Source organism: Aliiroseovarius sediminilitoris, assembly GCF_900109955.1.
Classification (GTDB): Bacteria; Pseudomonadota; Alphaproteobacteria; order Rhodobacterales; family Rhodobacteraceae; genus Aliiroseovarius; species Aliiroseovarius sediminilitoris.
Map to the genome: position 1 here is coordinate 2380368 of NZ_FOJB01000001.1, position 57204 is coordinate 2437571.

Below are 57204 nucleotides of genomic sequence, written 5' to 3' on the forward strand. Positions count from 1 at the left end.
GCCGCGCTCTGACCTGAACCCGTTTGCAATCGCCCTCCTGAAGCAGAAAGGGCACGACGTGTCCAAGCTCAGGTCCAAGAATATCGCCGAATTCCAGACTGGCGATGCGCCGACATTCGACTTCGTGTTCACGGTTTGTGATCAGGCCGCAAACGAAGACTGCCCAGCCTGGTCAGGTCAGCCCGTCAGCGGCCATTGGGGGATGCCTGATCCGGTAAAGACAGCAGGGTCCGACGCCGAAAAAAAACTGGCCTTTCAACAGGCTTATGGCGCGCTATACAACCGGATTACGGCCTTCGCCGCGCTGCCGATGGCGTCTTTGGACCGGATTTCGTTGCAAAAGGCCGTCGATGACCTCGGACACATGGATTAAGGAATCACAGAATGACCGTATATGCGTTGAATGGGCTTGGCCGGATCGGCAAGCTGGCGCTCAGACCGCTTCTTGAACGAGGTGCGGAAATCGCTTGGATCAACGATGCGATCGGCGACCCCGAAATGCACGCACATTTGCTTGAATTCGATACAGTGCATGGCCGTTGGCAGGCCGAGTTTTCCCATGATGCGGACAGTGTCACCATTGACGGGCTGCGACTGCCATTCATCGGAACGCGCAATATTGCCGAACTGCCCCTTGATGGTGTCGATGTCGTGATTGACTGCACCGGGGCTTTCAAAACGCACTCAAAACTCACACCGTTCTTTGAAGCGGGCGTGAAGAAGGTGGTGGTGTCGGCCCCGGTCAAGGACGCCGACGCCGCGAACATCGTCTATGGCGTAAACGAACAGACATATGACCCTGACCGCCACCGCATCGTGACGGCGGCAAGTTGCACCACGAATTGTCTGGCGCCGGTCGTAAAGGTCATCCATGAAAACCTGCGCATCAAACATGGGTCAATCACAACGATCCATGATGTGACCAACACGCAAACCATCGTGGACCGACCTGCGAAAGATTTGCGGCGGGCAAGGTCAGCGCTGAACTCTCTTATCCCGACCACGACCGGCAGCGCGACGGCAATCACGCTGATCTATCCTGAACTTAAAGGACGTTTGAATGGCCATGCGGTTCGGGTGCCGCTTTTGAACGCCTCGCTTACCGATTGCGTGTTCGAAGTCGAAAGGGCAACCACCGCCGACGAGGTCAACGCGTTGTTCAAAGCGGCGGCAGATGGCCCGCTCAACGGTATTCTGGGCTATGAAGAACGCCCGCTCGTGTCGGCCGACTACACCAATGATGAAAGGTCCGGCATCGTCGACGCCCCTTCAACCATGGTGGTGAATGGCACACAGGTGAAGATCTATGTCTGGTATGACAACGAGATGGGGTATGCCCATCGTTTGGTCGACGTGGCCGTGATGGTTGGGGAATCGGTGTGACCGACGCCCCTTCCCGCCCAGAGGGGTTGTCGGCCTATATCGTGGTCACGGTAGCCTATTGGGCCTTTATGCTCACCGATGGTGCGCTCCGAATGCTGGTGCTTCTGCATTTCCATGGGCTGGGGTTTTCACCCGTGCAATTGGCCTATCTGTTCGTGCTATATGAAATCGCGGGCATGGTTACAAATCTGGGCGCAGGATGGATCGCTGCCCGGTTCGGACTGACTTCGACTCTCTTTGCGGGGCTTGGCCTTCAGGTGCTTGCGCTTTTGGCACTGGCGCTGCTTGATCCAAACTGGGCAATTGGCCTGTCTGTGACATATGTCATGGCGGTTCAGGGTGCGAGCGGAGTCGCCAAGGATCTTGCCAAGATGTCGTCGAAATCAGCGGTCAAACTGCTGGCGCCGGCCAAGGCGGGCGGATTGTTCCGCTGGGTCGCGCTGCTGACCGGTTCAAAAAACATGGTCAAAGGGGTCGGCTTCTTGTTGGGCGCCAGTTTGCTGGCCACCTTTGGGTTCGTCCCGGCCGTGCTCGGCATGGCTGCAATTCTGGCAATCATCCTTGTTGCTGCGCAAACGGCCATGCCACCCGGCCTGCCGAAAGGACGAAAGGGCGCGAAATTTTCCGAAGTATTCTCGAAATCATCAAATGTGAACTGGCTATCTTTGGCGCGGGTCTTTCTGTTTGGCGCACGCGACGTCTGGTTCGTGGTCGGTATCCCCATTTATTTCTACGCGGTGCTGTCAGATGGCAGCGAGCAAGGCAACCGCGCGGCGTTCTTCCTGATCGGCTCGTTCATGGCGCTGTGGACCATCCTCTATGGCGCTGTTCAAACCGCGGCACCCAAACTGCTTCGGGCAACCGAACGCTCCGAGGCATACCTGATCAGCGGCGCACGGCACTGGGCATGGGGGCTTTCGGTTGTTCCAGCTTTCCTGACATTGATGGCCTTTGCCTTTCCACATCCCCAACCGTGGCTGACCGCCATCTTGATTACGGGGCTGCTTCTGTTCGGCGCCATCTTTGCCGTCAATTCATCGCTTCATTCCTATCTGATCCTGACGTTCACCCGGACCGAGCGGGTCACGATGGATGTCGGCTTTTACTACATGGCCAATGCCGCCGGACGCCTGCTGGGAACCGTCTTATCTGGTCTGACCTTTCAGATCGGTGGGCTTGTGATGATGCTGGGCACGGCAACCGTGATGATTTCTTTCTCAGCCATTGCGGTCAGCTTTCTGAAGCCACCGTCCAAGCCGGGGCGTGATTTAGCGCGCACCTGATCCCTGCCAACTCTTGGAAGTTTTTTCCCGGCTTACGCCACTCTTTGCTTTTTCGGAACGGGCTCACGACGTGGGACGACATGCAGACGATGGCCGATTTCCCCGATGGAAATCCCGACTACGAAAGAACCGTTTGGCCTGTTCGCGCGGGTGCATGGCACGCGGCGCAGGCAGCGATTTCGGCGCGTTGTCGGTTTGCTATGTCATGTGCCCCGCAACGTCCCCATCGGATGACCGAGCTTGCCAAACAGGTGCGAGACATCCTCGATCTTCTATGCAATCAGGTGAACGACAATGCCTTCGCGTTGGAGTTGCGCGTGACGCGCATCTCGTTGGCAAATCGGCATCCTGGAACGCGGTGGCGGCAAACCAGACCGCGAGGGCCGCGACGACTGCATCAAACCGCTGCGTGAACTGGGCGGCGTCGAGGCGATCACCATTTGCCGATCTTCCGACGACACATACGCGGTCAGACTGGCCTTGGCGTTGTCAAAGGCAATGATGCGTTCGGGCGTGTTGGTCATAAAGGTATCCCGATCGTTGATTATTCGTGGCCGCGAAGGCCGTCACGCTTTCGCACAGGGGACGCACAGGGGAAGCGCACAGTGGGCAAAGACCATTCCCTTTTAGCCCAGCGCCACGCCCTTGCGCCCGGCCAGATCGACAAAATACTGCCACGCCACGCGGCCAGATCGTGCCCCGCGCGTTGCTTGCCATTCAATCGCTTCTGCCCGCAACGTGTCGTCGTCGATCGACACCCCATAGGCATCGCAATAGCCCCGGATCATGGTCAGATATTCATCCTGATCACAGGGATGGAAGCCCAGCCACAAGCCGAACCGGTCCGACAGTGACACCTTCTCTTCGACCGCCTCGGACGGGTTGATTGCCGAGGACCGCTCGTTCTCGATCATGTCGCGCGGCATCAGGTGGCGGCGGTTTGACGTGGCGTAAAACACCACGTTGTCGGGCCGCCCCTCGATCCCGCCATCCAGCACCGCTTTCAGGCTTTTGTAATGCTGGTCGTCATGGCTGAAGCTCAGATCGTCACAAAACAACAGGAACCGATGCGGCGCAATTCGCAGCAGACCCAGCAGGCGACTGATCGAGGGCAGGTCTTCGCGCTGCACCTCGACAATCTTCAACGCCTCGCCTCGGTTCAACACCTCGGCATGAACCGCTTTCACGAGCGAGGATTTCCCCATCCCCCGCGCGCCCCACAGAAGAGCATTGTTGGCGGGTAAACCACGGGCGAATTGCAGCGTATTCTCAAGCAGCGTATCGCGTGAACGATTGACCCCAATCAGAAGTTCAAGGGCAACGCGGTTGACATTGACCACAGGCTCCAGCCGGTCAGGAGACGTATGCCAGACAAACGCGTCAGCCGTCGAGAAATCGGGGACAGACAACGGCGCGGGCGACATTCGCTCCAACGCATTGGCAATGCGGGTCATGGCGTCCGCGTCATTCACTCGCCCTTCTCCACCTGACCCGGAACGTCTTCTTCATCAGCGTCAAACTCGGCCATCATCTCGTCTTCGCTGGCCTCGTCTTCGTCATCTTCGAACCACAGACCCTGCGCGCGCAAATCGGCTTCGCGCTTCTTTTCGACCCGTTTCACCAGTTGGATCGAAACTTCGTAAAGGCCATAGACGACGACAAACAGAATCACCTGCGTGATGACATCGGGGGGTGTCACCAGTGCGGCCAGCACAAGAATGCCAACAACCGCGTATTTGCGCATATCCGCCAGACCTTGCGAACTGACCAATCCCGCCTTGCCCATCAGAGTCAGTAAAACCGGAAGCTGAAAACACAGACCAAAGGCGACGATAAACTTGATCGTTAGACGCAGGTATTCCTGCACCGACCCCTGAAAGTCGATCGAGGCCGCCACATTGGTGTCGCCCACGGTCCCGGCTTGCTGGAAGCCCAGGAAAAAGTCAAAAGCCAAGGGCATGACCACATAAAATGCGAAGGAGGCACCGATAAGGAACATCGCAGGCGAGGCGATCATGAAAGGCAGAAAGGCGTTCTTTTCCGACTTGTACAGTCCCGGCGCCACGAACCGCCACAGCTGATAGCTGATGAACGGAAAAGACAACACCAACCCGCCAAACAACGAGATCGAGATTGCCACGAAGAAACCTTCTTGCAGCTTGATCAGGATCAGCCCGCATTCGTCCTGGCCGCGTTCGGCCATTGTCGTACAGAGCGGTTCGGTCAGGAAATTGAAGATCGGGTTCCACACGGTGAAGCTAATCACCATGGCGACGATGAAAGCCAACGCCGAGCGGATCAGGCGCGTGCGCAGCTCGGTCAGATGCTCGATCAGCGGGGCCGAGCTGTCTTCGATCTCGTCAGTATCGCTCATGCGTCAGATGTGTCCGTGGGTTTGCGCTTCGGGGCGGCCTTTGCTTTGGCTTTGGCTTTGGACGTCGCCGCCGATGTCTTGGCAGGTTTCTTTGCCGCAGGTTTCTTCGCAGCGGTTTTCTTTGCGGCGGGTTTCGACGCGGGTTTCTTGGCGGGGGCTTTTGCTACAGCCGGTTCGCCAACCGTCCGTTCCGAGGGGCGTTTCGACGGAGGTCGCTTGACCTTCAACATCTCGGCCTTGCGGGCCTCGTCAGCCGCTTTGCGATCCGCCGCCGATGTGGCGGTGGTGGTCTGGATTTTGCGTCCGGCAGCATCGCCGGCCTTGTCAGCCACCGATTTCTCGTCGCTGTCCTTTCCGTCCGCCTTCGCATCGGTCTTCTTTTGATCGCGAAGGGACTTGGCAGGATCCCACTTCTCGAACCCGTCTGCCGCCTTGTTCAGCGCATCCAGCCCCATCGCCTTTGGCGACGTGGCGGATTTGAAGGTCTCGGCAATGTCCTTGGCCCCGGCTTCGTCGGCGGCTTCATTCATCGCCTGACTGAATTCCCGGCCCATCTGGCGGGCACGCGCAGTGAAACGACCCAGCGTGCGGAACATGCCCGGCAGGTCCTTGGGACCAACCACAATCAGGGCCACAACCCCGATCACCAGAAGTTCGGAAAACCCGATATCAAACATGGGCAGCGCCCCCTAGCGGTCGGGCTTACGCCTTTTCCTTGTCTTTTTCTTCTTTCGGGGTGACATCCTTGGCGACATCAGCGGCCTGATCTTCGATCTCTTTCTTGCCGTCATCCACGCCCTTTTTGAACGCGGTGATGCCTTTGCCAACTTCTCCCATCAGCGAAGATATCTTGCCGCGGCCAAACAGAACCAGCACCACGATGGCGATCAGCAGAAGGCCCGGAAGGCCGATATTGTTGAGCATATTGTTCTCCCATTCGGAGGGGCGACCCGCCCGTCCACATCAATAACGCCTGCAACATTTATTGCTTCGCGGGCCAAGTTCAAAGCCCCAAAGCGCAAAACTGGCGGGAAAATGATGCGCGAAATGCGCGCAGGCGCGCTTTATCGCCCATCCGCGGCACTTCTGATCGCGCATTTCCAAGACTTGACGCCCGAGCGTTGCCGAAACGGCTATGGGCTGGGCGCGTCCGGTCCCGGCTTGTCGCTGTGTCGAAAGACAAAGCACCTGTCGCGCCGAATCGCAATCCAAAGTGGTGTGCCCGGTTGGGGCAGAAACACCGATGGGACTGAAGCAGTCAGGATGGAACCGTCGCCCTCCATGCGGAAATCCACCAGACTTTCCTTGCCGATGAACCGCGCACGATCCACAAGCGCGCGGGCCCAAACGCCGTGGTCATGGGTCGGGCTTGGCCCTTTGCCACCACGATCAAAGTCGATTTTCAGATGCTGTGGGCGGATCACGATGTCCACCTTGGCACCATCCGGCACGCCTGGGGCGAGAAACTGGCCAAATGCCGTATCGGTCAACGCGCCTTCGACCACTCCGGTAATCACATTCACATCCGAAAAAAACGCCGCCGCATTCAAATCCACCGGGGCGTTGTAAATGTTGTAGGGGGCACCGCTTTGAACGATTTGGCCGTCCCGCATCAATGCGATCTCGTCTGCCATGCGCATGGCTTCTTCCGGTTCGTGCGTCACCAGAAGCACCGCCGCGCCTTCCTCTTTCAGAATACCAAGCGTTTCGTCCCGGATGCCGTCTCGCAGTCGGTTGTCCAGCCCGGAAAACGGCTCGTCCATCAGCATGATCGACGGGCGCGGTGCCAAGGCGCGGGCCAGCGCCACCCGCTGTTGTTCGCCACCCGACAACTCATGCGGGAAGCTGTCTATGAACCGGGCCAGGCCGACTTTTTCAAGCAATTCGCGCACGCGCAGTCGTTTTTCCGTGCGCGAACCTTTCAACCCGAACGCCACGTTGTCTGCGACCGACAGATGTGGGAAAAGCGCAAAATCCTGAAACATAAGGCCAATCTGACGCTTCTCAGGGGGCACGAATACGCCCGCACCGGCGACCTGCTGGCCATCAATCCATACTTCGCCCGATGTCTGCTGATCCACACCTGCGATGATCCTGAGCGTTGTCGACTTCCCGCAGCCGGATGGGCCAAGCAGCCCTGTCACCTGCCCCGCCTGCAAAGACAGGGATACGCCACGCACAACGGGTCGCCCACCGAAATCTCGGCACAGATCGCGGATCTCCAGTCGCGCAGTGGTCAAATTGGCACCATCCATCGTCGCAAGGTCTTTCCTTTGCAGCTCCCGCAAGTGCGGGCTGATACCCGATGAATTCCATCAGGCTTTCAACCGGGCATATCAGCCCATTTTTTGCCCCGCAAGCCCAACGCGGTTTTGTCGCAGATACGACACAGCCCAAGGTCAGACCGTCGCTTTCGGCCTAGCCTTGGCAGGCAAAACCCCGATGCTGGTCAAAACCCCCGAGGTCCTGATGCGTTTTCTGATTTCCTTTGCGCCGCTACTTTTGTCGGTCATTCTGCTGCAACTGAGTTCGGGGGGCGTGGGGCCGCTGGATGCGCTGTCCGGGCTGAAGCTTGGCTTTACAAAGGCAGAGATCGGGATGCTCGGCTCGGCGCATTTTGTCGGTTTTTTCGTCGGCTGCTGGTGGGCACCGCGCCTGATGGGCAGCGTCGGCCACGCCCGCGCGTTTGCCGGGTTTACCGCGATGGGCGCCATTGGGCTGTTGGCGCACATGCTGTGGGTTGATCCCGTGCCTTGGGCGGTCATGCGCATCGCGACGGGGCTCAGCATCGCCGGTGCCTATACGGTGATCGAGGCGTGGATGAATGCGAGCATCACCAATGAAACCCGCGGCCGCGCGATGGGGGGCTATCGCGCGGTTGATCTGGGTGGATCGCTGGCCGCGCAGCTTCTGATCGGCGTGTTGGAGCCTGCGCATTACGTATCCTACAACGTGCTGGCGCTAACCTGTTGCGCCGCGATCCTGCCCTTGGCCCTGACACGCGCACCACAGCCCGAAACCCCCAGCACACCACGTCTGCGTCCAATCCTGGCGTGGACCTGCTCGCCCTTGGCCGTGGCGGGTGTGATCGTGGCGGGTATCACCTCGGCCGCCTTTCGGATGGTTGGCCCCGTTTACGGGCAAGAGGTCGGTCTGGCCACCGGACAACTGGCCTGGTTTCTGGCCAGTTTCGTCCTGGGCGGCGCATTGGCGCAGCTTCCCGTGGGCTGGCTTGCGGACCGATATGACCGGCGCTGGGTGCTGATCTGGTTGTCGGCGGCGGCCATCCTAAGCAGTGGGATAACGGTCATGGCCTCGGACATGGGACAAAGCGTGGCCTTTGTGACGGCAGGGCTGTTCGGCTTCACCACGTTCCCGATCTTCTCGATCTCGGCCGCCCATGCCAACGATTTTGCGACCAGCGAACAAAGGGTCGAGCTGTCGGCGGCGCTGATGTTTTTCTATGCAGTCGGCGCCATTGCCTCGCCCCTGGTGGCGTCTGGCCTGATCGAACGCTTCGGCCCCCCGGCCTTGTTTGCATTTATTGCCGTCGGGCATCTTGGCCTGATCGTGTTTGGTCTGGCCCGCAGCCGCCAACGCCCGACACGCGAGGTGCGGACGCCTTACACCTATACGCCGCGCACGTCGTTCTCGATGGGGCGGATGTTTGGCAAACTGCGCGACCGTAGCTAGTCAAACCGGATGGGTCGTCACGTGGGCCGAAGCTCTGGCATTGCTGAAAGGCTTGGCGTATACGGCCCGCAAACCAACAAGACGACCGCAGAACCGGAGCTCACATGAACCGCGTCCTTATCACCTCGGCGATTCCCTATATTAACGGGATCAAGCACCTCGGCAATCTGGTCGGCTCGCAATTGCCTGCTGACCTTTACGCCCGCTATAACCGTGGTCGGGGCCGCGAAGTCATGTTCATATGCGCCACCGACGAACACGGCACCCCCGCGGAACTGGCCGCCGCAAAGGCGGGCAAACCCGTGGCCGAGTTCTGCGCCGAAATGCACGCCGTTCAGTCCCGGATCGCCGACGGGTTCCGGCTTTCATTCGACAATTTCGGTCGATCTTCGTCCGAGCGGAACCGCAAGCTGACCCAGCATTTCGCTGGCAAGCTGGCAGAGAATGGCTTGATCGAGGAAGTGTCGGAAAAGCAGGTCTATTCCCACGCCGATGGCCGTTTCCTGCCGGATCGGTATATCGAGGGCACCTGCCCCAACTGCGGCTATGACGGCGCGCGTGGCGACCAGTGCGAGAACTGCACCAAACAGCTCGACCCCACCGACCTGATCGAGCCGCGTTCGGCCATTTCCGGGTCGACCGACCTTGAGGTGCGCGAGACCAAGCACCTGTATCTGCGTCAGTCGAAGCTGAAAGATAGGCTGGACGCGTGGATCGACACCAAGACGGATTGGCCTGTTTTGACCACCTCGATCGCCAAGAAATGGCTGCATGACGGCGACGGGCTGCAAGACCGGGGCATCACCCGCGATCTGGACTGGGGCGTGCCGGTGAAAAGGGGCGACGAAGATTGGCCCGGCATGGAAGGCAAGGTGTTCTATGTCTGGTTTGACGCGCCGATCGAATACATCGCCGCCACCGCCGAACTGGCCGACAAGCTGGGCGCAGGCGATGATTTCTGGCAGCGCTGGTGGCGCACCGACAAGGGTGCGGATGACGTGCGTTACGTGCAGTTCATGGGCAAGGACAACGTGCCCTTCCACACATTGAGCTTCCCTGCCACGATCATGGGGTCGGGCGAGCCGTGGAAGCTGGTCGATTATATCAAGTCATTCAACTATCTGAACTATGATGGCGGGCAATTCTCGACCTCCAAGGGACGCGGCGTGTTCATGGATCAGGCGCTGTCGATCTTGCCCGCGGATTACTGGCGTTGGTGGCTCTTGAGCCACGCGCCCGAAAACTCGGACAGTGAATTCACGTGGGAAAACTTCCAGACCAGCGTCAACAAGGATCTGGCCGATGTGCTGGGCAACTTCGTCAGCCGTGTGACCAAGTTCTGTCGCTCGAAGTTTTCGGAAGCCGTGCCGGAAGGTGGCACCTATGGTGATCTGGAAAACGCGTTGATAGCAGACCTGACCGCCAAGACCCGGGCTTATGAAGGCCACATGGAAGCCATCGACGTGCGCAAGGCCGCGCAGGAGCTTCGGGGTATCTGGGTTGCAGGCAACGAATATCTGCAAACTGCCGCGCCCTGGACGACTTTCAAGACCGACCCGGACCAAGCCGCCGCACAGATCCGTCTGGCCCTTAACCTGATCCGGTTCTATGCGGTGCTGTCAGCGCCCTTCATTCCCGATGCCGCGAAAACGATGCTCGAGGCGATGAACTCGGAAGACGACAGCTGGCCCGACGACGTGCCCGCAGCCCTTGGCACACTGCCCGCCGGGCACAGTTTCACGGTACCCGAGAACGTATTCGCCAAGATCACGGACGAGGATCGGGAAAACTGGCAGGACCGGTTCGCAGGCACCCGCGACTGATCGTGCCAACACCCGGCCATGGCAGTCCCGAAAACCACGGTGCCGACATACCTGATGTGGCGGGTGCATGACGGGTTCGCACCACATCTGGATTTTCGCTTTATTTTCCACCCAAACGGGCTATCTTTAACAAAACATAACAATAACCGGATATCCGCACCGGCAAGATGGGCATCAAGGGCACCAAGACAGTGACGATCGCGAAGGGTAAGCCACGGCCAATACGGCTTTCACTTAGTGACAAACGATCCGTTCGCACGCAATTCGGCGCGCTTCCTTATCGTCTGAGAGACGGCAAGGTCGAGGTGCTGCTGATCACAACGCGCGGTTCAGGCCGCTGGATCATTCCGAAAGGCTGGCCGATGGACGGCGAAACGCCCGCCGGATCCGCCGCCAAGGAAGCATTCGAAGAAGCCGGTGTGGAAGGCAAGTTGAGCCATGATGTGCTGGGGTTCTATTCCTATTCGAAATCGCATGACGGCGGACGGTTGCCCTGTGTCGTTGCGGTCTTTCCCTTGAAGGTCAAAAAACAGCACAAATCCTTTCCGGAACAAGGCCAAAGGCGGCGCAAATGGGTGTCGCAGAAGAAAGCCGCGCAACTGGTTTGGGAACCTGAACTGCGCCGTATTCTCCGCGGTTTCGACCCGTCGGGTGCCAAACAAACCCAATAAAACCAGTCGGATCATCTGCCGCGGCTTGCACAGGCCCTGGCGGATCGCCATATATAATCGGCCAGGTAACTTCGGAAGACAAGATGATCCGCTACGCCTTGAAATGCGACCAGAACCACATGTTCGAAAGCTGGTTCCAGAACGCCGCAGCCTATGACGGGTTGCGCGCGGCGGGGCATGTTACCTGCCCGGAGTGCGGATCGGCCAAAGTGGAAAAAAGCCTGATGGCCCCCAAAGTGCGCCCGGCTCGTTCTGTGGCGACCGCGCCGGTTGCCGCCAATCCCGCGACGCCAACCACACTTGCCGCACCCAGTTCCGAAATCGAGGCCGAGATCGCCCGCCTGCGCGCCAGGGTTGAGGCCGAAAGCGAGTATGTTGGCGGATCGTTTGCCCGCGAAGCACGCGCCATGCATTTGGGCGACGCGCCTGAACGTTCGATCTATGGCGAGGCGAAACTGGCCGACGCCAGGGAATTGTTGGAGGATGGCGTGCCAGTGATGCCCTTGCCCTTCACCCCGACACGCAAATCGAACTGAGCCGCACGCACCCTGCCGCACCACGCGCAGTCTTGCGCTTTCCGCCTCCGCGCCCTAAACACGCGCGAACACGGGAAAACGGACGGGATTTGAGGCCAAGATGCCTATTCTGGTGATGAAATTCGGCGGCACCTCGGTCGCTACGCTGGACCGGATCCACCGGGCCTCGAAACGGGTCGCGCGCGAAGTGGCCAATGGCTATGACGTGATCGTCATCGTGTCGGCCATGTCCGGGCGCACGAACGAGCTTGTCGGCTGGGTCGAAGAAACCTCGCCACTGTTTGACGCCCGCGAATATGACGCCGTTGTCAGTTCGGGCGAGAATGTGACCGCCGGTCTGATGGCGCTGCGCTTGCAGGAAATGGATGTGCCCGCCCGCAGCTGGCAAGGTTGGCAAGTGCCGGTCAAAACCTCTGGTGTGCATTCGGCGGCACGAATACAGGACATCCCCAACGACAACATCATGGCGAAGTTTGGCGAAGGCATGCGCGTGGCCGTCGTGGCCGGGTTTCAGGGCATTGCCGATGATGGCCGGATCACCACACTGGGGCGCGGCGGATCGGACACCACCGCCGTGGCCTTCGCCGCCGCCTTTGGGGCCGAACGCTGCGACATTTATACCGACGTGGACGGGGTTTACACCACCGACCCACGCATTTCAGACAAGGCGCGCAAGCTGGACCGCATCGCATTTGAAGAAATGCTGGAGCTTGCCTCGCTGGGCGCAAAAGTTCTGCAAACCCGCTCGGTCGAACTGGCAATGCGCTATAAGGTAAAACTGCGGGTGCTCTCGAGCTTCGAGGAATATGACCCGGAAGCAGGCACGCTGGTCTGCGACGAGGAGGATATCGTGGAAAGTAAAGTTGTTGCAGGCGTCGCCTATCAACGCGACGAAGCGAAAATGACGCTGATCTCGGTGGCGGACCGCCCCGGCATCGCGTCGGCCATTTTCACCCCGCTGGCAGAAGCCGGCGTGAATGTCGACATGATCGTTCAGAACATCTCGGAGGAAGGTCGCACGGATATGACCTTCTCATGCCCCGTCGATCAGGTGGCGCGCGCCGAAAAGGCGATGACGGATGCCAAAGCGCGCGGTGATATCAATTTCCACGACATCGTGGCCGACAAGGATGTAGCCAAGGTCTCGGTCGTCGGCATCGGGATGCGCAGCCACACGGGGATCGCCGCCAAGATGTTCGACGTGCTGTCGAAAGAGGGCATCAACATCAAGGTCATCACCACCTCCGAGATCAAGATCTCGGTGTTGATCGACCGCAAATACATGGAGTTGGCCGTGCAGGCGCTGCACGACGCGTTCGAGCTGGAAAAAGCTTGATCCGGCTCAGGGCCACCTGCGCAACCATCATGGTAAGAACACTTTCAGACACGGCCCGCCACACTTGGCGGGCCATCCTTTTTCGGTGCCGCCGGCTCGCGCGATCCAATCCCCGCACAGACACAAATTGCCGATCCCATTGGCAAATTGCTGAAATGACGGGCAATTGCGCGATATGTCGCCGCCTGCCAGAACCTGGCGCAAAAGAACGCAAGTAGTTTCTGGAAAACATGGCGTGCTACCATTACGGTAGGGGTCGCCCAAGTGGTTCGCGTTTCCGCCCGAATTCGGTTGGATCAATGACGCCCACAGGAACAGGGAACGGTAAGAATGGCAGAAAGCCAGCAAAGTGACAGTCGCAAACTTCTGGTCAAACTGCGCGAAACCCTCGCCTCGGCGTCGCAGGGGCAGGAGCGACTGGACAGAATCACGTCTCTGATTGCCGAGAGCTTGGGCGTCGAAGTGTGTTCAATCTATTTGTTTCGCGACAGCGAAACATTGGAGCTTTGTGCGACAGAGGGCTTGAAAGCCGAAGCGGTTCACCAAACCCGGCTGCGAGTCGGCGAGGGTCTTGTGGGGCGGGTGGCCCGTCGCGGACGCCCGATCAATACAAAAAACGCCCCATCCGAACGCGGGTTCCGCTATATGCCTGAGACCGGAGAAGAAATTTACTCCAGCTTCCTTGGTGTGCCGATCCAGCGTCTGGGTGAAAACCTTGGCGTCCTGGTCATCCAGTCCAAGGATGAACGCGAATATTCGGCGGACGAGCTTTACGGGCTGGAAGTCGTCGCCATGGTGCTGGCCGAAATGACCGAGCTGGGCGCGTTTGTAGGCGAAGGCGAGGCAATGGGAGCCCTGCACCAGCGCGCTACCACTTTCACGGGTGGCGTCGGACAAGAAGGCGCTGCCGAAGGCCATGTCTGGCTGCATGACCCACGCGTCGTCGTGACCAACCCGGTCGCCGATGACCCAGACGCGGAAAAAGAACGTCTGCACGACGGGATCGAGCAATTGCGGGTGTCGGTGGACGAGCTTCTGGCCAACACGCTGACCAAGGACAAAGACCAGATGCAGGTCCTTGAAGCCTATCGGATGTTTGCCAACTCGAAGGGCTGGCAACGCCGGATGGAAGAAGACATTGATCGTGGCCTGTCCGCCGAGGCTGCGGTTGAGAAAGAACAATCCGCCGCCCGTGCCCGAATGAGCCAGGTGCCCGACGCCTATCTGCGTGAACGCCTGCATGATCTGGACGATCTGTCCAACCGGTTGTTGCGGATCCTGACCGGCCAAGGCAAGGAAACCGGCGCGGAAATGCCCGAAAACCCGATCCTGATCGCCACCAATATCGGCCCCGGCGAATTGCTGGAATATGGGCGTGGTCTGCGCGGGATCGTGCTTGAGGAAGGCTCGATTGCCAGCCACGCCGCCATTGTTGCACGCGCGCTGGCTATTCCGTTGATCGTTCAGGCGGGTCGTATATCGACCGAGGCGCTGAACGGCGATCACATCCTTGTGGATGGTGAAAACGGGATCGTCCACCTGCGCCCGGAGGAAACCGTGGTCAATGCGTTTCGCGACAAGATGGCGATGGAAGCCGCGCAGCAGGAACGCTATCGCAGTCTGCGCGACAAACCGGCGATGGGTCTGTGTGGCACCGAAGTGCAATTGCACATGAACGCGGGGCTGATGGCCGATCTTCCGTCGCTTGAAAACTCGGGCGCGGCCGGGGTGGGTCTGTTCCGCACCGAGCTTCAGTTTCTGACCGTTGACCGCGTTCCGCGGCGCGGCGATCTGGCCGCCACCTATGCCCGCGTTCTGGACGCCGCCAAGGGCAAGAGGGTGGTGTTTCGCACGCTGGATATCGGGTCGGACAAGGTGCTGCCTTATATGAACCCGCTGGACGAACCCAACCCCGCACTTGGCTGGCGCGCGATCCGGGTCGGGCTGGACAAGCCCGGCGTCATGCGGATGCAATTGCAGGCGCTGATCCGGGCTGCGGCGGGGCGCAAACTCAGTGTCATGTTTCCCTTCATCGCCCAAACCGATGAATTTCGCGATGCCCGTGAAATGGTGTTGGCCGAGATCGAACGTGAGCGCGCGCTGGGTCATATTCTGCCAGAAAAGACCGAGATCGGGGCGATGCTGGAAACTCCATCCATGGTATTTGCCCCACAGCAGTTCTTTGAAATGGCGGATTTCATCTCGATCGGCGGGAACGATCTGAAGCAGTTCTTCTTCGCAGCTGATCGCGAGAACGAGCGTGTGCGCCGCCGCTATGACACGCTGAACGTTTCATTTCTGAACCTGATCGAAGAAATCGTGACTCGATGCGAGGCGGCCCGCACGCCCCTGAGCTTTTGTGGCGAAGATGCGGGCCGCCCCATCGAAGCGATCTGCTTCGCGGCGTTGGGGGTTCGGCATTTGTCCATGCGCCCTGCGTCAATCGGACCGGTCAAACATCTGATACGGCGCACAAATATCCTTGAACTTCGCGATGTCATCGACGAAGCCCGCCTGTCCGGTGCGCAATCTGTCCGCCCGGCGGTGCTTAAGCGACTGACCCGAAAAAAACCGGCGCAATCCTCGGTCGCTGTCTAGAGGTTGATGAAAATTTTCAGCAGTTATCACTTTGTTCACCAGTTTGGAACAAAACTGGAACAGAACAAGGAGAATCCTCATGCCGATCAGTTTTATCATCACCGGAATTTTCACTGGAACCGCCGCCGCAGCGCTCGCAATCAGCTTTGATATAGGGGCAATCTGGGCGTTCTTGTCATACGCTCTGTCTGGTGCCCTTGCGGTGCTGGGCGCGGCGGTCATCACGTCGGTTCGGCGTAATACATGGCCGCGCAAAATCTGGCATGACAGGCTGAACCGGATGGCCAGTCAATCCGATGGCACCCATCAGGTGGATCTGTTTGCCGCGGTCAAGCGGGATCGACAGGTGCGGATGTAACCCGCGTGACTGATCCAGTGATGCCGTCCCAACTGCCGTCCTGAAGACGATAGGCCAACACGCGATCCGGGTTGGTCGGGGGCGGCATCACCACATTTTCAAGCTTTGAGAATCCAAACCGCGAGTAATACGGCGCATCGCCAACCAACATCACCCGATCCATCCCCAGATCCCGCGCCACCAGAAGGCTTTCACGGATCAGATGCCCGCCCAAGCCTTCGCCCTGACGGGTGGGGTGAACCGCGACGGGACCAAGAAGCAAAGCGTCGTGTGACCCGTTATCGCCGACAATCGAAACGGGCCAAAATCGGATGGCTCCCGCCAATATGCCCGCATCATCGCGCGCGACCAAAGACAGGTGCGCCACAGGTTCAACCCCATCGCGCAAACGATAGGATGACAAGGCTTCGCGTCCTGGCGCAAAGCACAGATCGTAAAGCGCCTCGACCTCCCACCAGTCTTTTTCGGTTTCTGCTGTCAGGTGGTACACCCGCTGCCCCTCGCCTTCTGTCGTTCTTTGCTGCTATCACGGCAACACGCAGAAAAGGAAGGGAGAAGCGGGTGTTCTATGAGCCGAAAGACGGGCACGGGCTGCCCCATAATCCGTTCAACGCGTTAATTGTGCCGCGCCCTATCGCGTGGATATCCACGCGCGGGGTGGATGGGGTTGAGAACCTTGCACCCTATTCCTTTTTCAACGGCGTCGCCTATGACCCGCCCCAGGTGATGTTCGCTTCGACCTCGGGCAAGGGCGACCGCGATCTTGGCAAGGACACGTTGGACAATATCAACACAACCGGTGTGTTTTGCATTCACATGGTCGGCGAAGATCAGACGGACGCGATGAACACCACATCAGGCAGCTATGCGCGCGATGTGGACGAGATTGCATTGGCAGAACTGGAGCGGGTCGAATGCACAACGATCCCCGCCTCGCGCCTACCCGCAGCCCCCGCTGCCCTGGAATGCCGGTTGACCCAGATCACCCGCCTGCCGGGCGATGAGAACCTTGTGTGCTTCGGTGAGGTCACGGGCATTCATCTGCGCGATGACTGCATGGTGGACGGGATGTTTGACATCACGCGGGCCCGCCCCCTGGCGCGGCTGGGCTATCGTGACTACACTGTTGTTACGGACAAATTCACCCTGAACCGTCCGGGTGAATAGACGCAAGCTCACCCGCCTGCTAAACTGATGCCACAACCATGGGGGGTGGCATGAACAATTCGGCCTGATGTCTTCATTTCCGCTTTCAAGGAGGTCACATGCCGTTTTCCATGCCGGACGCCACGCGCGTCTACCCCGTTACACTGCCCGATGGGTCGATCCATGCAGGCACGGTTTTCCTGTCCAATGTCATAGATCAGCCCAATATTGACATAGGCGCGTTCAGCTATGCCTCGGATTTCGATCCGCCGCCGCCCGATGGCTGGGCGACGCGTTTGGCTCCCTATCATTTCCCGAAGTCCGAGGGGCGGTTGAGCATCGGCAAGTTCTGCCAAATCGCCCATGGGGTGCGCTTCATCACCGCCACCGCAAACCATGCCTTTGCCGGGCTGACCAGCTTTCCCTTTGGCATCTTCGCGCTGGACCAGGAACTCATGGCGCAACCAGACAGCCGCGACACAATGATCGGTCACGATGTCTGGTTGGGCTATGGCGCGATTGTCTGCCCCGCCGTCACCATCGGCAATGGTGCCATCATCGGCGCAGGCGCCGTGGTGCGCGCGGATGTTCCGGATTACGCCATTGTCACGGGCAACCCGGCGCACGTGGTCAAGATGCGCCTGTCACCCGATGATATCACGCGGATGAACCGTCTGGCATGGTGGGACTGGCCGGTTGAGCATATCGCCCGCGCGCGCGCGGCGCTGGAGGCGGGCGATGTGGATGGGTTGGAGGCGCTGGCACCTGACGCCTAGTGACTGCCGAGAATACCCGTGCGCACCGAATAATCGGCGGCCACCTCATAGTCGGGGTCATCATCACTGTCGACGATCAGGTGGCCCGCTTTTGTCAGCAACTTGTGACAATCCCGGCTCAGATGGCGCAGTTGAATTTTCTTACCCTCGGCCTCATATTTCAGGGCCACCGCCTCGATCGCTTGCAGAGCGGATTGGTCGACCACGCGCGAGCGGGCGAACTCGATCACCACAAGATCGGGGTCGTTCTTGACGTCAAACAGCTCAATAAATCCGTCGGACGATCCGAAGAACAGGGGGCCTTCCACGTCATAGACCTTGGCGCCGTCTTCTTCGCGCGTCACCGCGTGAATGCGCGCCGCCGCGTTCCACGCATATGCCAGCGCCGAGACGATCACACCGACGACCACAGCGACCGCAAGATCTTCATAAACCGTCACTGCGGTCACCAGCAGGATGACGAACGCGTCGGTCTTGGGCACGCGGCGCAGGATGGTCAGCGAATTCCACGCAAATGTGCCGATCACAACCATGAACATGACGCCAACAAGTGCGGCCAGCGGGATCATCTCGATCCACGAGGACGCCGCAACGATGAACAGCAGCAGGAAAATCGCCGCCGCGATCCCCGCGATCCGGGTGCGCCCGCCAGATTTCACATTGATCATCGACTGCCCGATCATGGCACAACCGCCCATGCCGCCAAAAAAGCCGGTGACGACATTCGCCGTTCCCTGCGCAATACATTCCTGCGAAGCGCCACCACGATGACCAGTCATCTCGCCCACAAGGTTCAGGGTCAGAAGGCTTTCGATCAGACCGATTGCGGCGAGGATCACCGCGTAGGGCAGGATGATCCAAAGCGTCTCAAGCGTGAAGGGGGCCAGCATCGCCGGGGGATAGATCCCCTCGCCCGTGCCAAAAGGGTTGTGAAAGCTGGGCAAACCACCCTTGATTGACGCCAAATCGCCCACGGTGGGCACATTGATCCCAAAGGCGATCACGATGCCCGCGACGATCCCGATCCCCGCCAGAGGAGCGGGAATGACCTTGGTGAGTTTCGGCATACCCCAAATGATCAGCATGGTCAGGCCGACCAGGCCCAACATGCTGTAAAGCCGCAGGCCCGTCAGCCATTGCTCCGGGTTGTCCGGGTTCTTGAACTGCGTCAGCTGCGCCAGGAAAATCACGATCGCCAATCCGTTCACGAAACCCAGCATCACCGGGTGTGGCACCAGCCGGATGAACTTTCCCCAGTGCATGACACCGGCAAAGACCTGCAAGATCCCCATCAGGACGACCGTGGCAAAAAGGTATTCCACCCCGTGCTTGGCCACCAGCGCGACCATCACCACCGCCAGCGCGCCCGTCGCCCCCGAAATCATGCCGGGCCGCCCCCCGATCACCGCGGTGATCAGCCCAACAAGAAACGCCGCATAAAGCCCGACGAGCGGGTGAACGCCAGCCACGAAGGCAAAGGCCACGGCTTCCGGCACAAGGGCCAAAGCCACGGTCAGGCCTGACAAGACCTCGATTTTGATGCGGTTGGGCGTCAGCTCTTCGGATTGCGACAGGCGCAGGTCGGGGCGTTCAATACGGGCGGCATAACGTGCCAAAAGGGCTCGGGGCATCGGGTTACCTCGTTTGGGGAAATCTGTTCGCGATGTGCGCTGACTACAGGCATTCGGTAGCGTAAACAATGCCCCATGCAGGATACTGCCTTGCATTTGCCGCATGGCAACAGGAGCATCGGCACGATAATCTGGCCACAAAAGCGCAAGGAGACAGGCATGGACATGCATATCGGGATCATCGGCGGCTCGGGTATTTACGAGATTGACGGGCTGGACGGTGCGCGTTGGCACCGTGTGGACAGCCCTTGGGGCACGCCATCCGATCAGGTTCTGACAGGACGACTGGGCGGGATGAAAATGTCCTTCCTGCCGCGGCACGGGCGCGGACATGTGCATGCGCCGTCGGACGTGCCCTATCGTGCCAATATCGACGCGCTGAAACGGCTGGGCGTCACGGATGTGATCAGCGTGTCGGCCTGTGGGTCGTTCCGTGAAAACATGGCGCCGGGCGATTTTGTCATTGTCGATCAATTCATTGACCGGACGTTCGCGCGCGCTAAAAGCTTTTTCGGATCGGGTTGTGTGGCGCATGTGGGCTTTGCCCATCCAACCTGCGCGCGCCTGTCCACAGCCTGTGCCAAAGCGGCGCGGGCGGCGGGTGTCACCGTGCATGAGGGCGGCACCTATCTGGCGATGGAAGGCCCGCAGTTTTCGACCCTTGCTGAAAGCCGTCTCTATCGTGACCAATGGGGCGCGGATGTGATCGGCATGACCAACATGCCCGAGGCCAAACTCGCCCGCGAGGCAGAAATTTGCTATGCCTCGGTCGCGATGGTCACGGATTACGACTGTTGGCATCCAGACCATGATGAGGTCGACGTGGCGCAGGTGATCGCCACCCTGACCGGCAATGGCGACAAGGCGAAGCGCATGGTGGCGGGGCTGCCCGATCTGCTGGGGGTCAACCGTGAATCCTGCCCGCACGGATGCGACCGGGCGCTGGACATGGCGATCATGACGGCCCCCGACAAACGCGATCCCGCGTTATTGGCGAAGTTGAACGCCGTTGCGAGGCGGGTACTGTGACCACGGGCCTCTTGCGTCAGTGCCGGGATTGCGCCAAACCGATGCCGATCAATTTGCGAAAGGCGTTCCCATGAACAAGGGCAAGACCGTCAAGGACTACATCCGCACCATCGTTGACTTCCCGCATGAAGGCATCCTGTTTCGCGATGTGACCACCCTGTTTGCCGACCCGCGCGGGTTTCGCATGGCGATAGACCAGATGCTGCACCCCTATGCGGGCGAGGAAATCGACAAGGTGATCGGGCTAGAGGCGCGCGGCTTTATTCTGGGCGGCGCGATTGCGCATCAACTGACCCTTGGTTTCGTGCCGATCCGCAAGAAGGGCAAGTTGCCAGGTGCCACGCTGTCTCAATCTTACACGCTGGAATACGGTGAAGCGGTTGTGGAAATCCATGATGACGCGATCCAGCCCGGCGAGAAGGTCCTGTTGGTCGATGATCTGCTGGCGACCGGAGGCACGGCTGAAGCGGGCATCAAATTGATCGAGCGGTTAGGCGGCGAGATTGTGGGATGTGCCTTCATTGTCGATCTGCCCGAATTGGGCGGTCGCAAGCTGCTTGAGGAAATGGGCATGGATGTCCATGTTCTGTGCGAATTCGAAGGGGCGTGAACCTCTTGTTAACGTCGATGCGCTAATCCTATCATTGCCTGACAGGAGTTCAGGCGCTGCTTGCTGGCATGACATATCGTGCAACGCCCCGCCCCACCCTGGCGGGGCGTTTTCTTTTGCGGGTTGAAGCTTGTCTTTTGAAACTAATTGGCCGGAAAGATCACACCGGGGTTCATGATCCCTGAAGGATCAAGCGCATCCTTGATCCTGCGCATCGCGGCCAGCCGCGCGGGATCGCCATAGCGTTGCAATTCGTTTGGCTTCAAACGGCCAATGCCGTGCTCGGCGCTGAACGACCCGTCAAACTGCTGCACCAGACCATAGACAACATCGCGGACCTGCTTCCGCCAGGCGGTGAAATCTGACGCCGCCTGACCGTCGGGCGGAAACACGTTGTAATGCAGATTGCCGTCGCCCAGATGCCCGAAAGCGTTGACCCGAAACGGACCAAGGCACGCAATGGCGGCATCAGCCTTGTCCAAAAAATCAGCGATGGCAGACAGGGGCAATGAAATATCGTGCGAGCTGATTGCTCCTATGGTCTTGTTGGCCAGCGGTATCTCTTCGCGCAGTTTCCACAAGGCGGCGCGCTGACCGTCGCTTTGCGCGATCACCCCGTCGTCGCTCAGCCCCGCGCGTTCGGCCCCGGTAAACAATTGGGCCAGCTCCTCCTCGGGATCTTGGGTTGGACCCAGACCAAGATCAATCAACACCGACCAGTCCGGCCGTGTGATAAAGGGTTGTCGACCGCCCAAGCCAGAGGCTTGCAAGAAATCCAACCCAGTGCCCTTGATCAACTCGAACGCGCTGATCCCCTGCCCCAGCCGGGCCTGCGCAAGCGCCAACAACTCCAACGCCGCAGCCGGATCACTCACTTTCAGAAGTGCGGTGCCGTTGCGAGCCGGTTTTGGAAAAAGCCGCAGGCTGGCGGCGGTGATGACGCCCAATGTCCCCTCGGCGCCGCAAAGCAGCGCCCGCAGATCAAACCCGGTATTGTCCTTGCGCAACCGTTTCAGCCCGTGATGGATTGACCCGTCGGGCAACACCGCCTCGATCCCAAGGCACAGATCGCGGGCCGAACCATAACGCAGCACATTCACCCCCCCTGCATTGGTAGACAGACATCCGCCAATCCGGCACGACCCCTCTGATGCCAGCGACAGGGGGAAAAGCCGTTCCTCGGACGCGGCGGCGGCCTGAACATCGGCCAATATCGCCCCAGCCTCGGCCACCAACACATTCTCGGACGGATGCACGGCGCGGATGCGCGTCATCCTCTCAAGGCTCAGGATCACAGGCGTTGCATCCGGCATGACCTGCCCGCCGACCAGACCTGTGCCGCCGCCGAAGGGCACCACCGGCACGCGGGCCGCTGCGCACTCTCTTATGATCAGAGACACGTGATCGGTTGAGGATGGTGCCAGCACCAATCCACCCCCGCCGTGAAACAAACCGCGCGGCTCTTGTTGATAGGTTGGGTCTAGGGGACGAAACACCTTATCGGGCAACAGGGCACGCAGCCGGGTTTCAAATGCACCGTCCACTGACTTCAGATCGCCCATCATCGCCCCGTTGCTGTCTTATCCCGCCTGCGTCCGCCCGCGCCGGTCTGATCGAAGGTTGGCATAGAGCACGTGATTGCGCCAGCGCCCGTTGATTTGCAGATAACTTTGGGCCACACCCTCGTATTTGTAACCAACCTTCTCCAGCACCCCGCGCGAAGCGGCGTTTTCCGGCAGACAGCCCGCTTCCAGTCGTGACAGATCAAGTTCGTTGAACGCGTAGTGGACCACGGCCTCGAGTCCTTCACGCATGTAGCCCTGACGGGCAAAGCGTTCGCCGACCCAATATCCGGTTGTTCCCGCCTGCGACGGACCGCGCCGGATATGGTCGAGCGTGACCGCGCCGACCAATGCGTTATCAGCCCGTCGAAACATGAAAAGTGGAAGCGCAGTGCCCCCCTGGATCGAACGGTTGGCCCAATACACGCGATTTGTGAAACTTTTTCGGCTTAGATGATCCTGCGCCCAAGTCGGTTCCCATGGGGTCAGAAAGTCGCGGCTGGCGGTGCGCAACGCTGACCAACCGCGAAAGTCGCCATGCGTGGGTGGTCGCAGGGTCAGTCGTTCGGTTTCGATCCTGACCTTCTTGGACCGACCCAGCATCAAGCGACACGCCTGTCTTGCAAGACCTCAAACGGAAGCGCATCTTCCGCCGGGCCATAAACGGCCATCGCCATTTCACCCCGGGTCAAGCTCGCCCCAAAGTCGCGCAAATCGGCCAGCGTCACCGCGTCAATCTTCTCGACCGTTTCGGAAAGGGACGGCACACGGCCCCAGATGGCGACCAGGCGGGCCATCCGTTCGGCGCGCGACGATGGGCTTTCCAGCCCCATCAGCAGCCCCGCCTTCATCTGAACGCGCGCCCGCTCCAACTCGCGTTCCGTGATATCGGTGCCAGCCCGTTTCATCTCGTCAATGCACAGGCGGGACAGATCAGCAATATCATCGCCCGAGGTGCCCGCATAAATCGTCATCATTCCTGTGTCGTCATAGGCACCAAGCTGTGAGAAGACCGAATAGCAAAGACCGCGCTTTTCGCGCGCTTCCTGAAACAGACGCGAGGACATCCCCCCACCAAGAACGGAACTGAACAGTTGAGCCGCATAAAACGCATCGTCGCGATAGCTGGGCGCTTCCAACCCAAGCGTGAAATGCACCTGTTCCAACCCGTTGCGAACTTCGACACGCGACCCGCTGGACCACCGTGCGGCATCTGTCATGCGTGGTTTGCTGGGTGCCAGATGCCCAAATGCGGCCTCGGCAAGGCGCAGAATCTGGTCATGATCGACCGCTCCCGCGGCAGACAGGATCAACTGATCCGGACCATAATGCTGGTCCACAAACGATGACAGATCGCTTTTGCCAAATGACCGCACCCGGTCGGCTGGGCCAAGGATGGTGCGGCCCATCGGTTGATCCGGAAATGCGGCTTCTTGCAACCAGTCGAACACTACATCATCGGGCGTATCCAATGCCTGACCGATTTCCTGCAAGATCACACCGCGCTCAACCTCGATCTCGCTGGTGTCAAACACCGGGTTCAGCACGATGTCCGATATGACATCAAGGCCCAGCGCCACATCGTTCTTCAAGACACGCACGTAGTAAGCTGTCACTTCGCGCGAGGTATAAGCGTTGATGTAGCCGCCTACATCCTCGATCGCCTCGGCGATCTCAAGTGCCGAGCGCCGTTCGGTGCCTTTGAACGCCATATGTTCCAGAAAATGCGCGATGCCGTTTTGCGCAGGTGTTTCATGGCGGCCACCCGCCGTCACCCATACGCCAACCGAGGCGCTTTCTAGCCCCGGCATATACTCGGTTACGACACTGACGCCGTTGGGAAGTCGGTCCAGACGCACACTCATGCAGGGATGGCCTTTCCGGTGCGTTCGCAGATCAAGGTTTTCAATGCGTCCAGATCATTCGCCACGCGGGTCATGCGTTCGTCACGGTCAAACAGGTCTGCCATGTGGGGTGGCAGCGGCGCGTCCTGCCCGCATGCGTCTTTGACCGCTGCCGGGAATTTTGCAGGATGTGCTGTGGCCAGCGTGACCATCGGGCTCGTGCCCAAATGCTCGTTCGCGACCTTCACTCCGACGGCAGAATGGGGGCACAGCACTTCGCCCGCGCGGGCAAACGAGGTCTTGATCTGCGCCATGGTCTCATCCTCGGACGCGCGCCCGCTTTTGAAACTTTCGCGCAGGAACTCCATCGCGCCCTGGCTGATCTTGAAACCGCCCTTTGACAGGTCGGCCATCTGGTCGGCCACCACTTTGCCGTCACGCCCGTAGGCATCAAACAGCACACGCTCGAAATTCGATGATACCTGAATATCCATCGACGGGCTGATCGACGGCGTGACCCCCGCCTTGGTATAGGCGCCGGTTTCCAACGTGCGGTGCAAGATGTCGTTCTGGTTGGTGGCAATCACCAGTTGGTCAATCGGCAGCCCCATCTGTTTGGCAATGTAACCAGCGAAGATGTCTCCGAAATTGCCCGTGGGCACCGTAAAGCTGACCCTGCGGTGCGGCGAACCCAGCGCGACCGCCGAGGTAAAGTAATATACCACCTGCGCCAGCACGCGCGCCCAGTTGATCGAGTTCACCCCCGCCAATTTCACCGCATCGCGGAAAACGAAGTCATTGAACATGTCTTTCAGCCGGGCTTGGCAATCGTCGAAATCGCCGTCCATGGCCAGCGCATGGACATTCGCCTCGGACGGCGTCGTCATCTGACGGCGCTGCACCTCAGACACTCGCCCATGTGGAAACAGGATGAACACATCGACCGCATCCAGCCCCTTGAAGGCTTCTATGGCCGCAGATCCGGTATCGCCCGAGGTCGCGCCGACGATGGTCACTTTTTCCCCCCGGCGGCTCAGTGCCACTTGGAACAGCTGACCGATCAACTGCATTGCAAAGTCTTTGAAGGCCAAGGTCGGGCCGTGAAACAGTTCCAGCAGGAAATGGTTGGGACCGAGTTGCACCAGGGGCGCACGTGCGTCGTGTTTGAACCCGGCATAGGCCCTGGCAATGATCTCGTGGAACTCGTTATCCGTGAACGTGTCGCCGACGAAGGGGCGCATCACGCGAAAGGCGACCTCTTCATAAGGCAGCCCGGCCATAGCCGCGATGTCGCCTGCGCTGATGGTTGGCACGGTTTCGGGCACATAAAGGCCACCGTCGCGGGCCAGACCCGTCAGCATGGCATCTTCAAAGCTCAGAACCGGGGCCTCACCACGGGTAGAGATATAGCGCATTTCAGTCGCTCCTTGGGGCGAGAGTGTCACGTGTCCGGCGTTTCATACGCCAAAGCGCCAAGCCTGTCATCACCACCCATGTTGCTGCCATCAAAAACCATGTGACGGCATATTCAAGGTGGTCATTGGGGATGCCCACGCTGGTTACTGGCATCGGCAAAACGTCCGGCTCGGCAGGGGTCGTCTGACGCGCAATAATAAGGATCGGGCGCGTGTTCAAGACCTCGGCCATCTGGTCGATGTCGCGGGCAAACCACGTGTTGGTGGACAGCTCGTTTTCAGGCGTGGCGCTGTTGCGATCATCGGGCCAATGCAGGTTGCCCAGAACTGTGATTTGCCCTTCAGATGTGGGTGGCATCGGGTCGGCCACACGGATGAAGCCCCGATCAACCAAAACCGAACCATCTTCCGTCATGAACGGAGAAATCAGACGATACCCAGCCCCCAAGTCCCGGCTGCTGACCAGCACCCGCAGCGTGCCCGCCCCCATCATACCCGTCACCTTCACTGGCAGATACTTGTCTCGTTTCGGATCGGGCTGCGAGGGTATACCGACCGGGGCGGCAGCGATCCGGCGGTCAATCTCGGTCAGCACATCTTCTTTCCACTTCAAACGGTCGAGCTGCCATTTCCCAAGGCCCAGGAACAGGACCAGAATGGCCATACTAAGGATTGCGGTCAGGATCAGGCGAAAACTCATCAGCGGGTCCAAAGCGGGTCAAGTCAAAGGGGCGCGAAGGTTTCCCCTCGCGCCCCGAATAGGACTATTTTCGGGTCAGGTTCAACCGCCCCAGATGTAGACGGCGGCAAACAGGAACAACCACACAACGTCAACAAAGTGCCAGTACCAAGCCGCGGCTTCAAAGCCCACGTGGCTTTCCGGGGTGAACTGCCCCTTCATCGCCCGCAGCAGGCAGACAAACAGAAAGATCGTGCCGACAATCACGTGGAAGCCGTGGAAACCTGTCGCCATGAAGAAGTTCACGCCATAGATATTTCCTGCAAAATCAAAGGTCGCGTGGCTGTATTCATACGCCTGAAACATGGTGAACAGCACGCCAAGGATCACTGCCAGCGCCAGCCCAGTAATCAGGTCTTTGCGGTTGTTTTCATGCGCGATGGCGTGGTGTGCCCAGGTTACAGCAGCACCTGACAGAAGCAGGATCAGGGTATTGATCAGTGGCAGGTGCCATGGATCAAAGGTCTCGATCCCTTCGGGTGGCCAAACACCGTCAATCGCCGGTGAGCCTTCGGTCATCGGGTAAAGCGCGTGCTTGAAGAAGCTCCAGAACCACGCCACAAAGAACATGACCTCGGACATGATGAACAGGATCACACCATAGCGCAGGCCGATCTTCACGACCGAGGTGTGGTCGCCGGTTTCGCCTTCATGGACAACGTCGGACCACCAGGCAAACATGACGTAAAGAACGCCAGCCAATCCGATGAAAAAGATCCATGGAACGTCGTTGGCCATCCATTGCACCGCCCCGAACAGCATGATGAACCCTGAAACGGCCCCGAGGAACGGATTCACCGAAGGGGGCAGGATGTGATAATCGTGGTTTTTTGCATGTGCCATAATCGTATAGTCCCTGTTCTTCTGGCCGTCAGTTTTGCACTGCCGAAGTGGTCGGCGCAAGCAGCGCCAGATCATCCGGCAATTCTGTTTCGTGGAATGTATAAGACAGCGTGATGGCTTTAAGGTATTTCGCCTCGCGGTCATCGACGATTTCCGGGTCGACATAGAATGTAACCGGCATGGTCACGCGTTCGCCCGGTTGCAGCACCTGCATCTCAAAGCAGAAACAGTCGATCTTGGTGAAATAGCCACCAGCCGCGAATGGCGCGACATTATAGCTGGCTGTGCCGGCGACCGGACGGTCCGTCGGGTTGTAAGCCTCGTAAAAGGCCAGTCCGGTTTCGCCCAGCCTGATTTCCATCTCGCGCTGAACGGGCTTGAACTCCCACGGCATTCCACGCTCTTTCGAGGCGTCGAAGCGCACCAGCACTTTCTGATCCAGCACCACGTCCGATCCGCGCTCTGCCACGGCGGTTGCCCCGCCAAAGCCGGTCACGCGGCAAAACCAGTCGTAGAACGGCACCGCCGCCCAGCTGAGTGACCCCATCAGGATCACCACGCCCACCATCTTGGCAGCTGTTTTCTGCTGGCGGGTCAGGCTCATTTGCTGACCTCCGTGGCCGCGGGTGCTGGTTTGTACAGGTCGCCGACTTTGGCAACCGTCACCCCGTAGACCAACCCGACAAACAGGATCAGCGTGACACCCACGCCGACATTGCGACTCAGGCGGCGCTTATGCAATTCGTGACCAACCTTGATCGCCATCAGCCCCATCCCCCAAGTCCGAACGGTTTCAGAGAGGCTTCAACAAGCAGCGCTCCGTAATGTAGGAACAGATAGGCCAGCGACAGTTTGAACAACCTACGCTCGGCCTTGTGTTTGTCGGCGTCCGAGGCGACATCATCGCGACGGAACACGTCCCACGCGCCTTTGATAAACATGCCGTTCAGAATCAACGCCACGACCATGTAGACCGGCCCACCGATTGACGTCAGGCCCAGCGCAATCGCCACGACGGCAAGCACCAGTGAATAGCCCAGAATGTGCGCCCGTGTCGCGCGGCGCCCATGGGTCACAGTCAGCATGGGAACACCCGCATTGGCATAATCACCCTTGGTAAACAGTGCCAATGCCCAGAAATGCGGTGGGGTCCATGCAAAGGTCAGGGCGAACATCAAGACGCTTTCAATGCTGATCCCACCGGTTGCCACCGCCCAGCCGATCATCGGGGGGAACGCCCCTGCCGCGCCGCCAATGACGATATTCTGCGGCGTCCAGCGTTTCAGCCACATGGTATAGATCACCACATAGAAGAAGATGGTGAAGGCCAGAAGAGCAGCCGCCACAAGATTCGCCGCCAGTCCCAGCATGACAACAGCCATCGCCGACAAGGTCATACCGATTGCGAACGCTTCGCCCTCGGCCACTTTACCTGACGGAATGGGCCGCGACTGGGTTCGACGCATCTTGCGGTCGATATCGGCATCCCACCACATGTTCAGCGCGCCGGAGGCTCCGCCGCCGACCGCGATAAACAGAATTGAGGCAAGTCCGATGACTGGGTTTACCCCGACCGGCGCGACCAAAAGGCCGACAAATGCAGTAAACACGACCAGCGACATCACACGCGGCTTCAAAAGCGCGAAATAGTCGCCAAACCCGGCTTCGCGGGTGTCGGTGTTGGTTTGAATGCTGGCGTCGCTCATTGGGTTTTACGCGCTCTGGCTAGTAGGGTTTTCAGTTCACAATCACCGCCCCCGCAAGGCCGGTCGGGTTGGGGCGCAGACTTGGGTCCGCTCCCCGGTCTTGATTACTCGGCTGCGGCGACCTGAACCGTCGGAAGCGAGTCTACGTTGCCCGCATATTCTTCGACCGCACCTTTCAGCCAGGAATCGTAATCTGACTGGCTGACAGCCTTGACGGTGATTGGCATATAGGCGTGGTCCTTGCCGCACAATTCGGAACACTGACCGAAGTAGATGCCTTCCTTGCCTTCATCGACTTCAAACCACAACTCGGCCAGACGACCGGGAACGGCATCCTGCTTCACACCAAAGGCCGGAATGGTCCAGGAATGGATCACGTCGGCGCCTGTGACCTGAATGACGACCTTTTTGCCTGTCGGAACGACCAAGGCAGTGTCGGTGGCCAGCAAATACTCGCTTTCGCTATAGCCGTATTCTTCCAGTTCATCCTTGGCCAACAGGAAGCTGTCAAATCCGAACTCGTGCTCGGGATATTCATAACCCCAATACCACTGATACCCGGTTGCCTTGATCACCACGTCACCCTTGGGGATCACTTGTTGCTGGAACAGAACTGGCAGTGAAAACGCCCCGATAAAGACAAGTATAACGACCGGCACCAGCGTCCAGATAATCTCGATCGGCGTGTTGTGGGTGAATGTTGAGGGTTCGGGGTTGGCGCGACGATTGAAGCGCACGATCACGATGGCCAACAGCAGGGTGACGAAAATCGTGATGGCAATAATGATGTAGTTGATCATGCCGTCCAGCCCATGCGCCGCTTGTGCGATACTGGTCGCAGACGGTTGAAAACCCATGGCACCATCGACCGGCTTGCCGATGATTTCCAAATTTTCCTGCGCGATCGCCTGACCGGTGGTCAGAATTGCAGTTGCCGTGGCGAAAAGGCTGCTAAAACGCATCATGTTCGTCTTTCTCTTCCCTGTGCGACGCGACGCGATCACGGGCCCTCGGGCTGGCGCGACAGCGGTTCGCTCATTCCTCTCCCGTGCGCTGGCGCGGGATTCCTTGTTTCTCTTTGACGAGAAACCATATTAGAAAGCTGGGAACAAGGAAAAACCTTCTCAGGTTAAGCAACAAAATCCACCTTTAGCGCTATTTCGAGGCCCCCATGACAGATGCCAAATCGTTTCGCCCGTTTGAGACCCATTTGGACGCTGACCGCGCCCGGAGCCTGCTGGCGGACGTGACCGCCGGAGCTGACGACGGTGAACTGTTTCTGGAAAGAATGCGGTCCGAGGCGCTGGTCTTCGACGATGGACGGCTCAGAACCGCGAGCTATGACGCATCCGAGGGGTTCGGACTGCGCGCGGTCCGCGGGGAAACAACGGGTTATGCCCATTCGACCGAAATCAGCGACGCCGCATTGCAACGCGCGGCGGCAACCGCTCGATTGGCCGTGGGCGATGGCGGCGGCACATGGGCCGATGCACCTGCTCGCACCAATCAGAAGCTCTATACTGATGCCGACCCGATGGCAGACGCAGGCTTTGGTCTGAAGATCGAGACCTTGCGCGAGATTGACGCTTTCACCCGCGAGCTTGACCCACGCGTTGTGCAAGTCTCGGCCACCATCGCTGCCAGCTTGCAAGAGGTGCACATCCTGCGCCCCGATGGCGCGCTGGTCTCGGACACGCGCCCCATGACACGACTGAATGTCTCGGTCATCGTGGAAAAGGACGGCCGGCGCGAAAGCGGATCATCCGGCGGCGGTGGGCGCGCTGGTCTGACCGGCTTGATGGCTTCTGACACATGGCAATCAACGGCCCGCGAGGCGCTGCGCATCGCGCTGGTGAATCTTGATGCGGTCCCTGCCCCGGCGGGTGTTATGGACGTGGTTCTGGGCAATGGTTGGCCCGGCATCCTGCTGCACGAAGCGGTGGGCCACGGGCTGGAAGGCGATTTCAACCGCAAGGGCACGTCCGCCTTCTCGGGCTTGATCGGCACTCAAGTCGCCGCGAAAGGTGTGACCGTGGTCGATGACGGCACCCTGCCCGACCGGCGCGGGTCTTTGTCGGTTGACGACGAAGGCACGCCAACAGGACGCGCGGTGTTGATCGAGGACGGCGTGCTGGTGGGATACATGCAGGACCGCCAGAACGCCCGCCTGATGGGGGTCGCGCCCACCGGCAACGGGCGGCGGCAAAGCTTTGCGCACGCGCCCATGCCGCGCATGACCAACACGATCATGGAAAGCGGCACCGCCACGCCAAAAGAGGTGCTGGGAGAGCTGAAAGACGGTATTTACGCGGTCGGTTTCGGGGGCGGACAGGTGGACATCACCAACGGCAAGTTCGTGTTTTCCTGCACCGAGGCCTACCGCGTTGAAAACGGTAAGGTCGGCGCACCGGTCAAGGGGGCCACCCTGATCGGCGACGGCCCTGCGGCAATGAAACAAATCCGCGCCATTGGCAATGACATGGCGATGGACCCCGGCATCGGCACCTGCGGCAAGGCAGGCCAATCGGTGCCTGTGGGCGTCGGCCAACCCTCGTTATTGATTGGCGGGCTGACGGTTGGGGGATCGGCGGCATGATCCGGCCCCGATGGCATTTCACCACACGCGTATCGCCAAATTCACATCTGTTAGGGGGGCGTTAACCATTGGCACGGCAAGGTTAATCCGCAAGAGACGGAATCAATCATGCCTATGGACCTTTCACCTTCCCTGCATCACCCCACCCCCTCCCCTCAGTCTGAGGAAGATGAATTGGCGTGGATCCGTCTCTTGCGCTCTCGTCGTGTTGGGGTTGCAACCTTCTATCGCTTGTTGTCCGAGCATGGTTCGGCGCAGGCCGCATTGGCCGCGCTACCGGATGTCGCAGCCGAAGCAGGGGTAAAAGACTATGCCCCCTGCCCGCCTGAGGTTGCCGAGGCGGAGCATCGCCGCGCGCGGTTTACCGGAGCCAAGATGGTAACATGGGGCACGCCAGCCTATCCTGAACTTCTGTCAGAGATTGCCGACCCGCCGCCGTTTTTCTGGGCAATAGGCGATATTTCCCTGCTGCACCGCCCGATGGTCGCGCTGATCGGCGCGCGCAATGCATCCTCGATCGGGTTGCGCATGACCCGTAAACTGTCCCGCGACCTCAGCGAAGCCGGGTTTACCATCGTGTCCGGGCTGGCGCGCGGCGTGGACACCGTGGCGCACGAAGTCGCGCTGGACGCTGGCAACACCGTGGCCGTGATGGCGGGTGGCGTCGATGTGATTTATCCCAAGGAAAACACGGTTCTGGCCGAAGATATTGCCCGCAATGGGCTTCGGCTGTCTGAACAGCCGCCGGGCCTGCCCCCGCAGGCGCGCCATTTTCCCCGCCGCAACCGTTTGATCTCGGGGTTGGCGCGCGCTGTTGTTGTTGTTGAAGCCGCCGCCAAGTCAGGATCGCTGATCACCGCGCGCAATGCGTTGGATCAGGGGCGCGATGTGCTGGCCGTGCCCGGCCACCCGTTCGATGCCCGTGCGTCGGGCTGCAATTTCCTGATCCGCGATGGCGCTGCCCTTGTGCGTGGCGCGCAAGACGTGATCGACGCGATTGGCCCGGCCGTCGCAACAGACAAAGATGGCGCAAATGCTACCATGCCTGTCGCATCACCGCCAGTAGAGCCGCGCAAATCGCAAGACAAAAGAACCCTGTCCCAAACGGCCGAATTGCACAGCCAGATCCTGACCCGGCTGGGTCCAAGCCCCCTGGCAGAGGACCAGTTGATCCGGGATCTGGGCGATCAAACAGGCGCGGGTTCGGGCGATATCCTGCCCGAACTGGTCAATCTGGAGCTTGAGGGCCGAATCATACGCCAGCCCGGCGGCTTGCTTGCTCGATCACAGTAGGTCGGCATTTAACCTGTGTAGATTTGGTAAAATAATCTTACCAATTATGAAAAAATCCTTGCCGAATTCTTACAAACCCTATTGCGCTGCGATGCAGCACGCCCTACGACTTTCACCCAAATCGGCATAATGGGCCTGATAAGGGGGAGAGTGAGATGCGGGACTTTCAGAAAATCCTGATCGCCAACCGGGGTGAAATCGCCATTCGCGTGATGCGCGCTGCCAACGAAATGGGCAAGAAGACCGTCGCGGTCTATGCCGAAGAAGACAAGCTGGGCCTGCACCGCTTCAAGTCGGACGAAGCTTATCGCATCGGTGAAGGTCTTGGTCCGGTCGCCGCCTATCTGTCGATTGACGAGATCATTCGCGTCGCAAAGGAATGCGGCGCTGATGCGATCCATCCCGGTTATGGTCTGCTGTCAGAAAACCCAGATTTCGTGGATGCCTGCGACGCCAACGGGATCACCTTTATCGGCCCCAAGGCAGCCACAATGCGCGCGCTGGGTGACAAGGCATCAGCCCGCAAGGTCGCGGTCGAAGCGGGTGTGCCCGTTATCCCCGCCACCGAGGTGCTGGGCGACGATATGGATGCCATCCGCAGGGAAGCCAAGAGTGTCGGTTATCCCCTGATGCTGAAAGCCAGCTGGGGCGGTGGCGGCCGCGGGATGCGCCCGATCCACGGCCCGGACGAGTTGGAAGAAAAAGTGCTGGAAGGCCGCCGCGAGGCCGAAGCCGCCTTCGGCAATGGCGAGGGGTATCTGGAAAAGATGATCACCCGCGCCCGTCATGTCGAGGTGCAGATTCTGGGCGACAGCCACGGCAACATCTATCATCTGTATGAACGCGACTGCTCGGTCCAGCGCCGCAACCAGAAGGTCGTGGAACGCGCACCCGCCCCCTATCTGTCCGAAGCGCAACGCGAAGAGCTGTGCGAACTGGGTCGCAAGATCTGCGCCCATGTGAATTATGAATGCGCGGGCACCGTCGAATTCCTGATGGATATGGAAACCGGCAAGTTCTATTTCATCGAGGTAAATCCGCGCGTTCAGGTCGAGCATACCGTGACAGAGGAGGTCACTGGCATCGACATCGTTCAGGCGCAAATCCTGATCGCCGAAGGCAAGTCGCTGTCCGAAGCGACCGGCAAGGCGTCACAATACGACATCCGTCTGAATGGTCACGCCCTGCAAACCCGCGTCACCACCGAAGACCCGCAAAACAACTTCATCCCAGATTATGGCCGCATCACCGCCTATCGCTCGGCCACCGGCATGGGTATCCGACTGGACGGCGGCACGGCCTATGCGGGCGGGGTGATCACGCGATATTATGACAGCCTTCTGACGAAAGTGACGGCTTGGGCGCAGACGCCCGAAAAAGCCATCGCCCGGATGGACCGCGCCCTGCGTGAATTCCGCGTGCGCGGCGTGTCGACCAACATCGCCTTTGTCGAAAACCTGTTGAAACACCCGACCTTCCTGAACAACCAGTACACAACGAAGTTCATCGACGAGACACCCGAACTGTTCCAGTTCAAGAAGCGACGGGACCGGGGCACCAAGGTGTTGACTTATATCGCGGACATTACCGTGAATGGGCATCCCGAAACGCAAGGTCGCGCCGCACCGGCCAGCGATTTGAAGCCACCGAAGCCTCCTGCCTCGCGCGCTGAACCCGCAGCAGGCACCCGCAACCTGCTGGACGCCGAAGGGCCGCAGGCGGTCGCCGATTGGATGAAGGCGCAGAAAAAGCTGTTGATCACCGACACGACGATGCGTGATGGGCACCAATCGCTTCTGGCCACGCGGATGCGATCGATTGACATGATCAAGGTCGCACCCGCTTATGCGGCCAACCTGCCCGAGCTTTTCTCGGTCGAATGTTGGGGCGGGGCGACGTTCGACGTGGCGTATCGTTTCTTGCAGGAATGCCCGTGGCAACGTCTGCGCAACCTGCGCGAAGCTATGCCCAACGTGATGACGCAGATGCTTTTGCGCGCGTCCAACGGCGTGGGCTACACCAACTACCCCGACAACGTGGTGCAGGCCTTTGTCAAACAGGCCGCGCTGACCGGTGTTGACCTATTCCGCGTGTTTGACTCGCTCAACTGGGTCGAGAACATGCGCATCGCGATGGACGCTGTGGTCGCATCGGGCAAGATCTGCGAGGGCACGATCTGCTATACTGGCGATATCCTTGACCCTGATCGCGCCAAGTATGACCTGAAATACTACGTGGGCATGGCGAAAGAGCTTGAGGCCGCAGGCGCCCATGTGCTGGGCCTGAAAGACATGGCGGGGCTTCTGAAACCTGCCGCCGCCCGCGTTCTGATCAAGGCGTTGAAGGACGAAGTCGATCTGCCGATTCATTTCCACACCCACGACACCTCGGGCATTGCGGGCGCAACAATCCTTGCGGCCGCCGATGCTGGCGTCGATGCTGTTGACGCTGCGATGGACGCGTTCAGTGGCGGCACGTCGCAAGCCTGTCTGGGATCCATCGTGGAAGCTCTCGACAATACCGAGCGTGACACCGGGCTGGACATCGGGTCCATCCGCGAGATCTCGAACTATTGGGAAGGCGTTCGCGCACAATATACGGCCTTTGAAAGTGGGCTGGCCGCACCTGCCTCTGAGGTCTATTTGCACGAGATGCCCGGCGGACAATTCACCAATCTAAAGGCGCAGGCGCGGTCGCTGGGTCTGGAAGAACGCTGGCACGAGGTGGCGCAGACCTATGCAGATGTGAACCAGATGTTCGGTGATATCGTGAAGGTCACGCCATCCTCGAAAGTGGTTGGTGACATGGCGTTGATGATGGTCAGCCAGGGCCTGACCCGGGCAGAAGTCGAAGACCCCAAGACGGATGTCGCCTTTCCCGACAGCGTTGTGGACATGATGCGCGGCAATTTGGGCCAGCCCCCCGGCGGGTTCCCCGAAACGATTGTCAAAAAGGTGCTGAAGGACGAAAAGCCAAACACCGAGCGCCCCGGCAAGCACTTGAAACCCGTCGATCTGGAGGCCGCACGCACAAGCCTGTCGAACGAGCTAGAAGGGCTGAAAATCGACGACGAGGATCTGAACGGATACCTCATGTATCCCAAGGTGTTTCTGGACTACATGGGGCGCCATCGCCAATATGGTCCGGTGCGCACCCTGCCCACCAGAACCTTCTTTTATGGGATGGAACCGGGCGAAGAAATCTCGACCGAGATCGACCCCGGCAAGACGCTGGAAATTCGCCTGCAAGCCGTGGGTGAAACCAACGAGGACGGCGAGGTCAAAGTGTTCTTTGAACTCAACGGTCAACCGCGTGTTATTCGCGTGCCGAACCGGCTTGTCAAAGCCTCGACCGCCAAACGCCCCAAGGCCGAGGACGGCAACGCAAACCATGTGGGCGCACCAATGCCCGGCGTTGTGGCAACCATTTCGGTCAGCGCGGGCCAACCCGTGCGCGAAGGCGATCTTTTGCTGACCATCGAGGCGATGAAGATGGAAACCGGCATCCATGCCGAACGCGATGCCACGGTCAAAACCGTGCATGTGCAACCCGGTGGTCAGATCGACGCCAAGGATCTGATGATCGAACTGGATTAGACGCTTCGAATGTCGGTATTGGGGTCGCCATAGTTGGTGGCCCCTTTTTTTGCCACAATGCAACGGCACGTCAGCTTGGCAATAAAAGGCGATAAGAACCCCCTTCTGGTGCGAATTTCGCCGTTTGGTGTGATTTTCCCCTTGCAGCCATGCGTTGGATTTCATATCTCACGGCTCACCGAAGGATGCGGGCGTAGCTCAGGGGTAGAGCATAACCTTGCCAAGGTTAGGGTCGGGCGTTCGAATCGCCTCGCCCGCTCCAATCGGTTCCCCGGTTCGGCCACTGGCCGGACAAACCCATCAGGATGCGGGCGTAGCTCAGGGGTAGAGCATAACCTTGCCAAGGTTAGGGTCGGGCGTTCGAATCGCCTCGCCCGCTCCAATGGGACAATTAAAGCACGGGCTCGCAGTCAGAATGCTGGCCGTTGACCTGCCAATGATCAACTTTCGTTCACAACAGCTGCCCAATCGTGTGATTGGGTTTGTGTTGATTTTAGAGGTTTGAACTGCCTAGGGCTTGGCAAGATGCGCAAAGCAGGTGTGACGTTGCTCAGGCTCCCGTGGTGACGCTGCGGGTTGTAATGGACGGCGAAGGCCTCGACCTGGGTTACGAGATCGCCTGGCAGAACGAAGTTTTCCAACAGGATGCGGTTCGTCAGGGCTTGCTGCCGCGGTCGATCTAGCATTGGGTTTGAGGGTGATCCGGTGCACAACGGGAGCAATTCATCCCCTTGAAGCCGACGATGCGGTGCCCGGGGCATGTTCACGATTGCGCACATTCAATGCCAGTCCTCCGACACCACAGGCGCAGGCCAACCCAGGCCCTTGCTTGTCGTCCTCAATGTGGCGAACCATATGGTTCAAAGTGGATACGGTCATCTCGCCCGCAGAGTGTCTGGGCATATCGATACTTTACGGTTAGGTAGCTATGGGATCTTCAAGGCGTCCTGTAGCTTCCGTTTTTTCACTTCTTGGAAAGTCCTGTCCTCTTGGCGCACAGAAGAAGCCTAAAGAACAGATCTGACTTACATCGGTGGTCCGGTACTCGCCACCAATGGTATTTACCATCGGGCAGACCTTTACCGCACACTACATGAGTGTTTAGACCGTTTGCGGTGTTGTTTTTGCTTGCTGGCCGATGACCCGTCTGCCTGACTGCGAACCGACATGCGCCACCTCGGCGAAGGCCGACCCATGGAAAACCGGCCATTCAATCCCCATCTTATGCACACCTACAACGCCGAACAGGGGGTAAAGATTTGAGCACATATGAAAAATCCGCTGACGCCATCGCCAAACTGTCACCCGAGCAGTTTCGCGTAACCCAGGAAAATGGCACCGAACGCCCTGGAAGTGGCGAATATCTTGGCAACAAGGCGCCGGGCATCTACGTGGATATTGTCTCGGGCGAACCGCTGTTTGCTTCTTCGGATAAATATGAAAGCGGATGCGGGTGGCCCAGTTTTACAAAACCGATCGAGCCTGCCCATATCACCGAGCTGCGGGATGCAACACTTGGCATGGTGCGGACCGAGGTGCGATCAACCAATGGCGACAGCCATCTGGGTCACGTGTTTCCGGACGGGCCAACAGACCGGGGCGGTTTACGGTATTGCATCAACTCGGCCTCGCTTCGCTTCGTGCATCGTGATGATATGGAGGCGGAAGGCTATGGTGCCTATCTCAACCAAGTGGAGGATATCTGATGACACAAGAACGTGCGGTTCTGGCAGGCGGGTGTTTTTGGGGCATGCAGGACTTGATCCGCAAACTGCCCGGTGTGATCTCGACCCGCGTGGGATACACGGGCGGCGATGTGCCCAACGCGACCTATCGCAACCACGGCACCCACGCCGAAGGGATCGAGATCATATTTGACCCCGACCGGATCACCTATCGTCGGTTGTTGGAGTTCTTTTTTCAAATCCATGACCCGACCACCCCCATGCGGCAGGGTAATGACATAGGTGCCTCGTATCGGTCCGCGATCTATTACGTGGGCGAGGCGCAGAAGGCGGAGGCCTTGAACACCATCGCGGATGTCGATGCTTCGGGTCTGTGGCCCGGCAAGGTCGTGACCGAGGTCGAACCTGCGGGCGATTTCTGGGAAGCCGAGCCAGAGCATCAGGATTACCTGCAACGTATCCCCAACGGGTATACCTGCCATTTCGTGCGCCCTGATTGGGTTTTGCCAAAGCGCGACGCGGCCGAATAACACCATGATCAGGTGCGCCGGTCGGGAATGTCCCGTCTGCGCACCTGAACTGTCGCAGCAAAAGACCTTGCCGCTGTTGGCTGCATGTCGTTATCTGCTCTGCGATCATGTTTGTCTCTTGCGCCCTCTTTCGTACCGGTTCGTTTGTTTGCACCTCGTTCGCGCAAGCGATCGGTGTTTGTTCAGTCGGCATCTTGGCCATCTTTATGGGCACCGATACGGCACGGGCGGATGATATCACCGTCTTTGCCGCTGCAAGCCTGAAGAACGCATTGGATACGGTCGTTCGGGGTTACGAGGCCGAGACCGGGAACAAGGTCCACCTGTCTTATGCTGGATCATCCGTGCTTGCGCGGCAGATTTCGCTAGGCGCGCCTGCGGATGTCTTCATTTCGGCCAACACCGAATGGATGGATGTGCTGGAGGAGGCAGGTCAAATCATTCCCGGCACGCGCGTCGATCTTTTCAGCAATGACCTGGTTTTGATCGCCCCGGCCAAGGGCGCATCTCCAACCTCGGAAGAATTGGCAAATCTTGCCGGATATCTCGCAGGTCGGCGTATGGCCATGGGGCTGGTTGAAGCCGTTCCCGCCGGTATCTATGGCAAAGCGGCACTTGAGGCGTTGGGCCAATGGCAGGCCGTTGCCCCAATGGTTGCACAAACCGACAATGTCCGCGCGGCGCTGGCACTGGTCGCGCTCGGGCAGACGCCGCTTGGGATCGTCTATGGCAGTGACGCGAAAGCCGAACCAAGGGTGCAGGTGGTCATGCGCTTTCCCGCCGACAGCCACCCGGCTATTCGCTATCCGGCGGCAATTGTCGATGGGGACAATGCAGACACGGCAAGCGGTTTTCTGGACTGGCTGCAACAAGACACGGCGACCCAAGTCTTTCTGAACAACGGTTTCACCATATTGGAGGGGTCATGACCGACTGGCTAGGCCCACAGGAATGGCAGGCAGTCACGCTGTCGTTGAAGGTGGCGTTCTGGGCAACGCTCCTGTCCCTGCCGTTGGCCGTCTTCGTCTCACACGCCTTGGCGCGATGGAAATTTCCGGGCAAGCAGATCGCCAATGGGCTGGTGCACCTGCCCTTGATCTTGCCCCCGGTCGTCACCGGCTATCTGCTTTTATTGATCTTTGGTGTAAATGGCCCAGGTGGGCGGGTGCTGGATACGTTGGGCGTGGGCATTGCGTTTCAATGGACCGGGGCGGCCCTTGCGGCAGCGATCATGGGGTTTCCGCTAATGGTCCGGGCGATTCGCCTGTCAATGGAAGCGGTCGATCAACGGTTGGAACAAGCTGCAGCGACCCTTGGTGCCAGCCAGTTGCGTGTCTTTGCGACCGTCACCCTGCCCCTGGCCCTGCCCGGCATTCTGACCGGGACCATTCTGGGGTTTGCCAAGGCAATGGGCGAGTTCGGGGCGACGATCACATTCGTATCGAACATTCCGGGGCAGACACAGACCTTGCCATCGGCAATTTATAGCTTTTTGCAAGTGCCCGGTGGTGAAGCGCAAGCATTGCGACTGGTCATCGTTTCAATCCTTATCGCCATGGCGGCGCTGATCCTCTCTGAAATCTTTGCGCGCCGCCTTGCCCAACGGATGGAGGGCGCATGACCCTTCCTGCGCTTTCCGTTCATCTGCGGCAGAGGATGGAGGGGTTCAGCTTGGACGTGGATTTCGAGGTTCCGACAGGTTTGACCGTTCTGTTTGGCGCTTCGGGGTCTGGCAAGACCTCGGTCATTGATGCCGTTGCGGGGCTGAGCCACGCTGCTACGGGGCACATCGCTGTTGGGGATCGGGTCTTGATGGACAGTGCGCGCGATCTGCATCTGCCGCCCCACAAGCGGCAGTTGGGTTATATCTTTCAGGACGCGCGGCTGTTTCCCCACATGAGCGTCGCGCGGAATCTGGACTATGCCCGATGGGTCACACGCCGGCCCAGCGACCAACCCGCCTTTGATCGCGTGGTTGAGATGTTGGGGATTGGCCCCCTTTTGTCCCGTCGTCCCGCCCGGCTGTCTGGTGGTGAAAAGCAGCGCGTTGCCATCGGTCGCGCCCTGCTGGCCCGTCCCAAACTGATCCTCGCAGATGAACCACTGGCGGCCCTGGACGACGCACGCAAGGGCGAAATTCTTCCTTATTTCGAGCGGCTGCGTGATGAAAGCGATGTGCCGATCCTTTATGTCACCCACGCAGCGACCGAGGTGGCGCGGCTGGCCACAACCGTCGTGGCGTTGGAGGCTGGCCGGGTGATCCGTCAAGGCACCGCCGCCGAAGTGTTGGGCGACCCCGGCTTTACGCCCGGCGGGGTGCGCGACATCGGTGCGGTGATCGAAGCGCGAGTGGCAACCCATCATCCAGATGGTTTGACCGAGTTGGAGGCCGGTGGCCTGCCCCTGTTTTTGCCGCATGTTGAACGCTCTATCGGCGACAAACTGCGCCTTCGTATCGCGGCGCAGGACGTGATCTTGTCAAAGGCCCTGCCCGCAGGACTGTCTGCGCTGAACATCCTGCCGGGCACCATCGCTGATATCAGACAAGGTGATGGGCCGGGTGCTGTCATTTCGCTTGATACCGCCGCGGGCCGGGTGCTGGCGCGGGTCACGAAACGATCCGTTCAGGCCATGGCACTGCATCCGGGAACTGCGATCTTTGCCGTGGTCAAATCGGTTGCGGTGGCACCGGGCGATGTTGGCGCTGCGTCCCGTTAGAACTTGTCGCGCAACGAAAACCAGAACATCGCCGCGACCAGCAACGGCCAGCGCATCGCAACGCCGCCCGGAAAGCGCGGGGTCGGAACCGATGCCATCAGGTCAAACCGCTCGGCCTGACCGGCAATCGCATCGGACGCCATCTTGCCGCCCAGCGTCGCCATCGACACCCCGTGCCCCGAATATCCCGACGCCGACAACACATTGCCCTGCAAACGGGCGAAATGCGGCATCCGATTCAAGGTGATCCCCAAGGTGCCACCCCAGGCATAATCGATCTTGGTGCCATTCAGTTGCGGATAGATCTCCAACATCGGCTTGGACACCAGTTTCACGATATCTTTCGGGAAGCGGTATCCATAACTTTCGGCCCCGCCAAACAGCATCCGGTTATCCTCGGACAGACGGAAATAGTTGATGACGAACTTGCTGTCGGCCACGGCATGACGGTCGCGGATCAGGGATTTGGCGAAACGGTCCTCAAGCGGTTCGGTCGCGATGATGTAATTGTTGATCGGCATGACACGCGCGGCGACTTTGCCTTCTGCATCACCAAGATATCCGTTGCAGGCCCATAGAACATGACTGGCAGTGATCTGCGACGCGTCTGTTTTTACGACCACATTCGAGCCGTCCGTCACCCCTGTCACACGGCTGGTTTCAAAGATCCGCGCGCCAGATATGACCGCGGCGCGTGCCATCCCGAAAGCCAATCGCAGCGGGTGAGTATGCCCGCCCCCCATGTCCAAAGACCCGCCGTGATAGGCGGGCGATCCGCACAGCGCGCGCATCTCATCCCGATCTACTGCGCGGATCAGGTCGTAGCCATATTCCTCGTTCAGCTTGCGCACATAGGCGTGATCTTCTGGCACGTAGCGGGGGCGGTGCATGGCGTGCAGAATGCCGTTGGTGAACCCGGCATCGGGCGCGTGCTTGGCCACGATATCGCGCACCAGCTGGACACTTTCCAGGGACATATCCCAGAGCTTGCGGGCATCATCGCGCCCGACCATCTTTTCCAGCGCATCCTGTTCCAGCCGCTGCCCGGTGCCAACCTGCCCGCCGTTGCGGCCAGAAGCCCCGAAGCCAACCCGCTGCGCCTCAAGCAGCACCACGTCATAGCCCCTCTCGGCCAGATGAAGGGCTGCCGACAACCCCGTGAACCCGCCGCCAATGATGCACACATCGCAGGTCAGATCGCCAGACGCCGCCGGATAGGGTCCGGGCGCATCTGCTGTGGCGGCATACCATGATTGCGGGTATTCCCCGTGCCGGTCGTTGGCAGTTAACAGATCCATCGAAGCCTCATGAAAAATGGGCCGGGATTGCCACGGCCCGCCTTGGATCAGCCTGCGACCAGCAGACGTTTTTCCTTCGCAATTTCATACGCTTCGTCCAACGACGTGCGGGCGCGTTCGATAAAGATGTCAATCTCGGCCTTGGTGATCACCAGCGGGGGCGAGATGATCATCCGGTCGCCTGTGTGACGCATGACCAGATTGTTTGCAAAGCAGCGCTCGCGGGTGATGTAGCCAACAGTTCCCGCATCCGCCGCAAAGGGCGCACGCTTGGACTTGTCAGGCGTCAGAGCCAGCGACCCCATCATGCCAACAATCTTGGTTTCCCCAACCATTGGGTGATCGGCCAGCGAATGCCATTTCTCGGCCAGGTAAGGGGCTGTTTCATCGCGCACCCGGTCAATGATGCCTTCTTCTTCCAGAATACGCAGGTTTTCCAAGGCCAAGGCACAGGCGACGGGGTGGCCTGAATAGGTGTAGCCGTGATTGAATTCGGTCGCGGCCAGCACTTTGGCAATTTCGTCGGATACGATTGACGCACCGATCGGGACGTAACCAGAGCTTAGCCCTTTGGCGACAGTCATGATGTCAGGCTGGATATTCAACGTCTGGCAACCGAACCAATTGCCGGTACGACCAAATCCTGTGATAACCTCGTCCGCGATCAGCAGGATATCGTATTTCTTGCAAATGCGCTGAATCTCGGCCCAATATCCTTCGGGCGCGACGATCACACCCCCCGCCCCTTGTATCGGTTCCCCGATGAAGGCCGCGACTTTATCCGGGCCAACCTCTTTGATCTTGGCTTCCAGTTGTTGGGCGCGTTCCAGACCGAATGCTTCGGGATCGGTGTCGCCGCCTTCGGCATACCAGTTGGGCTGGTCAATGAACTCGATACCGGGAATGGGCAGGCTGCCCTGTTCGTGCATTCCCTTCATGCCGCCCAGTGACGTGCCGCCTATGGTCGACCCGTGATAGGCGTTCCAGCGCGAAATGATCACCTGCCGCTCGGGCTGACCCTTCTCGGCCCAATAGGTGCGCACCATGCGGATGTTCGTGTCATTCGCGTCCGACCCGCCATTGGCAAAGAACACGTGGTTCAGATCGCCCGGTGCAAGCTCAGCCAGTTTCTGGGCCAAGGCAATGGCCGGCACATGCGTTGTCTGGAAGAAAGTGTTGTAGAATGGAAGCTCGCGAATTTGGCGGGCAGCCACATCTGCCATTTCGCTGCGACCGTAACCGATGTTCATACACCAAAGACCCGCCATCGCATCAAGTATCCGCTCGCCTTCGCTGTCGGTCAGCCACACGCCTTCGGCAGAGGTGATGATCCGGGCGCCTTTTGCCTTCAACTCGTCATCCGTGGTGAACGGATGCATGTGGTGGGCGGCGTCAATCGCCTGCAACTCGGCGGTGGGCAGGTGGTTTGTGATCTTGTTCATGTCAGGAACTCCTAGAAACAGTCCGGCGCAGAAGACCTTGCACAGAATCAGTGGTGCTGCGGTCCTGCGAAAAGCTGCGGTCAGAATATGATCAAAAAATCTACTGTCAACGGCAGGACTGCAATCTGATCAAATCTTCTCGGTCAGCAAGGTTTCCCGAACCTGAGCGATTCCCTGTTCAATGTCACCCTGGACAGCGGCAGCAACGCGGTCGGCGTCACCGGATTTCAACGCCTCTAGCGCCTCGGCATGTTTGTCGGGCAGGTTTGCCGTACCATAGCGCCCCAGCACGACCCGCAGAGATGGGCCGGCACGCAGCCACAGCATGTTGGCGATAGACGATAACACCTCGGTGCCGGCCTGATCATACAGATAGGCATGGAACCGATAATTGTGCTCCAGATAGCCGCGCACGTCTCCACGGTCGATCGCAGCGTTGAGCAGATCATCATAGCCAATCAAGCGCTCAAGCTCGACCGGACCAATGTTTTTCGTAGCCATTCGAGCTAACTCTGGCTCGATGCTCAGACGAGCGAATGCGATTTCATTCCATTGCGCCATATCGGGTTGTGGCACGGACACGCGGCGGTTCCCCTTGAAGATCAGCGCCCCTTCCGAAGTCAACCTGCGGATCGCCTCGCGCACCGGAGTCATGCCGACATCCAACACCTGAACCAAACCCTGAATGGTGACAGGTTGACCGGGGGCAAGTTCGCCGAACAGAATCATCTCGCGCAGTTTACGGTAAACGCGTTGATGATCTGGCAATTTCGCGGGTTTTTCGGACATGGGCGCCCCCTTCATCACAATTGTTTTGCCAATTCCGGCTGCAAAGATAATCTTTGAAAGCAATCTACTATGCTATCAGCAATATTACCATATTGCGCGAACGGCATTTTTTTGATCAAATGTTGCAAATCGAGGCTTTGGCCTCAAACAGGGAGAAAACTGAAGATGAAAAATACTTGGGTGATGTTGGGTATCGCATTGGCAATGGGGGCAAGCGCCGCCACGGCTGAAGAGGTGCGCGTTTATAACTGGTCCGACTATATTGACGAAGACCTGCTGGCAAAGTTCGAGGAAGAGACTGGGATCGATCTTATCTATGACGTGTTCGATTCCAACGAAGTGCTTGAGACAAAGATGCTCGCCGGCGGCTCGGGGTATGACGTTGTCGTTCCGACTGCGGACTTCCTACAACGCCAGATCACCGCAGGCGCATTCCAAAAGCTGGACAAGTCCAAACTGCCGAACATTTCCAATATGTGGGATGTGATCGAAGCGCGCACGGCGCAGTATGATCCTGGCAACGAATACTCCATCAACTATATGTGGGGCACCACCGGATTGGGCGTCAACGTTGGCAAAGTGACCGAAATACTTGGCGAAGACGCCCCCATCGACAGTATGGAACTGGTGCTCAACCCTGAAAACATGGAAAAACTGGCGGAATGCGGCGTGCAATTCCTGGATGCCCCGACCGAAATCATTCCCATGGTGCTGAAATATCTGGGTGAAGACCCCGATAGCGCCGACCCGGATGTCATCGCAAAGGTCGAACCCGTCCTGATGGCGGTTCGCCCGTACATTCAGAAATTCCACAGCTCGGAATACATCAACGCGCTGGCCAATGGCGATATCTGTGTGGCCGTCGGCTGGTCTGGTGACGTGTTGCAGGCCCGCGATCGTGCCGCTGAGGCAGATAACGGCGTTGAAATCGCCTATAATGCGTTCGCTGAAGGCTCGCTGATGTGGTTCGACCAGATGGCGATCCCGGTAGACGCGCCAAACCCGGAAGCCGCACACACATTCCTGAACTTCATCATGGATGCCGAGAATATGGCTGCCGCCTCGAACTACGTCTATTACGCCAACGGCAACAAGGCGAGCCAGGAATACCTGGTCGAAGATGTCATTGGCGACCCGGCGATCTATCCCGGCGAAGAGACGGTCAAGAACCTTTACACCAAGTCGCCATACGAGGCGAAGGTGCAGCGCGTGTTGACTCGTCTGTGGACGAAGATCAAATCGGGCACCTAAAGTCGCCCCTTCGCGCCCTCCGCTGATTGCCACTTGCGGGGGGCGCTACCTTTTACCCACCCGAGGTTATCATGTCTGACGCCGCAACTGCTCCGGTCTCTGTTTTCGCACCCTGGGAAGACGCCCAGGCCAAGCCCTTGATCCAGTTTCAGAATGTCACCAAACGTTGGGGTGATTTCACTGCGATTGACGATCTTTCAATCGACATCTACGCGCAGGAATTCTTTGCGCTGTTGGGACCGTCTGGCTGCGGCAAGACCACAATGATGCGGATGCTGGCCGGGTTCGAAACGCCGACCGAAGGCGCCATTCTGATTGACGGCCAGAACATCGCCGCCATTCCCCCCAACAAACGCGCCGTGAACATGATGTTCCAAAGCTATGCGCTGTTTCCCCACCTGTCGGTGGCCGAAAATATTGCGTTCGGTCTGAAACGCGACAAGCAACCGAAAGACCAGATCGCTGCACGGGTCGAGGAAATGCTGACCCTCGTGCAACTGAACAAGTTTGCCAACCGCAAGCCGCACCAGATTTCCGGCGGCCAACGCCAACGTGTCGCGTTGGCGAGGTCGCTTGCGAAAGCCCCCAAGCTCTTGTTGCTGGACGAACCCCTTGGCGCGCTGGACAAAAAGCTGCGTCAGGATACGCAGTTTGAATTGATGGATATTCAAGAAAAAACCGGCACAACTTTCGTGATCGTGACACATGACCAGGAAGAAGCGATGACCGTCGCCAGTCGCATTGCCGTAATGGATCATGGCAAGATTATTCAGGTCGACACGCCTTCGAAGATCTATGAAGAGCCGAAGTCAATCTATGTCGCTGACTTCATTGGTGACGTAAACCTGATCAGGGGCAACGTGTCCAAGACGGGCGGTGGACACGCGTCCATTGCCTGGGCTGAAGGTCAACCCGAGCTAACCGGCATTTCACAGCAGGATCTGCCCCTTGGAGGTGCCGCCACACTGGCGGTGCGGCCCGAGAAAATGAGCATCTATACCTCGCGCCCAAAGGATCAGGCCAATGTGATCAAGGGCAAAGTCCTGGACATCGCCTATCTGGGCAACATGTCCACTTATGTGATTGAAACCACGACCGGTGAGACAATCAAGGCACAGATCGCCAATACGCGCCGCATTCACCGCCGCCAGATCACTTGGGAAGACAAGGTTTGGCTAGGCTTCACGGACACCGCCGGCGTGGTGCTGGACAAATGAAACGCTTCGCCCTGATTTCCATCCCCTATCTATGGCTACTGGCCTTGTTTCTGGTGCCATTCCTGATCGTTTTGAAGATCAGCTTGTCGGACACTGCGCTGTCGATCCCGCCCTACACCCCCACGCTTGACCTGTCCGAAGGCTGGGCAGGTGTGAAGGAATGGTGGGCCGGGCTGGACATCGAAAACTTCACCTGGTTGACCGAGGATGACCTGTATTGGAAGGCTTATCTGTCCAGCCTGAAGATCGCCATCATCTCGACGATACTGACCCTGATGGTTGGGTATCCGATCGCCTATGGGATGAGCCGCGCGCCGGACGAATGGCGCCCGACATTGATGATGCTGATCATCCTGCCCTTCTGGACCAGTTTCCTGATCCGCGTCTATTCGTGGAAAGCGATCCTTTCGAACGAAGGGCTATTGAACCAGCTATTGATGTATCTGGGAATTATCAGCGAGCCGTTGGTGATCCTGAACACCAACCTCGCCGTCTATATCGGCATCGTCTACACCTACCTGCCCTTCATGGTCTTGCCGATCTATTCGGCGCTGGAGCGGATGGACGAAAGCCTGCTGGAAGCCGCCGAAGATCTTGGCTGCTCGCGCTTCAACGCTTTCTGGCTGGTGACATTTCCGCTTTCCAAGCAGGGCGTCGTGGCCGGGTCTTTCCTCGTCTTTATCCCCGCCATGGGTGAATTCGTGATCCCGGCCCTGTTGGGCGGGTCGAAAACGCTTATGATCGGCAAAGTGCTTTGGGAAGAGTTCTTCTCGAACCGCGACTGGCCAGTAGCGTCCGCCGTCGCCGTCATTCTTCTGCTACTGCTGATTATCCCGATTGTCCTGTTCCAGCGGAACGAAGAAAAGCAAAGGGAGGCTGAGAAATGAGGCGTCTGTCCTGGTTCAACGCGGTTTCCCTGACCTTGGGATTTGCGTTTCTCTATATTCCGATGATGATCCTGATCACCTATTCTTTCAACGCGGGTAAACTTGTGACCGTATGGTCCGGGTTCTCGACCAAATGGTATGGCGAGCTATTCCGAAACGAGGCGTTTCTGGACGCGGCGTGGGTCACGTTGAAAGTCGCGGTGATGTCGTCATCCATCGCCACGGTGCTGGGCACGATGGCGGCCTATGTCATCGTGCGCGCGGGCCGTTTCCCCGGCCGCACGGTATTTTCTGGCATGATCTACGCGCCGCTCGTGATGCCAGAAGTGATCACAGGTTTGTCTTTGCTCCTGCTGTTCATCTCGATCGGACTGGACCGTGGGGTTCTGACCATCGTTCTGGCACATACCACCTTCTCGATGTGCTTTGTATCGGTCGTGGTCTCCTCCCGCCTTGTGACCTTCGACCAGTCGCTGGAAGAGGCCGCACTTGATCTGGGCTGCACCGGATTCGAGGCCTTTCGCCTTGTCACCCTGCCCATCATCATGCCGGCGGTCGTATCTGGCTGGTTGCTGGCCTTCACCCTGTCGCTGGACGACCTTGTGATCGCGTCGTTCACTTCCGGACCCAGCTCGACCACGCTGCCGATCAAGATCTTCTCGGCGGTGCGGCTGGGCGTGAGCCCCGAAATCAACGCCCTGTCCACCATCATGATCGGTCTTGTCACCATCGGCGTTATCGGTGCGTCGCTGACATCCAAGCGGTCCATTGCCAAGCGTCAGAAAGACGAACAAGAGGCCATCCAATGACCGACTTCCTGAAAGAATACGCCGATTATTGCAAAGCGCATGGGCGGCCGGATCGGCTTGAGCTGATGTTGTGTGACATCAACGCCGTCTTGCGGGGCAAATGGTTGCCGGGGGATGATGAACAGAAGCTGACTGATGGGGCAGTGCGCCTGCCTCATTCCACATATGTACCGAACATTCTGGGGGCTGAAGTGTCCGAAACTGGGTTGGGCATTGTCGTGGGTGACCCGGACGGACGTATCGTCCCGATCGCCGGTTCGCTTAAACCAGTGCCATGGGCCAAGGGAAACATGGCACAGGTGCAGGTTGAAATGCTCGATCCCGATACGGGCAAGATCAGTGAATTATCGTCGCGCAAACTGCTTTCCAACATGGTTGACCGGTTCCATGACAAGGGATGGCACCCGGTTCTTGCCAGCGAGTTGGAGTTCTATCTGATCCAGCCACGCCAAAGCGAAGACGAGGCGCCGACCCCACCCGATCGCAGCCCCGACGCCCAGAATTATGATCTTGAAGTGCTGGAACGCACGCAAGATGTGCTGGACGATATTCTGGAGATATCGGCCATTCAGGGCATTGCGACGGACACGTTGATTGCCGAATACGGCCCAGGCCAGTTCGAGGTCAATTTCCACCATACCGACGATGTAATGAAGGCTGCCGATACGGCGCTTTTGTTCAAGCGATTGGTCCGGGGAGTTGCCCGCAATCACGGGTTGGAAGCCACCTTCATGGCGAAACCATATTCCAATTTTCCGGGCAACGGGATGCATTTGCACGCATCGGTCATTGATAAAGATGGCAAAAACATTTTCGACGATGGCAGCGGACAGGCATCAGAAATGCTGCGTGCTGCGGTGGGTGGCGCGCTTGACACCATGCGCGATTTGCAGGCCATCTTTGCACCCCATCTAAACTCCTATCGTCGCTATCGCCCGATGAGCTTTGCCCCGTCGGCCCCCGACTGGGGCTATGACAACCGTGCCGCCGGCGTCCGTCTGCCCGAGGTCTCGGGTCCCGGTGCCCGTCTGGAACACCGGATAGCGGGCGCAGATGTGAACCCCTATCTGGTGATCACCGCCATCTTGGGCGGCATTCTGCATGGGTTGGAAACGAAACCGGACCTGCCGTTGCCATTGGATGACCCAAATGCCGAAACCGCGCCGCGTCTGACCGCCGACTGGATCCGCGCTGTCGACCGGTTCTCGCAATCCGACATTGCTGCGGACATCTTTGGCGAACGCTATCGCGACATATACGCCGCTGTGCGACTGGATGAGATCGACCAGCTCACAAACGAAATCAGCCAGATCGAATACCGCGCCTATCTCGGACGGCTCTGAGCCAATGCCCCGCCGCATCTATGAAGGCTATGCCTATTCTGATGCGGCACGGGCAGAATGTATCTGGCCGCTGCCTGACCAGACCTGGCCGGAGTTGACGGACGCAGAAACAACCGAGGTCGCCATCGTCGGTGGCGGCTTTACCGGCTTGTCGGCAGCTCTGCATCTTGCCCAGTCCGGTGCCGAAGTCACTCTGCTGGAAGCACACGTTCCGGGCTGGGGGGCTTCTGGTCGCAATGGCGGTTTCTGCTGCATCGGAGGCGACAAGATCGGGCTTGGCGCAATCCGCCAGCGGTTTGGCGTTGCTGCCGCACAGGCCTATTTCAATGCTCAGCGCGGCGCAATCGACCTCGTCGACGACTTGCTCTCGACCCACGGAATTGATGCCGAGACCCATTCAAGCGGAGAACTGCAACTCGCCCACCGGCCCGACATACTGCCCACCCTGCGCGCCGAACGGGACCTCTGGGCAGAATACGGCGTCGACGCCACGCTGATCCCGCAGCAAGACCTTGCAGACCAAGGCGCATCCGGCACCTTTCACGGTGGGCTTCACGTGCCCCTGGGTTTTGCACTCAATCCCGGAAGATACTTGACCGGCCTTGCCACCGCCGCCGCAAATGTCGGGGCATTGATCCGTGCAAACAGCCTGGTCCAGTCGATCACCCGATCAGGCAGCACCTATAAGCTGAAAACGCCGCGCGGCCAATTGACGGCACGGAAGTTGATCCTTGCAACAAACGGATATGGCGCAGACGGCCTTCCCGACTGGCTGACCGGGCGTTACCTTCCCTTGCAATCCAACATCCTAATCACCCGCCCCCTGACTGAAGATGAAATCTTTGCCCAAGGCTGGACCACTGATCTTATGGCCTATGACAGCCGTCACCTCTTGCACTATTTTCGCCTGCTTCCCGACCGCCGCTTTCTGTTCGGCGCACGCGGCAATGTCAGGGCAAGCGCGCAGGGGCAGGCCGCGATGCGTGCGCGGATGCGCCGAGACCTCGCGGCGATGTTCCCGGCTTGGGTCAATGTCGAAACCCCGTTCTTCTGGTCCGGCCTCGTCAGCCTGTCCCGCGACCTGCTGCCCTATGCCGGGCCGATCGGAGATTGGGAAGACGCATGGGTGGGCATGAATTATCACGGAAATGGGGTCGCCATGGGCACATGGGTGGGTGCGCGACTGGCGGATTTGGCAATGGGGCGCGATCCCTTGCTACCCATCCACGCGCGTCCCCTGCCCCGCTTCCCCTTGCCGTCGATCAGGCGCAGCTATCTTTATCCAGCCATCCTTGCATACCGGTTGAAAGACGGCCCAGTCACCTGACCATCCCGACTTCTTCTTGTTCAGAAATCCCGGAGGTATCCCGTCTTGACCCATCAAATTGACAAACTGTCGGATTACCTCAAGGTGGCGACATGACCAGCCCGACTGTTTGCATTCCCTTCTTTTCCGGCTTTGGCCACACCAAACGTATTGCGCAGGCTATTGCGCAGGGGGTTGGCAAATCAGCGCAGCTGATTGATGTGGCTGCGATAACCGACGCCGATTGGGAGGCACTTGATGCTGCCGATGCCATTGTTTTCGGGGCACCGACCTATATGGGGTCAGCCGCCGCGCGGTTCAGCCAGTTTCTGGAGGCGGTCGATACCCGCAGGGAACATGGCAAATGGGTCGATAAGATCGCGGCGGGCTTTACGACTGCGATCCATCCGTCGGGTGACAAACTGGCAACCCTGCAAAGGTTGTCCATATTCGCTGCCCAGATGGGCATGATCTGGGTTGGCCAGTCCGAGATCGGGGCACCGGTCAAGCCTGACCGACACGGTGCCAATCGCGACGGAAGCTGGCTGGGTCTGATGGTCACAGAAAAACTGGGACAGGATGATGATCTGCCCGCGAGTGATCTTGAGACCGCACGCCGGTTCGGCGCACGTGTCGAACAGGTCACAACCCGTTGGACGCGCGGGCACCGTTGACGGCTTTCTTGGTGCCGTTCTGGCACTGGCCGTTAGAAACATGCCCTTCTTTCCTCGGTATCTGCCAGATCGCGAACTCATCAGACGCTTGAGTGGTTCAGGAATACGAAAAACCCCCACCGGTCAACGGCAGGGGTTTTCCGTTTCGTCGTTGACGGGTTTTACTTCTGCGTGATCCGCCCATCCAGCATTGGCGTCGCCGATCCCATCCCAGCCAGATACTCGGCGGTCACGTCGGCAAGGTCCGGGCCAAAATCATATGCGTTCTGCGCGTCGCGGAACATCTTGTATCCGTCACCGCCGTTGCGAACATAATTGTTGGACACAACACCATAAGTCTTGGCAGGATCAAGCGGCACATAGCTGTCGCCTTCCATGACCATCACGTCCGATATCCGTTCGCCTGCCGGCTTCGACACGTCGAAGGTGAATTTCAATCCCGCCACCTGCGGGAAGCGACCAGCGCCGTCTTCATACTGGCTGACGCCGTTTTCAAGCGCCGCAAGGATGACCTCGCCCGAGACCTGGAAGGTCGACAACGTGTTCTGGAAGGGCAGAACCGTCAATACTTCGCCCATCGTCACTTCACCCGCATCAATCGAGGCGCGAATACCGCCACCGTTCTGAATGGCGATCTGGATGCCCTGATCCTTTACGCGCGCCAGCATCGCATCGGCGATGATGTTGCCCATCGCGCATTCCCGAGCACGGCACGAAGTGCGCTCTCCGTCGATGACCTCGCTCGTTTCGGCGATAACCTTATTGCGAATTTCGTCCAGTGGAACCGCTGCCTCGGCAATTCTCGCTGCGGTCGCTTCGTCCTCAGCCACTGAAACGTCCATGATGATCGGCTCACCGCTGGCTTCGGTGATGTTGCCATCGTCATCAAAGGTGACATTCAACTCGCCAAGGAATTTGCCATAAGCATAGGCCGACACAATCGCGGTGGACCCGATCATTGTCGGGTACGGGCCTTCGGCGTTTTCATTGGAGTTGGACAGTAACGTATTCGAGTGACCACCAACAATAACGTCGACGCCAGTTGTTTCTGCGGCCACCTTCTGATCGACCCCATAGCCCGAATGGCTGAGCACGATGATCTTGTTCACCCCCTCGGCAGTCAGCTTGTCGACCTCGCCCTGCACCGCCTGCACCGGATCGGTGAAAATGACATTGGGACCGGGCGAGGCCAGTTCGTCGGTGTCCTGCGGGGTGAGGCCGATCAAGCCCAGCTTTTCTCCGCCGCGTTCGATGATGGTCGATTTGGCGAGTTCGCCGGCAAGCATCCCTTCGCCTGACACATCAGCGTTGGACATCAGGACCGGGAAATCCACCGCATCCATGAAACCGCGCAGAACTTCCGGGCCGTCGTCAAATTCGTGGTTGCCCACGGTCATGGCGTCATAGCCCATCTTGTTCATCATCTCGGCGGCCAGTTTGCCCTTGTAATAGGTATAGAACAACGTGCCCTGAAACTGGTCGCCCCCATCCACAAGAATCGTGTTGTTCGCGCGCGCGCGCGCCTCGGCGACGGCACTGACCAGACGGGCCGAACCGCCAAAGCACTCGCCTGCCGTATTGTCCTCGGCCGAGCAACCGGAATCATATTTGCTGATCGGTTCGAACCGGGCGTGAAAGTCATTGGTGTGAAGAACGGTCAACGTGTAATCCGCCGCCGCCGTACCCGCTGTCACGGCCAACACCGCAGCCGTTGTCATGAAACGCATAATCATTGGGAACCCCCTGTTATTTGTCTTGCAAACAAGTTGACGCGAGTCGGCCCGACTTGTCAAAGATCGCGATATGAATGGCAAACTGACGTAACGGGAAGATGTCAGGTCTGCGGCGACCTATTGCCCCGGGAAGCCAACATGGCTTGACGAAGTTCAGCCTGCGAGTCACATGGAGGGCATGCAGATATACAAAATTTTTCGCACCGCAGAATGGCAGGCGTTCAAGGCAGCCGGCAAGACGCTGGGCGCCCCGGTCGACCTGAAGGATGGCTACATTCACTTTTCGACCGCCGAACAGGTGGCAGAAACCGCCGCGAAACACTTCGCGGACGAAGACGCTTTGGTGCTGGTCGCGTTTGAGTCTGATGCCATGGGAGCTGCCTTGAAGTGGGAACCATCCCGCGGCGGCGCCTTGTTTCCCCATCTTTATCGTGATCTCATGTTGTCCGAAGCCCTGTGGCATCGCGCATTGCCTCTGGGTCGCGATGGTCACGACTTTCCGAAAGCCCTTGCATGAACCTGGTCGAGAAAATCGCGCTTGGCGTGCTGCACCGGATTGATCCGGAACACTCGCATTCGCTGGCCCTTATGGCGATGAAGGCTGGTGTTGTTCCAATGCCGGGTATCGTGACCTCGGACCGCCTGAGGACCTCGTTCTGTGGAATGGCCCTGAGCAATCCGGTCGGGCTTGCGGCAGGCTATGACAAGAATGCGACCGTCGTTGATGCCTTGACGCAGGCAGGCTTTGGCTTTGTCGAAGTGGGTGCCGTCACCCCGCATCCGCAACCAGGCAACCCGAAACCGCGCCTGTTTCGCCTGACCGAAGACCAGGCCGTTATCAACCGTTTCGGCTTCAATAACGAAGGGATGGAGGCAGCTGCGGCCCGTCTGACCCGCCGTTCGCGTCGACGCCCTGTGCCCGTTGGGCTGAACCTTGGGGCCAACAAAGACAGTGAAGACCGCGCGGCTGATTACGTCCGCGTGTTTGAAACCTGCGGACCCTATGTCGATTTCGCGACCGTGAATGTCAGCTCACCCAACACCGAAAAGCTGCGTGACCTGCAAGGGGCGGATGCGTTGCGGGGGCTGTTGTCAGGGGTTTTGGCCGCGCGTGAAGGGCAGGACAAATATACGCCGATCTTCCTGAAGATCGCACCGGATCTGACCGACGCCGAACTGGCCAAGGTCGCGGGTGTCGCGCAAGAAGTGGATGTCGACGCGATCATCGCCACCAACACCACCCTGTCCCGCGATGGTTTGAAAAGCCGATACAGGGCCGAGGCAGGCGGTCTGTCCGGCCCCCCTCTGTTTGAAAAATCCACCCGTGTGCTGGCCCGGTTGTCTGAATTGACCGATGGCACCATGCCGCTGATCGGGGTCGGTGGTATCGCCTCGGCGGAAGATGCGTATCAGAAGATCCGCGCGGGGGCTTCGATCGTGCAGCTTTATTCCGCGCTGGCCTATAAGGGGTTGAGCCTTGTGGAAGAGATCGCACTGGGGCTCGATGAATTGTTGGAACGAGACGGGTTCGCCCATGTCGCGGACGCCGTCGGAACCGGACGAAAGGATTGGCTATGACTGAAATCTGGCACAACCCACGCTGCTCGAAATCGCGCCAGACCCTGGCCATTCTTGAAGACCGTGGCGAGGATGTAACCGTGCGCCGGTATCTTGAGGATGCACCCGACGCGGCCACATTGCGGTCGGTCCTGACCGCTCTGGATGCTGCACCTATTGCGATCATGCGGACGGGTGAAACACGGTTCAAAGAGCTTGGATTGACCAAGGACAGCCCCGATGACACCCTGATCGCGGCCATGGTGGCGCACCCGATCCTGATCGAACGGCCCATCGTAATCAAAGAGGGCAAGGCTCGGATTGGTCGCCCGCCGGAAAGCGTGATAGAGATACTTTAGACAACGGTCCTTTCCAATGCGGGATAGCGCAGTCCAAGCGTGACACCGCGCGCGATGAACGAGATCAGCAGCGCCAGCCACAGCCCGTGATTGCCAATGAGCGGCATCAGTGCCAGAACGGCGATGATATAGATCGTTGCAGACACCACCATCATATTGCGCATGTCTGCCGTGCGGGTCGCGCCGATGAATATCCCGTCCAGCATCCAGGAAGGCCACCCCACCAAGGGCGCGAACACCATATAGATCAGGAACACGCGCGCTGCGATGCGCACGTCTTCGGCCGTGGTCATCAGGTCGATGGCCGCGCCGCCGAATAACAGAAAGCCCAACGCCAGCGCAGCCGAGATGCCTGCCCCCCATTGGCTGGACATGATCGCCGCACGGCGCAGCCCGGCGCGGTTTCGTGCGCCCAACGCCTGCCCCACGAAGGTTTCCGCGCCAAAGGCAAAACCGTCCATTGCAAAGGCGGCTACGTTCAGGAATTGAAGCAGGATCTGGTTGGCGGCCAGTTCGACATCTGAAAACCGGGCACCGAAGAACATGAAACTGGTGAAGATCGCTGTGAGCAGTAGTGACCGGATCAGAATGTCGCTGTTCACGACGGCCATGCGTTTCAGGGTTTCCGGATCCAGCACCCGCACCCGATCATGCCATGCGGCATTGGCGAACACGTCCCGACAGAGCCATAGAGCGAAGGCTGCGCCACCGACCTCGGCAATCAAGGTGGCAATGGCGACCCCTTGAATCCCCCAGCCCAACCCT

At 59.0% G+C, this 57204-nt stretch carries 55 protein-coding genes, 2 tRNA genes and 1 pseudogene (2 of these 58 running past the window's edge); 34 read left to right on the forward strand and 24 right to left on the reverse strand.

Annotation, left to right across the window (positions count from 1 at the left end):
• The 3 genes in view from BMY55_RS11780 to arsJ are tightly spaced (at most 11 nt apart) and all read left to right on the forward strand, a layout consistent with a single transcriptional unit that may run on beyond the window.
• Positions 1-373: the 3' end of an arsenate reductase/protein-tyrosine-phosphatase family protein gene (locus tag BMY55_RS11780; protein ID WP_091430861.1), read on the forward strand. Its footprint begins 458 nt before the window's first position; only the last 373 of its 831 coding nucleotides appear in the window; its start codon lies off the left edge, out of view; the stop codon is at positions 371-373.
• An 11-nt stretch (positions 374-384) separates the two neighbouring features.
• Positions 385-1383: an ArsJ-associated glyceraldehyde-3-phosphate dehydrogenase gene (locus tag BMY55_RS11785; protein WP_091430862.1), complete on the forward strand. Its 999-nt coding sequence runs from the start codon at positions 385-387 to the stop codon at positions 1381-1383.
• Positions 1380-2666 carry an organoarsenical effux MFS transporter ArsJ gene (gene arsJ / locus BMY55_RS11790; RefSeq protein WP_091430864.1) on the forward strand — a complete coding sequence of 429 codons (1287 nt, stop codon included), beginning with the start codon at positions 1380-1382 and terminating at the stop codon, positions 2664-2666. The genes BMY55_RS11785 and arsJ overlap by 4 nt, the downstream gene beginning before the upstream one ends.
• Positions 2667-2938: 272 nt before the next feature.
• Here the strand turns inward: arsJ and BMY55_RS11795 are convergent, their stop codons facing one another.
• The 6 genes from BMY55_RS11795 to BMY55_RS11820 form a co-directional block, all read right to left on the reverse strand.
• The gene (locus BMY55_RS11795; RefSeq protein ID WP_091430866.1) at positions 2939-3190 is read right to left on the reverse strand and encodes a hypothetical protein; all 252 of its coding nucleotides are present in this window, start codon (positions 3188-3190) and stop codon (positions 2939-2941) included.
• Positions 3191-3292: 102 nt separating this feature from the next.
• Positions 3293-4120 carry an ATP-binding protein gene (locus tag BMY55_RS11800; protein ID WP_091432461.1) on the reverse strand — a complete coding sequence of 276 codons (828 nt, stop codon included), beginning with the start codon at positions 4118-4120 and terminating at the stop codon, positions 3293-3295.
• 14 nt (positions 4121-4134) lie between these two features.
• Positions 4135-5040 (reverse strand): twin-arginine translocase subunit TatC, encoded by a 906-nt coding sequence (gene tatC / locus BMY55_RS11805; RefSeq protein ID WP_091430867.1) that lies wholly within the window; start codon positions 5038-5040, stop codon positions 4135-4137.
• Entirely contained in the window at positions 5037-5717 is a 681-nt protein-coding gene (gene tatB / locus BMY55_RS11810) for a Sec-independent protein translocase protein TatB (RefSeq protein WP_091430869.1), read from the reverse strand. The genes tatC and tatB overlap by 4 nt, the downstream gene beginning before the upstream one ends.
• A 25-nt stretch (positions 5718-5742) precedes the next feature.
• Positions 5743-5964, reverse strand: coding sequence for a twin-arginine translocase TatA/TatE family subunit (locus tag BMY55_RS11815; protein WP_091430870.1), 222 nt, complete (start codon positions 5962-5964; stop codon positions 5743-5745).
• Between the two features lie 209 nt (positions 5965-6173).
• Entirely contained in the window at positions 6174-7295 is a 1122-nt protein-coding gene (locus BMY55_RS11820; RefSeq protein WP_177179337.1) for an ABC transporter ATP-binding protein, read from the reverse strand.
• 214 nt (positions 7296-7509) lie between these two features.
• Between BMY55_RS11820 and BMY55_RS11825 the strand changes: the two genes are divergently transcribed.
• The 7 genes from BMY55_RS11825 (at position 7510) to BMY55_RS11855 (ending at position 16055) form a co-directional block, all read left to right on the forward strand.
• Entirely contained in the window at positions 7510-8733 is a 1224-nt protein-coding gene (locus BMY55_RS11825) for an MFS transporter (RefSeq protein ID WP_091432468.1), read from the forward strand.
• Between the two features lie 104 nt (positions 8734-8837).
• Positions 8838-10556, forward strand: a complete 1719-nt coding sequence (metG, locus tag BMY55_RS11830; RefSeq protein WP_091430872.1) for a methionine--tRNA ligase — start codon at positions 8838-8840, stop codon at positions 10554-10556.
• A gap of 167 nt (positions 10557-10723) precedes the next feature.
• Positions 10724-11227: an NUDIX hydrolase gene (locus BMY55_RS11835; RefSeq protein ID WP_091430874.1), complete on the forward strand. Its 504-nt coding sequence runs from the start codon at positions 10724-10726 to the stop codon at positions 11225-11227.
• Between the two features lie 83 nt (positions 11228-11310).
• On the forward strand, positions 11311-11763 hold the full coding sequence (locus BMY55_RS11840) for a DUF1178 family protein (RefSeq protein ID WP_091430877.1): 453 nt from the start codon (positions 11311-11313) through the stop codon (positions 11761-11763).
• 100 nt (positions 11764-11863) lie between these two features.
• Positions 11864-13099 (forward strand): aspartate kinase, encoded by a 1236-nt coding sequence (locus BMY55_RS11845; protein ID WP_091430879.1) that lies wholly within the window; start codon positions 11864-11866, stop codon positions 13097-13099.
• Positions 13100-13429: 330 nt separating this feature from the next.
• Positions 13430-15697: a phosphoenolpyruvate--protein phosphotransferase gene (gene ptsP / locus BMY55_RS11850; RefSeq protein WP_091430881.1), complete on the forward strand. Its 2268-nt coding sequence runs from the start codon at positions 13430-13432 to the stop codon at positions 15695-15697.
• A 79-nt stretch (positions 15698-15776) separates the two neighbouring features.
• The gene (locus BMY55_RS11855; RefSeq protein WP_091430882.1) at positions 15777-16055 is read left to right on the forward strand and encodes a hypothetical protein; all 279 of its coding nucleotides are present in this window, start codon (positions 15777-15779) and stop codon (positions 16053-16055) included.
• Here BMY55_RS11855 and BMY55_RS11860 read toward each other — a convergent pair.
• The gene (locus BMY55_RS11860) at positions 16027-16545 is read right to left on the reverse strand and encodes a GNAT family N-acetyltransferase (protein ID WP_091430884.1); all 519 of its coding nucleotides are present in this window, start codon (positions 16543-16545) and stop codon (positions 16027-16029) included. The genes BMY55_RS11855 and BMY55_RS11860 overlap by 29 nt on opposite strands.
• Before the next feature lie 71 nt (positions 16546-16616).
• On the opposite strand from BMY55_RS11860, the gene BMY55_RS11865 reads away from it, so the two are divergent.
• Together BMY55_RS11865 and BMY55_RS11870 are read left to right on the forward strand one after the other, a co-directional pair.
• Positions 16617-17222 (forward strand): flavin reductase family protein, encoded by a 606-nt coding sequence (locus tag BMY55_RS11865; RefSeq protein WP_091430885.1) that lies wholly within the window; start codon positions 16617-16619, stop codon positions 17220-17222.
• Positions 17223-17320: 98 nt separating this feature from the next.
• Positions 17321-17977, forward strand: coding sequence for a CatB-related O-acetyltransferase (locus BMY55_RS11870; RefSeq protein ID WP_091430887.1), 657 nt, complete (start codon positions 17321-17323; stop codon positions 17975-17977).
• Here the strand turns inward: BMY55_RS11870 and BMY55_RS11875 are convergent.
• The gene (locus BMY55_RS11875) at positions 17974-19608 is read right to left on the reverse strand and encodes a SulP family inorganic anion transporter (protein ID WP_091430889.1); all 1635 of its coding nucleotides are present in this window, start codon (positions 19606-19608) and stop codon (positions 17974-17976) included. The genes BMY55_RS11870 and BMY55_RS11875 overlap by 4 nt on opposite strands.
• Positions 19609-19767: 159 nt before the next feature.
• On the opposite strand from BMY55_RS11875, the gene BMY55_RS11880 reads away from it, so the two are divergent.
• Together BMY55_RS11880 and BMY55_RS11885 are read left to right on the forward strand one after the other, a co-directional pair.
• A complete protein-coding gene (locus BMY55_RS11880) occupies positions 19768-20637 on the forward strand; it encodes an S-methyl-5'-thioadenosine phosphorylase (protein WP_091432472.1) in 870 nt (289 codons plus the stop codon).
• 70 nt (positions 20638-20707) lie between these two features.
• Complete coding sequence (locus BMY55_RS11885; protein WP_091432475.1) at positions 20708-21247, forward strand: adenine phosphoribosyltransferase; 540 nt, start codon at positions 20708-20710, stop codon at positions 21245-21247.
• 143 nt (positions 21248-21390) lie between these two features.
• Here BMY55_RS11885 and BMY55_RS11890 read toward each other — a convergent pair whose 3' ends face one another.
• The 10 genes from BMY55_RS11890 to coxB form a co-directional block, all read right to left on the reverse strand.
• Positions 21391-22809, reverse strand: a complete 1419-nt coding sequence (locus BMY55_RS11890) for an FAD-binding oxidoreductase (protein ID WP_091432478.1) — start codon at positions 22807-22809, stop codon at positions 21391-21393.
• Between the two features lie 18 nt (positions 22810-22827).
• Positions 22828-23412, reverse strand: a complete 585-nt coding sequence (locus BMY55_RS11895; protein WP_091430890.1) for a GNAT family N-acetyltransferase — start codon at positions 23410-23412, stop codon at positions 22828-22830.
• Positions 23412-24674, reverse strand: coding sequence for a M16 family metallopeptidase (locus BMY55_RS11900; RefSeq protein ID WP_091430892.1), 1263 nt, complete (start codon positions 24672-24674; stop codon positions 23412-23414). The genes BMY55_RS11895 and BMY55_RS11900 overlap by 1 nt, the downstream gene beginning before the upstream one ends.
• On the reverse strand, positions 24671-26068 hold the full coding sequence (gene thrC / locus BMY55_RS11905; protein WP_091430894.1) for a threonine synthase: 1398 nt from the start codon (positions 26066-26068) through the stop codon (positions 24671-24673). Before thrC ends, BMY55_RS11900 begins: the two co-directional genes overlap by 4 nt.
• A gap of 1 nt (position 26069) precedes the next feature.
• Positions 26070-26768, reverse strand: a complete 699-nt coding sequence (locus BMY55_RS11910) for an SURF1 family protein (protein ID WP_091430895.1) — start codon at positions 26766-26768, stop codon at positions 26070-26072.
• Between the two features lie 81 nt (positions 26769-26849).
• Entirely contained in the window at positions 26850-27650 is an 801-nt protein-coding gene (locus BMY55_RS11915; RefSeq protein WP_091430896.1) for a cytochrome c oxidase subunit 3, read from the reverse strand.
• 28 nt (positions 27651-27678) lie between these two features.
• Positions 27679-28254 (reverse strand): cytochrome c oxidase assembly protein, encoded by a 576-nt coding sequence (locus tag BMY55_RS11920; protein WP_091430898.1) that lies wholly within the window; start codon positions 28252-28254, stop codon positions 27679-27681.
• The gene (locus tag BMY55_RS16935) at positions 28251-28415 is read right to left on the reverse strand and encodes a hypothetical protein (RefSeq protein WP_177179338.1); all 165 of its coding nucleotides are present in this window, start codon (positions 28413-28415) and stop codon (positions 28251-28253) included. Before BMY55_RS16935 ends, BMY55_RS11920 begins: the two co-directional genes overlap by 4 nt.
• Positions 28415-29356: a heme o synthase gene (gene cyoE / locus BMY55_RS11925; RefSeq protein WP_091430900.1), complete on the reverse strand. Its 942-nt coding sequence runs from the start codon at positions 29354-29356 to the stop codon at positions 28415-28417. Before cyoE ends, BMY55_RS16935 begins: the two co-directional genes overlap by 1 nt.
• Positions 29357-29460: 104 nt before the next feature.
• Complete coding sequence (gene coxB, locus BMY55_RS11930) at positions 29461-30321, reverse strand: cytochrome c oxidase subunit II (protein WP_091430902.1); 861 nt, start codon at positions 30319-30321, stop codon at positions 29461-29463.
• Between the two features lie 206 nt (positions 30322-30527).
• Here coxB and tldD point away from each other — a divergent pair, with 206 nt between their 5' ends.
• The 5 genes from tldD (at position 30528) to BMY55_RS11955 (ending at position 37223) form a co-directional block, all read left to right on the forward strand.
• Positions 30528-31952: a metalloprotease TldD gene (tldD, locus tag BMY55_RS11935; RefSeq protein ID WP_091430904.1), complete on the forward strand. Its 1425-nt coding sequence runs from the start codon at positions 30528-30530 to the stop codon at positions 31950-31952.
• A 174-nt stretch (positions 31953-32126) separates the two neighbouring features.
• A complete protein-coding gene (gene dprA / locus BMY55_RS11940; RefSeq protein ID WP_407639033.1) occupies positions 32127-33245 on the forward strand; it encodes a DNA-processing protein DprA in 1119 nt (372 codons plus the stop codon).
• 155 nt (positions 33246-33400) lie between these two features.
• Complete coding sequence (locus BMY55_RS11945) at positions 33401-36841, forward strand: pyruvate carboxylase (RefSeq protein ID WP_091430908.1); 3441 nt, start codon at positions 33401-33403, stop codon at positions 36839-36841.
• Positions 36842-37028: 187 nt separating this feature from the next.
• Positions 37029-37103: transfer RNA gene (locus BMY55_RS11950), tRNA-Gly, on the forward strand.
• Between the two features lie 45 nt (positions 37104-37148).
• Positions 37149-37223 (forward strand) — tRNA-Gly (locus BMY55_RS11955).
• Between the two features lie 151 nt (positions 37224-37374).
• On the opposite strand, the pseudogene BMY55_RS17085 reads toward BMY55_RS11955, so the two are convergent.
• Positions 37375-37574: pseudogene (locus BMY55_RS17085) on the reverse strand (IS3 family transposase); the annotation flags it as partial.
• Positions 37575-38100: 526 nt separating this feature from the next.
• Between BMY55_RS17085 and msrB the strand changes: the two are divergent.
• From msrB to modC, 5 genes are all read left to right on the forward strand, one after another.
• Positions 38101-38547 carry a peptide-methionine (R)-S-oxide reductase MsrB gene (msrB, locus tag BMY55_RS11960; protein WP_091430910.1) on the forward strand — a complete coding sequence of 149 codons (447 nt, stop codon included), beginning with the start codon at positions 38101-38103 and terminating at the stop codon, positions 38545-38547.
• The gene (gene msrA / locus BMY55_RS11965) at positions 38547-39056 is read left to right on the forward strand and encodes a peptide-methionine (S)-S-oxide reductase MsrA (protein WP_091430911.1); all 510 of its coding nucleotides are present in this window, start codon (positions 38547-38549) and stop codon (positions 39054-39056) included. Before msrB ends, msrA begins: the two co-directional genes overlap by 1 nt.
• 194 nt (positions 39057-39250) lie before the next feature.
• Entirely contained in the window at positions 39251-39985 is a 735-nt protein-coding gene (modA, locus tag BMY55_RS11970) for a molybdate ABC transporter substrate-binding protein (protein WP_245744728.1), read from the forward strand.
• Positions 39982-40677 carry a molybdate ABC transporter permease subunit gene (gene modB / locus BMY55_RS11975; protein WP_091430913.1) on the forward strand — a complete coding sequence of 232 codons (696 nt, stop codon included), beginning with the start codon at positions 39982-39984 and terminating at the stop codon, positions 40675-40677. The genes modA and modB overlap by 4 nt, the downstream gene beginning before the upstream one ends.
• Positions 40674-41774, forward strand: a complete 1101-nt coding sequence (gene modC / locus BMY55_RS11980) for a molybdenum ABC transporter ATP-binding protein (RefSeq protein ID WP_091430914.1) — start codon at positions 40674-40676, stop codon at positions 41772-41774. Before modB ends, modC begins: the two co-directional genes overlap by 4 nt.
• Here the strand turns inward: modC and BMY55_RS11985 are convergent.
• The 3 genes from BMY55_RS11985 to BMY55_RS11995 all read right to left on the reverse strand — a co-directional run bounded on the left by BMY55_RS11985 (position 41771) and on the right by BMY55_RS11995 (position 45303).
• Positions 41771-43072, reverse strand: a complete 1302-nt coding sequence (locus BMY55_RS11985; RefSeq protein ID WP_091430916.1) for an NAD(P)/FAD-dependent oxidoreductase — start codon at positions 43070-43072, stop codon at positions 41771-41773. The genes modC and BMY55_RS11985 overlap by 4 nt on opposite strands.
• Before the next feature lie 47 nt (positions 43073-43119).
• Entirely contained in the window at positions 43120-44514 is a 1395-nt protein-coding gene (locus BMY55_RS11990) for an aspartate aminotransferase family protein (RefSeq protein WP_091430918.1), read from the reverse strand.
• A 129-nt stretch (positions 44515-44643) separates the two neighbouring features.
• Positions 44644-45303, reverse strand: coding sequence for a GntR family transcriptional regulator (locus BMY55_RS11995; protein WP_245744729.1), 660 nt, complete (start codon positions 45301-45303; stop codon positions 44644-44646).
• Positions 45304-45468: 165 nt separating this feature from the next.
• Here BMY55_RS11995 and BMY55_RS12000 point away from each other — a divergent pair, with 165 nt between their 5' ends.
• The 7 genes from BMY55_RS12000 (at position 45469) to BMY55_RS12030 (ending at position 52790) form a co-directional block, all read left to right on the forward strand.
• Positions 45469-46554, forward strand: coding sequence for a polyamine ABC transporter substrate-binding protein (locus BMY55_RS12000; protein WP_091430920.1), 1086 nt, complete (start codon positions 45469-45471; stop codon positions 46552-46554).
• A 71-nt stretch (positions 46555-46625) separates the two neighbouring features.
• Complete coding sequence (locus BMY55_RS12005; RefSeq protein ID WP_091430922.1) at positions 46626-47771, forward strand: ABC transporter ATP-binding protein; 1146 nt, start codon at positions 46626-46628, stop codon at positions 47769-47771.
• A complete protein-coding gene (locus BMY55_RS12010; protein ID WP_091430924.1) occupies positions 47768-48658 on the forward strand; it encodes an ABC transporter permease subunit in 891 nt (296 codons plus the stop codon). The genes BMY55_RS12005 and BMY55_RS12010 overlap by 4 nt, the downstream gene beginning before the upstream one ends.
• Entirely contained in the window at positions 48655-49467 is an 813-nt protein-coding gene (locus BMY55_RS12015) for an ABC transporter permease (protein WP_091430925.1), read from the forward strand. The genes BMY55_RS12010 and BMY55_RS12015 overlap by 4 nt, the downstream gene beginning before the upstream one ends.
• The gene (locus BMY55_RS12020) at positions 49464-50810 is read left to right on the forward strand and encodes a glutamine synthetase family protein (RefSeq protein WP_091430927.1); all 1347 of its coding nucleotides are present in this window, start codon (positions 49464-49466) and stop codon (positions 50808-50810) included. Before BMY55_RS12015 ends, BMY55_RS12020 begins: the two co-directional genes overlap by 4 nt.
• Positions 50811-50814: 4 nt before the next feature.
• A complete protein-coding gene (locus tag BMY55_RS12025) occupies positions 50815-52137 on the forward strand; it encodes an NAD(P)/FAD-dependent oxidoreductase (protein ID WP_091430928.1) in 1323 nt (440 codons plus the stop codon).
• A 92-nt stretch (positions 52138-52229) separates the two neighbouring features.
• Positions 52230-52790, forward strand: coding sequence for a flavodoxin family protein (locus BMY55_RS12030; RefSeq protein WP_091430930.1), 561 nt, complete (start codon positions 52230-52232; stop codon positions 52788-52790).
• A gap of 161 nt (positions 52791-52951) precedes the next feature.
• Here BMY55_RS12030 and BMY55_RS12035 read toward each other — a convergent pair whose 3' ends face one another.
• Positions 52952-54523 carry a bifunctional metallophosphatase/5'-nucleotidase gene (locus BMY55_RS12035; RefSeq protein ID WP_177179339.1) on the reverse strand — a complete coding sequence of 524 codons (1572 nt, stop codon included), beginning with the start codon at positions 54521-54523 and terminating at the stop codon, positions 52952-52954.
• A gap of 178 nt (positions 54524-54701) precedes the next feature.
• Between BMY55_RS12035 and BMY55_RS12040 the strand changes: the two genes are divergently transcribed.
• The 3 genes from BMY55_RS12040 to arsC are packed head-to-tail and all read left to right on the forward strand — an operon-like array spanning position 54702 to position 56439.
• A complete protein-coding gene (locus tag BMY55_RS12040) occupies positions 54702-55040 on the forward strand; it encodes a DUF952 domain-containing protein (protein WP_091432488.1) in 339 nt (112 codons plus the stop codon).
• The gene (locus tag BMY55_RS12045) at positions 55037-56101 is read left to right on the forward strand and encodes a quinone-dependent dihydroorotate dehydrogenase (protein ID WP_091430931.1); all 1065 of its coding nucleotides are present in this window, start codon (positions 55037-55039) and stop codon (positions 56099-56101) included. Before BMY55_RS12040 ends, BMY55_RS12045 begins: the two co-directional genes overlap by 4 nt.
• Positions 56098-56439 (forward strand): arsenate reductase (glutaredoxin), encoded by a 342-nt coding sequence (gene arsC, locus BMY55_RS12050; protein WP_091430933.1) that lies wholly within the window; start codon positions 56098-56100, stop codon positions 56437-56439. The genes BMY55_RS12045 and arsC overlap by 4 nt, the downstream gene beginning before the upstream one ends.
• Here the strand turns inward: arsC and BMY55_RS12055 are convergent.
• Positions 56436-57204, reverse strand: partial view of an MATE family efflux transporter gene (locus BMY55_RS12055; protein ID WP_091430934.1) — the 3' portion only. The gene runs 548 nt beyond the window's last position; only the last 769 of its 1317 coding nucleotides appear in the window; its start codon lies off the right edge, out of view; the stop codon is at positions 56436-56438. The two genes, arsC and BMY55_RS12055, sit on opposite strands and share 4 nt — an antisense overlap.

Coding starts and splice junctions, on each gene's coding strand:
- BMY55_RS12045 (WP_091430931.1), top strand. CDS start 55,037: ATGAACCTGGTCGAGAAAATCGCGCTTGGCGTGCTGCACCGGATTGAT.
- BMY55_RS11825 (WP_091432468.1), top strand. CDS start 7,510: ATGCGTTTTCTGATTTCCTTTGCGCCGCTACTTTTGTCGGTCATTCTG.
- BMY55_RS11890 (WP_091432478.1), bottom strand. CDS start 22,809: ATGGGCGATCTGAAGTCAGTGGACGGTGCATTTGAAACCCGGCTGCGT.
- BMY55_RS12025 (WP_091430928.1), top strand. CDS start 50,815: ATGCCCCGCCGCATCTATGAAGGCTATGCCTATTCTGATGCGGCACGG.
- BMY55_RS12030 (WP_091430930.1), top strand. CDS start 52,230: ATGACCAGCCCGACTGTTTGCATTCCCTTCTTTTCCGGCTTTGGCCAC.
- BMY55_RS12005 (WP_091430922.1), top strand. CDS start 46,626: ATGTCTGACGCCGCAACTGCTCCGGTCTCTGTTTTCGCACCCTGGGAA.
- coxB (WP_091430902.1), bottom strand. CDS start 30,321: ATGATGCGTTTTAGCAGCCTTTTCGCCACGGCAACTGCAATTCTGACC.
- BMY55_RS11840 (WP_091430877.1), top strand. CDS start 11,311: ATGATCCGCTACGCCTTGAAATGCGACCAGAACCACATGTTCGAAAGC.
- BMY55_RS11835 (WP_091430874.1), top strand. CDS start 10,724: ATGGGCATCAAGGGCACCAAGACAGTGACGATCGCGAAGGGTAAGCCA.
- BMY55_RS11815 (WP_091430870.1), bottom strand. CDS start 5,964: ATGCTCAACAATATCGGCCTTCCGGGCCTTCTGCTGATCGCCATCGTG.
- tatC (WP_091430867.1), bottom strand. CDS start 5,040: ATGAGCGATACTGACGAGATCGAAGACAGCTCGGCCCCGCTGATCGAG.
- BMY55_RS11880 (WP_091432472.1), top strand. CDS start 19,768: ATGGACATGCATATCGGGATCATCGGCGGCTCGGGTATTTACGAGATT.
- BMY55_RS11900 (WP_091430892.1), bottom strand. CDS start 24,674: ATGAGTGTGCGTCTGGACCGACTTCCCAACGGCGTCAGTGTCGTAACC.
- BMY55_RS11895 (WP_091430890.1), bottom strand. CDS start 23,412: ATGCTGGGTCGGTCCAAGAAGGTCAGGATCGAAACCGAACGACTGACC.
- BMY55_RS12040 (WP_091432488.1), top strand. CDS start 54,702: ATGCAGATATACAAAATTTTTCGCACCGCAGAATGGCAGGCGTTCAAG.
- BMY55_RS11870 (WP_091430887.1), top strand. CDS start 17,321: ATGCCGTTTTCCATGCCGGACGCCACGCGCGTCTACCCCGTTACACTG.
- tatB (WP_091430869.1), bottom strand. CDS start 5,717: ATGTTTGATATCGGGTTTTCCGAACTTCTGGTGATCGGGGTTGTGGCC.
- BMY55_RS12015 (WP_091430925.1), top strand. CDS start 48,655: ATGAGGCGTCTGTCCTGGTTCAACGCGGTTTCCCTGACCTTGGGATTT.
- BMY55_RS12035 (WP_177179339.1), bottom strand. CDS start 54,523: ATGATTATGCGTTTCATGACAACGGCTGCGGTGTTGGCCGTGACAGCG.
- BMY55_RS11845 (WP_091430879.1), top strand. CDS start 11,864: ATGCCTATTCTGGTGATGAAATTCGGCGGCACCTCGGTCGCTACGCTG.
- BMY55_RS11985 (WP_091430916.1), bottom strand. CDS start 43,072: ATGGATCTGTTAACTGCCAACGACCGGCACGGGGAATACCCGCAATCA.
- BMY55_RS11795 (WP_091430866.1), bottom strand. CDS start 3,190: ATGACCAACACGCCCGAACGCATCATTGCCTTTGACAACGCCAAGGCC.
- BMY55_RS11920 (WP_091430898.1), bottom strand. CDS start 28,254: ATGAGCCTGACCCGCCAGCAGAAAACAGCTGCCAAGATGGTGGGCGTG.
- BMY55_RS11875 (WP_091430889.1), bottom strand. CDS start 19,608: ATGCCCCGAGCCCTTTTGGCACGTTATGCCGCCCGTATTGAACGCCCC.
- ptsP (WP_091430881.1), top strand. CDS start 13,430: ATGGCAGAAAGCCAGCAAAGTGACAGTCGCAAACTTCTGGTCAAACTG.
- thrC (WP_091430894.1), bottom strand. CDS start 26,068: ATGCGCTATATCTCTACCCGTGGTGAGGCCCCGGTTCTGAGCTTTGAA.
- cyoE (WP_091430900.1), bottom strand. CDS start 29,356: ATGAGCGACGCCAGCATTCAAACCAACACCGACACCCGCGAAGCCGGG.
- BMY55_RS11785 (WP_091430862.1), top strand. CDS start 385: ATGACCGTATATGCGTTGAATGGGCTTGGCCGGATCGGCAAGCTGGCG.
- BMY55_RS11915 (WP_091430896.1), bottom strand. CDS start 27,650: ATGGCACATGCAAAAAACCACGATTATCACATCCTGCCCCCTTCGGTG.
- BMY55_RS11855 (WP_091430882.1), top strand. CDS start 15,777: ATGCCGATCAGTTTTATCATCACCGGAATTTTCACTGGAACCGCCGCC.
- arsC (WP_091430933.1), top strand. CDS start 56,098: ATGACTGAAATCTGGCACAACCCACGCTGCTCGAAATCGCGCCAGACC.
- BMY55_RS11885 (WP_091432475.1), top strand. CDS start 20,708: ATGAACAAGGGCAAGACCGTCAAGGACTACATCCGCACCATCGTTGAC.
- BMY55_RS12000 (WP_091430920.1), top strand. CDS start 45,469: ATGAAAAATACTTGGGTGATGTTGGGTATCGCATTGGCAATGGGGGCA.
- BMY55_RS16935 (WP_177179338.1), bottom strand. CDS start 28,415: ATGGCGATCAAGGTTGGTCACGAATTGCATAAGCGCCGCCTGAGTCGC.
- BMY55_RS11820 (WP_177179337.1), bottom strand. CDS start 7,295: ATGGATGGTGCCAATTTGACCACTGCGCGACTGGAGATCCGCGATCTG.
- BMY55_RS11995 (WP_245744729.1), bottom strand. CDS start 45,303: ATGTCCGAAAAACCCGCGAAATTGCCAGATCATCAACGCGTTTACCGT.
- BMY55_RS11800 (WP_091432461.1), bottom strand. CDS start 4,120: ATGACCCGCATTGCCAATGCGTTGGAGCGAATGTCGCCCGCGCCGTTG.
- BMY55_RS11945 (WP_091430908.1), top strand. CDS start 33,401: ATGCGGGACTTTCAGAAAATCCTGATCGCCAACCGGGGTGAAATCGCC.
- BMY55_RS12020 (WP_091430927.1), top strand. CDS start 49,464: ATGACCGACTTCCTGAAAGAATACGCCGATTATTGCAAAGCGCATGGG.
- tldD (WP_091430904.1), top strand. CDS start 30,528: ATGACAGATGCCAAATCGTTTCGCCCGTTTGAGACCCATTTGGACGCT.
- BMY55_RS12010 (WP_091430924.1), top strand. CDS start 47,768: ATGAAACGCTTCGCCCTGATTTCCATCCCCTATCTATGGCTACTGGCC.
- BMY55_RS11910 (WP_091430895.1), bottom strand. CDS start 26,768: ATGAGTTTTCGCCTGATCCTGACCGCAATCCTTAGTATGGCCATTCTG.
- BMY55_RS11990 (WP_091430918.1), bottom strand. CDS start 44,514: ATGAACAAGATCACAAACCACCTGCCCACCGCCGAGTTGCAGGCGATT.
- msrA (WP_091430911.1), top strand. CDS start 38,547: ATGACACAAGAACGTGCGGTTCTGGCAGGCGGGTGTTTTTGGGGCATG.
- modB (WP_091430913.1), top strand. CDS start 39,982: ATGACCGACTGGCTAGGCCCACAGGAATGGCAGGCAGTCACGCTGTCG.
- metG (WP_091430872.1), top strand. CDS start 8,838: ATGAACCGCGTCCTTATCACCTCGGCGATTCCCTATATTAACGGGATC.
- modC (WP_091430914.1), top strand. CDS start 40,674: ATGACCCTTCCTGCGCTTTCCGTTCATCTGCGGCAGAGGATGGAGGGG.